The organism is Halorubellus litoreus, from assembly GCF_055378595.1.
This window is the reverse complement of record NZ_AP043836.1, coordinates 57,672-113,982: the sequence shown is the minus strand read 5'-3', so window position 1 is coordinate 113,982 and position 56,311 is coordinate 57,672. Positions and strand designations below refer to the sequence as shown.

Here is a 56,311-nt window from a genome sequence, read left to right as displayed (position 1 = left end):
TCACGCCCGTCGAACGTCGCCTCGTCGGCACGCTCACCGACCGCTACCGGCAAGCGCTCGCCGACCTCACCTGACCGACCATGCCCGGACCCACTCCAGCCCGCGACGCGACCGCGTTCGACCCGACGCACGCGCTCGTCGTCGCGACGGACGCGGACGCCACCGTCGAGGCTCGCGCGACCGCCGACGCCGTGGACGCGGTCCTCGACCACGCGGACACCGTCGCGGTCGCCGTCGACCGCCCCATGCTCGCCGACGAGCACCCCGCGGTCGCCGACGACCTCCGAACCGCGTTCGCGAGCACCGAGGCCACCAGTGACGCCACTGGCGGCGGTGCTCGACCGCTCCGCGCACCGGTCCACGAGGTCCGGGACGCGCTCGCGTCGCTCCTGGCGCTCTCGTGCGTGCATCGGTTCGTCGCCGTCGAACGACTCGACGCGTTCCGGGACGACCGGCGCGTCCTCGCGTACGTCCCCGACCACGGGCAGTTCCGCGTCGACGCGCACGCGACCACCGACCGCGACGCGCTCCGCGCGGCCGTCGATGACGCCCTCGCCGCGGCGCCGGCGGGACTGCTCCCCGCCCGACCGCTCGCCGACTGGACCGCCGCGGGCACGCGCCACGTCCTCGAACCGCCGTCGCTGTGCGTCGACGACGCGTGCTTCGACCTCGGCGCGCTCGAACGCGTCCACCTCGACGCCGACGACCGGGTCGTCGAACTCGCGTGGCGGGTCGACGACGGACTCGTCGCTCGCGCGCTCGACGCGCTCGGCCCGTCGCGCCCCGACCGGTTCCGGTTCGACTCCGCGAACCGGTACGCGGACGTCGCCGCCGCGTTCCGCACCGTCGCCGACGCCCTCGACGTCACCGCGACCGAGTGAGGCCGTCGGAGTGCTCGCGTCGGCGGTGGCGACGCCCGCAAGCGCAAGGTACGAACCGCTGGCTCCCATTCGGGGAGACGTGCATCGACGCCGCGTCCTCGCTATCTGTTTCGTCGCCGTCGCGCTCGCCGCCGTCGCCGCGCCCGCGCTCGGGCACGTCCCGGCGTTCTCGACGGACAACGACGACCCGGGGAACGCGACGTACGTCGACGACCCCGCGAAGTCGTGGTCGTTCTACGACCGCGTCGACGCGAACGAGAGCGCGTACTACCGGACGTACCTCGACGCCGGTGACCGCCTCCAGGTGAGCACGTTCACGCCGCGAGCCACCGGGTTCGAGCCGGGGTTCGTCGTCATGAGTCCCGCGCTGAACGGCACCGACGGCGTCCCCTCGCAGGTCGAGGTCCCCGAGGGCTACGGCGCCAGGGTCGTGGAACCCGAGCCGTCGGGTGACGCGGAGTACGAGCCGTTCACGCCCGCGGCGCTCTACCGGACCGCGGAACTGAACGCGACCGTCGACACCGCCGGGACGTACTACGTCGCCGCGTACGACCCCGACCGTGGCGCGGGCGCGGTCGGCGTCGTCGTCGGCTACCAGGAGTCCTTCGGCGTCGAGGAGTACGTCACCGTCCCGCTGGACCGGCCGCGCATCCACGAGTGGGAGGGCCAGCCCGCGTGGTTCGTGTACGGCCCCATCCTCCTCGGCGCGCTCGCGACCCTCGGCGCGTTCGCGTGGTGGACGACCGACGGGAGCGAGGACGACGCTCGCGGCGCCGGCGGGGACGGCGGCACGCGAACGACGCGCTCGGTCGTGCTCGCGGTCGCGTCGGCGCTCTACGGCGGCGGCGTCGCCGGCGTCGCCGTCCAGACCACCGTCGCGGCGAGCGTCGCCGGGCTCACGACCGGTGTCCTCGTCACGCTCGCGTTCGTCGCGATACCCGCACTCCTCGGCTGGTACCTGCTCGGGCGCGCCATCGACGACGAGTCGCCCTCGCGCGCTCGACGCGGTACGCTCCTCGCGGTCGCACTCCTCGGCGTCGGCACCTGGGCGGGGTTCGTCGTCGGCCCCGCGCTCGTCGTCCTCGCCGCCGGCCTTCCCGCGGAATAACGCTCGCTGCCAGGCTGCGCGCTACTGGCCGACGCGGTGGACGTCGCTCACGCTCGCGTCCGCGTCGACGGTCGCGACGAGTCGTTCGTCGCCCGCAGTGACCGTCACCTCGACGCGCGGCGGGTCGCGGGACACCACGGCGACCTCGGGGAGGTCGATCGCGGACCACACCGCCCACGACGGCAGTTCGCTCACGTCGAACCCGTGCTCGAAGAGGAACCCGCGCGTTCCCGGATGCATGAACGCCGGCGTGACGGGCGCCGTTCGCACCGACCCGCCGCAGCGACCGCACGTGAACTCGACGTGCGCGGGGTACGTCGCGAACGGCCGGTCGTCGTCGTCGAGGACGAGCAGTCCGGTCGTGCGTCCCGCACAGATGTGGCAGAACCCGTCGAGGACGCCGTCGACGACGTGACTCATCCACCGGTCGAACGCCAGCGGGAGCTCGTCCGCGTCGAACTGGTCGAGACTCCCGGGCGGGAACGAGAACTCGTTGAACCACTCCTCGCACTCGCGACAGGACAACGTCGCGGTCTCCTCGGCGTACGCCGCCTCGAGAGGCCCGTCGCACAGCGGGCACTCGCCGGGCACCGCGATGGCGTCGACGGACGCGTTCGCGGTGTACGTCCCGGCGTACATCGCACCGACGATCTGTCGACCCGCGTACGTCAGCTCGTAGCCGTCGTCGGTCTTCCGGACGAACGACCCGACGAGCTTCCGGAGGTGGTAGTTGAACCGCCCGGAATCCTCGGTGCCGACGCGCTCGCGGAGGTCGCTGAACGACCGCGCGTCGTCCGGCGTCTCCCCGAGCGCTCGCAGGATACCGATGCGCGTGTCGTCGCCGAGGAGCGCGAACGTCTCCTCCGGCGACCGGCGCTCCACCGCAAACTCGCCGCTGGAACCGTCGTTCATAGTATCAGTTCGCCGCCAGAGACCATCTCCGTATCGGGTGCACTGCTCGCGTCCCACACACCGGGTACACTGCTCGCGTTCCACACACCGAGTGCACGGCACGGGTCGCGCGACCGCGACCGATAGCGCCGTCGCTTCGCGCGAGTCCGGCCACGGTGGACCGGCAGCGCTCGCGCTCTCGGGTGGTGGGTTCGTGACGAGTCGCCCCGTCAGAAATCGTATCTTCGTCGCCCAGAGGGCGGGTCGAAGACCGTAGTTACAGACGCGTCAGGTTCGTCGCGCGCGGACCCTTGTCCGCCTGCTCGATGCTGAACTCGACCTTCTGCCCCTCCTCGAGGTCCGGACCGCCAACGTCTTCCATGTGGAAGAACACGTCGTCGTCCGCGTCGTCAGTCGAAATGAAACCGTAGCCGCCAGTGTCGTTGAAGAAATCAACTTCGCCTTCTGCCATTGCGACCAGACACAATCCCGGGACCACATTAAGACTTGCGAGGGACGTGGTACCACGACCATCGGCGGATGTGGTCATCGGCCGCCGCAGCGGTCGCGGACGAACGCGCGGTGGTCGGCTTCGATGCGTTCGCGTTCGGCGGGCGTGGCGTCCTCGTGCCAGAGGCCGAAGCACGCCATCGCGCCGACGCGGTTCCCGAACTCGTAGAACGCCATGCGCTCGCGGACGGCGTCCGTGAACGCCCAGTCGTCGTCGCGAGCAGACGCGTACGCGTCCCGGAACGCCCGTCGGCGCGCGTCGAGCGTGGCGTCGTCGGGGTCGTCGGCGTCGAGCAGGTGGAACTCGACGGACGCGAGGTTGCTCGCGGGTTCCGCGGCTGAGAGGTTCGCCCAGTCGAGAACGGCGTTCGTCGCACCCGTGCCGGGGTCGACGAGCAGGTTCCCGTAGCGGTAGTCCCAGTGGCAGTACCGCGGGTCGTCCGCGGGCGGGAGCGTCGGTATCGTGCGTTCGACGTGCTCGCGGAGGGTCGGTATCAGGTCCGCGAACCGCTCGCGGTCCTCGGTGACGCCCGGGAAGTACCCGCCGTCGTCGAGCGACTCGATGGCTTCCAGACAGCCGTCGCGAGCCTTCTCCAGGCCGTCGGCGTAGCGTGGGTCGTCGTCGGTGTCGAGGACGGCGAGGTCGTCGTCGCGGACGCCGACGGTGCCGGCGGCGGGGAGCGTCCCGAGGTCGTGGAGCGCCGCGAGGTTCTCGCCGGCCGCCCGGAGCACGCGAGCGACCGCGTCCTCGTCCAGGACGTCCGCGCGGCCTTCGAGCGCCTCTCCGGGGACGTGCTCCATGAGGTAGAACGGCGCTGGGAGCGCGTCGTGCGCGTCGCAGTACCCGTAGACGTCGGGGACCGGGATCGTCGTCTCGCCGCCGACGTGCTCGAGCAGTCGCGGTTCGGCGCGCGCGACCTCGGCGGCCACCCAGTCGTTCGTCGTCGCCTTCAGGACGACGCGACGGCCGTTCGCGGGCGTCGCGACGTCGAGGGTCGCCACGAAGTCCGTGCCCTCGTCTACGCGCGCGACGCGCTCGACCGTCCACGCCGGCCGCAGCTCGCCGACCATCTCACGGACGGCCTCGTCCGAGACGTCCGCGTCCGCTCGCGTCCACTCGTCGGTCACGTCCACACTCGCGGCCCTCGCACACACGAAGCTACCGGTGGTCTGCGAGTCGTTCACTCGCATCCCCGACGGCGGCCGGCGGGTGCGCAGCGGAGCGGCGTCAGTCGCCGGCCGTAGAGGCTGCCCGGTAGCGCGGGTGGTCGTCGACGCGGGCGTACTCCACGACGTCGGTCCCGAGTGCCTCGACGCGCTCGGCGACGTCGTCGTCGGCGATGCCGTCCGCTCGTACCGTCGAGTGCGAGGACGGGACCGCGACCTCGACGGGGAGCGTCCACGCGTTCAGGGTGCGTGCGACCGTCCGGAGGTGCGCGAGCGCGCTCCCCGGGAACCGCCCGCCAGCGACCTCGACGAGGCCGACGGTCTTCCCGCCGAACTCGTCGCGTCCGAGGTAATCGAGGGCGTTCTTGAGGACGCCCGAGTACGACCCGTGATAGTTCGGCGTGCCGAGGAGGACGGCGTCCGCGCCCGCGACGACCTCGCGGAGGGTCGTCGCGTCGCCGACGTCGGGCGCGTCGGCGTCGAACGGCGGGAGGTCGTACGCGTCCAGGTCCACGAGCCGGGTGTCGGCGCCACGGTCGCGGGCGGCCGCGAGCGCCGCGCGGAGGACGACCTTCGTCTTGCTCGCGTCGCGTCGACTCCCGCACACGGCGACCACGGTAGGCGCGTCAGTTCCGAGTATCGTCATGTCTCGTTGTTCCGTCGGGACCGAGTTAAGCGGGCGCTGAAACCACGTATTGTACGAAAACGAACACGCAAGACGGGAGCCGGTCGGAACGCGACGCGGATGGAGTCGGTCGAGCCGACTGCGGTCCGTCGAGTCGAACGCGGTCAGTCCTGGTCGACGTCCGCGTCGGTGCCGCCGTCGGTGTGGCCGGCGGCCATCGCCGGCTCGGAGCCCCCGATCCAGCCGTCGATGTTCTCCGCGACGTAGTCCTTCCCGCCCCAGCCGAACGCGATGCCGAGCGCGAGCGCGACGCCGACCGCGATGCCGAGCGAGATGGATTCGGCGAACGTGAACAGGATGTCGACCGCGACGCCCATCGTGTCCAGGCCGATGACGATGGCGATGAAGTACAGGAACAGCCGGGTGCCGTCCGCGAACCAGCCCGTGTACCGGCTCTCGGTGACGGTCTCGGTGCGGCCGATGGCGTCGGCGAGGAAGTCCGCGAGCACGAACCCGACGACGATGATGAGTGCGCCCGCGACGAACGACGGCAGGTACGACACCGCGGTGGCGACCCACTCGGAGAGCAACTCGACGGCGAGCACGTCCGACGCCGCGAGGATCGCCACTGCGTACACGAACCACGCCGTCACGCGCCCGAACGCGCTGGAGACGGCGTCTTCGGTGCCGCCGAGCATCCGGCCGAGCGGCGTCTTCAGGACCGCCCGGTCCATCTCGAGGCGGTCCGCGAGTTGCGCGACGACGCGGAACGCGATACGGCCGACGAACCACCCGACGAGGAGGATGAGGAGCGCGCCGACGAGCCGTGGCGCGAACTCGACGATGCTCGCGATGGTGTCGTCTATCGTCTGGTCGAGACCGGTCTGTAGGATTACTAGTTCCAGTGCCATGAAGAGGTGTTGCGTGGAGCGAGAATGGTTATTTGGCCGTTACGGCAGTCCAGGGGCTGCATGAGCCGCCCCGGTTCTGCGCTCTCGTCCCGCGACGGAGAACTCTCGGAGTATCGCCTGTCCGACAGGACTGCGACAATTGAATGACCACATTACCGCGAGCGGACGCGACCGCGTCCACGGCCGACGTCGTTCGACGAACCGCTGACGGGAGCGCGCAGTGGCCGGCTCCAGAGTGCCTCGTGAGGGCTGCTGGCAATGCTCTTCGTTCTCGCAGGCCGAGACCCACCGTGTGTAGGGATGTCGACGCGACGCGTCTCTCTAGTCGTGACCCACCATGACCGAAACCACATTCCGCGAAGTCATCCCCACTGAATCGACCACGGGTACGGTTCGAGCGCAGCGGCGCGCTGGGGTCATCCTCGCTGTCCTCTCCGCGCAGTTCATGACGGCCATCATGCTCGCCGCCGCGATGGTTCCCGGGTACGACTTCGGCGCGAGCGCCATCAGCGACCTCGGCGTGTTCCCAGAGACGGCGTGGCTGTTCAACGCCTCGCTCGTCCTCGTCGGCCTCCTGAACGTCGCCGGCGGGTACTACTACTACCGAGTGCACGGGAAGCGCTGGCTCTTCGGCGTCTTCGTGCTCGCGGGCCTCGGCGCCGTCGTCGCGGGAGCGGTGCCGCTCGACGCCGGTGACCTCCACAGTCTCGGCGCGCTCTTCGCGTTCCTGTTCTTCAACGTGCAGGCGATCGGCGCCGGCACGCAGGTACGGGGCGCGATGCGGTACGCGTCCGTCCTCGCCGGCGTCGTCGGCATCGCGTTCCTCGGCGTCATGATCGTCGGCGACGCCGGGAACCCCGCGGTCTTCGGCGCCATCAACCACGGCGGCGCCGAGCGAATGATCGTCTACCCCGCGATGCTGTGGCTCGTCGCCTTCGGCGGCTACCTGCTCGGCCGCGGCGAAAGCACCACCGTCGTCTGAGCGTCATCGCGGACGGACCACGACAACCCTGGTCCCTCTGTTTCGCCGATTCAGTGACTAGAAGGCAGGATTACACTTTCACTTCGCGCTATCGCCAACGGTGCCGATGGTGTGGGTTCGACCGCGATAGCGCGACCGCTGGCGCGGTCGTCAGCGCTCGGTCACTCGCTCGTACCGGTCCGCCATCCGGTCGAAGAACGCGAGCGAGAGTGCGACGCTGCACGCGACGTCGACGGCCGTCCGCAACGGCTGGCGTCGCAGTGCGGCCCGGAGCACGAACAGGTTCAGCGGGGCGCCGACCGCGAGCAGCGCCACGTCGCCAGGCGAGTCCCGCAGCCCGGCGGCAAGCCAGTCGCGTTCGCCGCGCACGACGCGAGTCGCCCACGCGGCGTCGTCGTCGGGTTCGTCGAACAGGAGCGGTTGCGCGCCGACGAACGCGAGCACGACCCCCAGCAGCCGGCGGTCGCGTCGGTACACCGCCAGCACGAACACGGGACAGGACGCGGCCCAGGAGACCTTCGTCGTGCGGTTCCTGCGTCGGCATTGTCGACTATCGACCGCTCGTCGGCTCGGTCGGGTGCGTCGAGGCCGAGTCGGGCGTGGACGCGCGGTCGAGGTGGGTGTCCCCGAACCCCGAGGGGTACTTCAACCCGTAGCCGACGGCGCGGTCCGCGCCGATGTGGGCCGCCCAGACGAGTGCGACGCTCGTCGCGAGCGGGGTCGCGACGAGGACGCCGACGGCCGCGAGCGCGAGCGGTCCGACGTACGTGTGGGCGGCGTTGTAGACGACGCTGCCGGCGCGCGCACCGGCGAGGTAGCCGAGCATCGAGAGGTCGGGAGCGAGCGCGAGCACGAGCAGGAGCCAGAGGCGGCCGTCGACCGCGACGTACGCCGCGAGTGCGGCGGCGAACACGGCCGCGCCCTCCAGGCGCAGGACTGTCTTCGGGTGCATACCGGGGAGACGCCGCCCGGAGAAATAGTCCTATCTCCGCGCGAGAGCTCGTCACGCAGCCACAGTTCGCTCTCGTTCGCCCGGGAGCGAGCACCACCCGAGGAGCCCGGGCCACGCCATCGGAGTCATTTATAAAGGAATGTTGGAAACGGATGGAACCGCCGTCACTTCCGACGGCGAGTCGAGCGAACCCGAGGGGTCCGGCGGCGGAGAGATACTGGATGAGCGGGCCTGGGAAGCGATAATATGTCCTTTATCGGTGTCCGAGGTCGCCCGGCGATGACCACGCGACACCAAGCGCAAGGAACCAGTAACCGCAATACGGTACCACAAAGCTCATAAGGTAATCTAGGTCTACGAATGGCAAGAGATGGATGGGAACGACTCCGTCGAGGACCGGCACGCGGCCGCGCTCCTCGGCGACTCGCAGTACGAGCGAATCAAGCTCCAGCGGTACAGTCTCTTCAAGCTCTCCCTCCCGCGGACGCTCGCCCTCCAGGGACTCATCCTGGCCGCGCTCGCGCTCGTCCTCCCGCTCGCGCTCTCCCAGCCCGAGCCGACGCGCACGCTCCTCGGCGGTGACGTCCTCGCCGCCGAACCGAAGTTCCTCTTCCTCGGCGCGTACGCAAGCGCCATCGAACTCGTCGGCGTCCTCGGGGTCTCTTACGTCGCGTACCGACGGCTCGCGGCCGACGACGTCCTCTCCGAGCGCGAGGTCCACGACCTCCTCGCCATCGAGGACGCCGCCACGCACGTCAGTCTCGTCACCGGCGGTGCCGCCGTCGCCGTCGTCCACGGCTTCTTCCTCGTCGGTCTCGCCGGCGACCCGCTCGTCGGCCGTTTCCAGACGCTCGTCGGCCGGAACCCCTTCGAACCCGGTATCATCCCCGTCTCGGTCGGCGGCGTCGCCGTCGCCGCAGCGGCCCTCGCCGTCCTCGCGCTCGGCCTCAGTCACCTCCTCCGCGGCCGCCTCGCGTACTGACCCGTCGAGACGGAGTCGGGGACCGGGACTCGATGGCCGCCAGCGTGTCCGCGCGCTCGCCGTCCAACGCCGTCCGTCACTCCTCGCCGGACTCGACGCCGCCGCTCGGGGTCGTATTCGCGTCGACGCGCTCCCAGCCGCCTTCGCGCGGCGTGGGCCAGACGAACGCCGTCGCGAGCGCGAGCGCCCCGGCGAGCCACGCGGTCAGTCCGAGCGCGCTCGCAACCACGACGCTCGGTGGAATCGCGGCGGCGTCCACGGTGCGAACGACGAGCGTCAGAACGAGCCCGCGGAACGCGCCGTTCGGCCCGAGCGCCTGCAGGTATCGAAGACTCTCGGGGCCGAGGACGCCCGAGGCGAGCGCGCCGACGAACGCGAGGTCGACGCCGACCGTGACCACGACGAACAGCGCGACGGCGGCCGCCACGGCCGTCCGTGCCGTGGACGTCACCGCGGAGACGGCGAGGACCGCGGCGAGCACGACGGCCGCGTACGCGGTGGCGAGCACGACGAACCGGAGGTACGCGCCGAACGAGCCCTCGCCGCCGTGGGTGGCGACGACCGACGATCCCTCCGGCCCCAGGAACGGGACGAGGACGCCGGCGACGAGGAGCGTCGCGAACACGAGCGAGCAGACGACGACCGCACGCCCGACGTACACGCCGCCGACGTACGCCCACCGCGGCATCGGGTACGTCCGGAGCACCGGGCGTTCGGTGGTCTCCGTGCCAGCGCCGAGCGACCGATACCCGAACGCCACCGCGAGCAACGGGACGAGTACCTCGACGGGCGCGAGCAGGTCGACCGCGAGCGGGACGTACCCCGTCAGGCCGCTCGCGACAGCGAGCCCGAGCACGACGACGACGAACCCGGCCGCGACGAGGACGTACTGGGGCGTCCGGAGCATCGTGACGAGTTCGCGGTCGGCGACGGCGAACAGGCGGTCGCGGTCGGTCGTCATTCTCCGACCTCCGTGCCGGCGCGCACCGCGAGTTCGTCGCCGACGATCGCGGTGAACGCCGCGTCGAGCGAGTCCACGCCGGCGTCCGCCATCACCGCCTCGGGCGTGTCGTCGGCGGCGACGCCGCCGTCGTCGAGGACGAGGACGCGGTCGGCGGTCGCGGCCCCGGAGAGGTGGTGGGTGGCGACGACGACCGCGGGCCCGGTCGCGGCGACGTCCCGGAGCGTCTCGAAGATGTGCGCGCGCAACGACGGGTCGAGTCCGGACGCGGGCTCGTCGAGCACGAGCAGTTCGGGGTCTCCCAGCACGGCCTGCGCGATGCCGAGCAGTCGGATCATGCCGCCGGAGAGCGCGTCGACGCGGCGGTCCGCGACCGCGCCGAGACCGACGAGTTCGAGGGTGTCGTCGACGTCGACGGCCGCGTCGAGGAGGCTCGCGTAGAACGACAGCGTCTCGTCGACCGTGAAGTGCGCGCGGAACCGGGGGTCCTGCGGGCAGAAGCCGACCGGCCGAGCGGCGTCGGCGACGACCTGGACCGTCCCCGCCGTGGGTTCGAGGAGCCCTGCGAGTGCGCGCAGGAGCGTCGACTTCCCGGAGCCGTTCGCACCGACGACCGCGGTCACCGCACCGCCCTGCACCGCCAGGTCGACGTCCGAGAGGACCTGGACGTCACCGAAGCGGACGCCCAGTCCGTCGGTGCGCGCGACCACCCGCGACTCCGGCGTCGGCTCCGCTGCGGGCGCGCCCCCGGTGTCTTCGAGCGACTGGGTGTCGACGTCGGCCGCGGCTTCGTCGGCGGCCGCTTCGTCGACGTCGGGCGAGGCTTCATCCACGTCCGCCTCCTCGGTCTCGTCCGCGACCTCCGGATTGCCGTCGCTCATGCTCGATGCACCTCCTTCGCGTGTTCGACGGCCGGACGCGTAACGCTATCGTCGCCGGTGACCCGGTGGTCGGTCGCGTTGGCCGTCGTCGAGTCGGGCGCGGTCGCGTTCAGCCACGACCGCGGGTCGGCGTCGGGCGTCGCCGCGACGCGCTCCAGGACGTCCGGGCGGACCGGTGCCGCGAGCGGTGCGACGTCGAGCACGCCCTCGGGGCGGAGTCCGGGCATCTCCGCGGCCGACGACCGCAGGAGCGAGACGGCGGGCGAGCGCGCCAGGACGTGCACGCTCGGTACGGCCTCCGCGTGCCGGTCGACCGCGCCCGTCGGGCGGAACGTCCGCTCGAGGACGCCGTCGCCGTCGCGGTCCGTCCCCGGCGCGCCCGCCCAGTAGTTCCCGCGGCCGTCGTGGGACCACACTCGGACCGGGCCGAGCGACGCCTCGGCGTACGCGTCGCTGCGCACGACGTCGTTCCGAGCGACCGCGTTCGTCGGGACGAGCGTCGACCCGCTGATCCCGACGCCGTTCCCGTAGAGGGTGTTCTCGGCGTACAGCGACCGGTACGAGCCGACGGTCAGCCCGATGTCGTTCCCGACGGCGACGTTCCGGAGGACGAACGACGACCGGCCGGCGACGTCCACCCCGACGCCGCTGTCGCGCACCGCGTTCCCGAGCACGACGTTCCGTTCGGGGCGCGTCATCACGACGATGCCCGTGTCCGCGTCCGCGACGACGTTGTCCGCGACGAGCGTCTCCGACGTGTACATCTCGTGCACGCCGAACCGGAGGTTCCGGAAGTCGTTCCCGCGGACGACCGTCCCGTCCGCGACGTGCATGTAGACGCCGTCGCGGCCGCCGTCGAACGTCGAGTCCTGGATGACGACCCGCGAGTGCGCGGCGAGCGTACTCATGAAGCCCTCCAGCCACGGGGACCGGCCGTCGACGTGCACGCGCTCGACGACCACGCCGTCGCTGTACCGGACGGTGACGCCGTTCGACGGCGTGGTGACGCGAACGTCCGCGACGTACGACCCGCTCGCGTTCTCGAACTCGACGCCGGAGGCGGCGTGCGCGTACGACCGCATGACGAGTGCGTCCCAGGCGCCCTCGTCCACGGAGACGTTCGGGACGCCCTTCCCCTCGCCGACGCCCTCGATAGCGAGGTCGGTGACCGCAACCTGCGCGTCGAGGACGCGGAGCACGCTCCCGTTCCCGGTCCCGACGAGCGTCGTCGCGTTCGCCCCGGCGCCCGCTATCGTGACGGGTTTCCGCACGGTGACGTTCACGTCGCTGTAGTTCCCGGCGGGCACGCGGACCGTCGTGTTCGGTGGCGCGGCAGCTATCGCGGCGGCGAGCGTCGGTGCGTCCTCGCCGACCACCACCGACACCGGTCGCTCCGCGAGACGCCGCGCGTCAGCGGTGGCGCGGTCCGCCCACGCGTGGCGGTCCGAAGCGAGCGCGAGCCCCGTCTCGACGGCGAGCCGGCGGTCGCCGCGGTCGCGCTCGCGAGCCTGCAGGCCCGCCCAGTCGACGACCTCGCCGCCGTGCTCGCTCGCGAACGCTCGCGCCGCGGCGCGCTCGGAGAACGGGACGACGACCGAGCCACCGGGTCGGCGCGCACTCGAGTTCACGACGAACACCGCGTGCTCGACCGCGACCCAGCTCGCGTACCCGTCGGTCGTCGCGAGATACCCCTCGTCGGTGACCGCGAGCGTCGCAGTCGTGTAGTCCGAGACGAGGATATCCAGTGGCTCCCCGAACTGGCGAGCGTGCGCGTCGTCGCCGAGCACGTCGACGAGCGACGACAACCCGACGTGCCCGACCACGTACCGGTACCGCGAGTAGAACACCTCCGCTCTCGGGACCGCGAGCCCTCGCTCCTCCGCGATCCGGCGCTCCGCGTCCGTGAGGTCCGTGAGGACGATAGTGTCCTCGAACGGTACGGGGTCGACGTCCCCGGTCGGCCCGACGTCGGTCACGAAGACGCTGCTCGACACGAGGAGGACGCCGACGAGGACCGCGAGCGCGCCGCGTGCAGCCATCTCACTTCCCGACGAGCGTCGGCGTTATCTCGTCGAACGCGACGACGCTCCCGCCGTGCTCGGCCGCGAACGCCTCGGCGTCGGCGTCGTCGCCGAACGGCACGAAGTCCGGACCCATCGCGCCCTCGACGTCGCTCTCGACGACGTAGCTGAGGCTGGTGGCGTCCGCCATCGAGTCCGCGCTGGTGTGCGAGGTGATGTAGGACGCTCCCTCCCGCGTGTTCACCGAGTACTCGACCGCGGAGTAGTCGGTGACGTACGCCGCGTCGAGCGACCGGCCGGCGTCCCGGCCCTCGAAGTAATGCGGGAAGAAGCACTGCTTGAGGGAGTCGAACCAGAACGGCGCGTCGCGTCCCTCCGGCTCGACGTCCGCCCAGTATATCTCGGCGTTCGGCCCGGGGTGCTTCGAGATGACCATCCCGCACTCGTCGCACGCCGCGACGTCCGATATCGCGACCGCCGCGGGCGCCGCGTCGCCGTTGCCACCGAGGCAACCGGCGACGCTCGCGACGGCGACCGCGCTCGCGCCAGCGAGGACGCGCCGCCGCGATACCACCGGAGTGGACGCTCCGCGACGGCACGTCGCAGTGTGCTCGTGGTCGTTCTTCCTGCTGCACGAGGTCGGCGAATTGGAGGACTCGTTTGGGGACATGGTCTTGTACGGCCTTGTACCGATTACTACGCACCGAACGAAGATATCTCGCCCGGGCGGTTCTCGGCTCGCAGGAACCGTCGCCCCGACACCCGAAGCAGGCCACGACCGACCGGTCCTCGTCGTCGGTCGACGCGAAGCGCCCGAATACCTTAGTGCGGTCCGGTCGACGCGGGGAACGTGCCAAGCCACTCATCCTCGGAGGCGGGCGCCCCCGGCCCGCCCGACGGCGACGTCCCGGACGCGGCCGAGGCGCCCGCTCCCGAACCACCCAGCGGGGAGAACGCCGAGGGGACCGCCCCGGACGCGGAGCCGACCGTCGAGACGCCCGAGGCCGACGTCACTGACGACTCCGAGCTCGAACGCACCATCGGCCTCTCGGGCGGACTCGCCATCGGTATCGGGACGATGATCGGTGCCGGCATCTTCGTGTTCCCCGGTATCGCCGCGGGCGAAGCCGGCCCGGCCGCCGCGCTCTCGTTCGGGCTCGGCGCCGTCATCGCGCTCCTCGTCGCGCTCCCGACGAGCGAGCTCGCGACCGCGATGCCCAAGAGCGGCGGCGGGTACTACTTCATCTCGCGCGCCCTCGGCACCCTCCCGGGTGCGGTCGTCGGCATCTCGCTGTGGTTCGGGCTCGTGTTCGCGACCGCGTTCTACCTCGTCGGGTTCGGGTACTACGCCGTCGACACGCTCGCGCAACTCGGCGTCACCGTCGGCGAGGGACTCGTCGTCCCCATCGCGCTCCTGTTCGGGGCCGCCGTCACCGTCCTGAACGTCACCGGTACCGAGAACGCTGCGAAACTCCAGAACGGTATCGTCGCGCTCCTCCTCTCGATACTCGTCGCGTTCCTCGCGTACGGCGGCCTCGACGCCGTCGGCGTCTTCGGCGCCGAGACCGCGCCCGAGCAGTTCGCGCCGTTCGGAACGGTACCTATCTTCACGACCGCCGCGCTCGTGTTCACGAGCTACCTCGGGTTCGCGCAGGTCGCGACCGTCGCCGGCGAGATGAAGGACCCGGGGCGGAACCTCCCGCTCGCGATGGTCGGGTCGGTCGTCGTCGTCGGCGTCCTCTACGTCGTCACCATCTTCGTCGCGACGAGCGCCCTCGGGAGCGAGGAACTCGGCCGCATCGGCGAGACCGCGATGGTGGACGTCGGCCGCGACCTCCTCGGCGCGCCCGGCGCGCTCGCCATCGTCCTCGGCGGCCTGCTCGCGACGATGTCGAGCGCGAACGCGAGCGTCCTCTCCACCTCGCGCGCCATCTACGCCGTCTCGAAGGACGCACTCCTCCCGAAGCGCGCGAGCCGCGTGAACCTCCGCTGGGGCACGCCCCACGTCGCGCTCGGCCTCGCCGGCGGCCCCATCCTCGTGCTCGTCGCCACCGGCCAGGTCCAGGTGCTCGCCGAGATCGCCTCCTTCCTCCATCTCGTCCAGTACGGCCTCATCTGCGTCGCGCTCGTCGTCCTCCGCCGCAAGGACCCCGACTGGTACGACCCCGACTTCCGCACCCCGGGCTATCCGGTCGTCCCAGTCCTCGGCGCGCTCGCGAGCTTCGCGCTCGTCGGGTTCATGCAACCGACCTCGCAGATCGTCGGCGCGGCACTCATGCTCGCCACCGTCGGGTGGTGGGCGTACTACGCTCGCGACGTGGAACTCGGAGGTGTCCGCGGATGACGCGCGTCCTCGTCCCCATCCGCGTCCTCGAGTCCGAGTCCGTCTCCCTCGGCCTCATGAACCTCCTGTCGACGATGGACGTCACCGTCCTCGGCTACCACGTCCTCCCCGAGCAGACCCCGCCCGACCAGGCGCGCGCCCAGTACGAGGACCGCGCCACGAGCGCGCTCGAGGACATCGCCGAGGAGTTCCGGCAGGCCGGCGGCGACGCCGACCACCGACTCGTGTTCACGCACGACCGCAAACAGAGCATCGACCGCGTCGCCGCGGCCGTCGACGCGAGCGCATACGCCATCACGGGCGCCACCGGCGCCGTCGACAGCATCCTCGTCCCCCTCACCGGCGACGTGGACGTCGACCGCATCGTCGCGTTCGTCACCGACCTCGTCGGCGACCGCGACATCGACATCACCGTGTTCGCCGCCGCCGCCGAGGCGAACGTGGACGCCGTCCGCAGCGCGCTCGAGGACGTCGCCGCCGACCTCGACGAACGCGGCCCCGCGGTCACCGTCGAGACGGCGACCAGCCAGCGTCCCTTCGAAGCGCTCGTCGACGCCATCCCCGGCCACGACGCCATCGTCATGGGCGAACGCGCACCGTCGCTCCAGTCGCTCGTCTTCGGCGAGGAAGCCCGCCGCGTCGCCGCCGAATCCGTCGGCCCCGTCCTCGTCGTCCGACGCGAACCCGAGAAGCCGGACGACGACGCCGACGCTGGCACGACCGATGGCGACACCGGCGACCGGGACGCGGATACGTCCGATGGCGACACCGGCGACGCCGACGGCACGGACGGCGACGACGAGGAATGAGGAAGGTACCGGACAGTACTTACGTCGGGGCGAGAGATGTTCACGTAACCGCAACACGTGTCGTCCCCGAGAAGGACGAGTCGAGGCGACGCCGCCGCCGCTTGAACCGGCGGTCGGCGACGCACCGGTCGTCCTGCTCTCCTCCACACAGGCGTACTCTGAGACGGGTTCTGGGATAGCGTTGTTCGGACCTCATACCTATGGAAATCGAAATCGCGACAATCGGCGGCTACGAGGAAGTCGGGCGGCAGATGACGGCGGTCCGCGCCGGAGACGACATCGTCGTCTTCGACATGGGCCTGAACCTGTCGAAGGTCCTCATCCACGACGACGTCCGCACGGAACAGATGCACAGCCTCGACCTCATCGACATGGGTGCCATCCCGGACGACCGCGTGATGAGCGACCTGCAGGGGGACGTGAAAGCCATCGTGCCGACGCACGGTCACCTCGACCACATCGGCGCGATCAGCAAGCTCGCGCACCGCTACGACGCACCCATCGTCGCCGCGCCGTTCACGATCGAACTCGTCAAGGACGAGATCCAGGACGAGAACAAGTTCAACACCGAGAACGACCTCGTGACGATGGAAGCGGGCGAGACGATGCCCATCGGTGACTCCGGGGAGCTCGACCTCGAGTTCGTGAACGTCACGCACTCCATCATCGACGCCATCAACCCCGTCCTCCACACGCCCGAGGGCGCGGTCGTCTACGGTCTCGACAAGCGCATGGACCACACGCCCGTCATCGGCGACCCCATCGACATGGATCGCTTCCGCGAGATCGGTCGCGAGGGCGAGGGCGTCCTCTGTTACATCGAGGACTGCACGAACGCGAACAAGAAGGGCCGGACGCCCAGCGAGAGCGTGGCGCGCGACCGGCTGAAGGACGTCATGTACAGTCTCGAGGACTACGACGGCGGTATCGTCGCGACGACGTTCTCCTCCCACATCGCTCGCGTCAAATCCCTCGTCGAGTTCGCGCGAGACATCGGTCGGAAACCGATCCTGCTCGGGCGCTCCATGGAGAAGTACTCCGGCGCCGCGAGCCGGATGGACGGCGTCGACTTCCCGGACGTCGAGATGTACGGGCGCCGCCAGGGCATCGAGCGGACGTTCCAGCGCATCATGAACGAGGGCAAGGGGAACTTCCTCCCGGTCGTCACCGGTCATCAGGGCGAGCCGCGCGCGATGCTGACGCGGATGGGTCGCGCGGAGACGCCGTACGAACTGGACGAGGGCGACAAGGTCATCTTCAGTGCGACGGTCATCCCGGAGCCGACGAACGAAGGCCAGCGCTACCAGTCCGAGAACCTGCTCGGGATGCAGGGGGCGCGCATCTACGACGACGTCCACGTCTCCGGCCACCTGTCGCGAGAAGGCCACTACCAGATGCTGCAGGCGCTCCAGCCCCAGAACGTCATCCCCGCGCACCAGAACATGAAGGGCTTCTCGGGGTACGTCGAACTCGCCGGAAACCAGGGGTACAAGCTCGGCCGCGACCTCCACGTGACGACGAACGGGAACGTCATCCAGCTCGTCGAGGAGTAAGCGAGTTCGGTTCGCCGGCTTGCCGGTTCGACGCCGTCGTCACAAGGGCCGGTATCACAACTACCTTGGAACCCGACGTTGCAGGTCCGGGTATCAGGTAGATTCTGCATGGAGAAACGCGAATACACCGACGACTATCCCGAGAAGACGCTGTACATCCCCGGGCCGACCGAGGTCCGCGAGGACGTCATCCAGGAGATGGCACAGCCGATGTTCGGGCACCGCATGGACCGGATGACCGACCTCTACACGACCATCGTCGAGGACACCAAGGACTTCCTCGGCACCGACAACGAGGTCGTCATCCTCACGGCCTCCGGGACCGAGTTCTGGGAGGCGTCGACGCTGAATCTCGTGGACGAGAACATCCTCGTCCCGACGTGCGGGAGTTTCAGTGAACGGCACGCGAACGTCGCGGAGCGCCTCGGGAAGGACGTCGACCGCCTCGAGTACGAGTGGGGCGAAGCGATCAAGCCCGAGGACATCCGCGCGGAACTGGAGGCGAGCGACGAGGGCTACGACGTCGTCGCGACCGTGATGAACGAGTCCTCGACGGGCGTCCGGAATCCCATCGAGGAGATCGGTGACGTCGTCGCGGAGTACCCGGACACGTACTTCGTCGTCGACGCCGTCTCCGCGCTCGGTGGCGACCACGTGGACATCGACGCGCACGGCATCGACGTCATCTTCGCGTCCACGCAGAAGGCGTTCGCGATGCCGCCCGGGCTCGCGGTGTGCGTGGTGAGCGACGAGGCGTACGAGCGCGAGGTCGGGAAGGACTCCGCGTCGTGGTACGGCGGCTTCCAGCGTACCATCGATTACTACGAGCGGAAGGGCCAGACGCACTCGACGCCCGCGATCCCCGTGATGCTCGCGTACCGCAAGCAGATGAAGCACATGCTCGAGGAGGGCCACCACGAGCGCAGCGACCGCCACCTGGAGATGGCGGAGTACACCCGGGAGTGGGCCCGCGAGCACTTCGACATGTTCCCCGAGGCCGGCTACGAGTCCCAGACGGTGTCCTGCATCGAGAACACGCAGGGTATCGACGTCGCGGCGACGATCGAGCAGGTCAGCGAGGAGTACGACTACGTGTTCTCGAACGGCTACGGGAGCCAGCTCGGCGAGCAGACGTTCCGCATCGGTCACATGGGCGAGCACGACCGCGACTCCATCGAGAAGCTCACGGACGCCATCGAGGACGTCGCCGGGCTCTGAGCGCGGCCGTCGCGACCCGACTCACTCGTCGTCCGGCGTCTCGGGGTCGTCGATCCAGTTGTAGCACCGGAAGTCCTCTTGGTCCGTGGTCAGTGCCTCGATGGGGACGAACCCGCGGCCGCCGCGCGCACCGACCGCTGGCTTCTCTGGGTCGTCCGCGACGAACATCGCCTTCGCGTTCAGCCGCACCGTGACCTCGAGCTCGCCGCGGTGATCGTCGTCGGGGTCGAACGACATCGAGACGTCGTTCGCGCCGACACCGAAGCGGACGTGGCCGTCCGGGGATTCGACGGCGACGTCGTGACTCGCCATCGCACCCGCGAGGTCGGACAGCCACGACGACAGCGTCTCCCGGTCGACGTCCCGCGAGAGGTCGAACCCGCCGTCGGCGTCGACCGCGCCGTCGTCGAACGCGAACGTCGGATAGACGAGGTCCTCGGGTGGCAGGGCGTGCTCGCCGGGTTCCAGGGGGTTGCCGTCGACGCCAGTGGGTACGTCTTCGTCGTCCGTTCCGGCCTGTTCGTCGTCCGTCATTCCGGGGCCCCACGTTCGAGTCCGCGTCCGGGTTCGTGTCCGCGTCTGTCCTGGGTTGCGACCCGACGAGCGCCACGGGAGCGGCGAGCGAACGACCTCGATTCCATCGACGCGACCGTCGCCCGCGACCGACAAGAAACGTTCGCTCGCCGTCGACGTTCGACGGCCCGGGAAGGAGAACGCACTCGTAGGTCCCGCTCGAAGCGGGTGGTATGAGAGGGTTCGTCGTCGGCGGGACGCGGTCCGGGGTCGGGAAGACGGTGACGGCGCTCGCGGTGATTCGAGCGCTCCAGGACGCTGGACGCGACGTCCAGCCGGCGAAAGCCGGTCCGGACTTCATCGACCCGAGCCATCACGCGCACGTCGCCGGGAAGCCGTCGCGGACGCTCGACGCGTGGCTCCAGGGCGAGGATGGCCTCCGCCGGAACTACCATCGGGGCGAGGGCGACGTCTGCGTCGTCGAGGGCGTGATGGGCCTCTACGACGGCGACGTCTCCAGTACGGCCGCCGTGGCCGCGACGCTCGACCTCCCGGTCGTGCTCGTCGTCGACGCGAAAGCCGGGATGGAGAGCGTCGCCGCCACCGCACTCGGGTTCCAGCGGTACGCGGCCGTCGCCGACGTGGACGTCGACGTCGCCAGCGTCGTCGCGGCGCGAGCCCACGGCGGCCGGCACGAGCAAGGTATCCGCGACGCGCTCCCCGACGACCTCGAGTACTTCGGGCGCGTCCCGCCGAACGAGGCGCTCGAGATACCGGACCGCCACCTCGGCCTCCACCTTGGCGACGAGGCACCGCTCTCGGCGGACGCGCTCGACGCCGCGAGCGAGTCCCTCGACGTCGAGGGTCTCCTGGACGTCGCGCGGACGGCACGGCGACCCGCGACCAGCGACCCGGACACGGGCGAGGAGCGTTCCGCGACCGGGACGCGCGTGGCGGTCGCCCGCGACGACGCCTTCCGGTTCGCGTACCCCGCGACCGTCGAACGCCTCCGCGAACGCGCCGACGTCGTCGCGTTCGCGCCCACCGCCGGGGACGACCTCCCCGACTGCGACGGCGTCTACCTTCCCGGCGGCTACCCGGAGCTCCACGCCGACGCGCTCGCCGCCGCCCCGGCGCTCGAACAGCTCGCTCGCGCCGCGAGTGACGGCCTCCCGGTGCTCGGCGAGTGCGGCGGCCTCATGGCGCTCTCGCGGTCGCTGACGACGACCGACGGCGACACCTACGAGATGGCGGGCGTCCTCCCCGCGGACGTCCGGATGTGCGAGCGCTATCAGGCGCTCGACCACGTGGAGCTGCGCGCGAGGACCGACACCGTCAGCGCCGGCGCTGGCGAGTCTCTCCGCGGGCACGAGTTCCACTACTCGCGCGCCGACGTCGACGCGGACGCGCGGTTCGCGTTCGACGTCGAACGCGGCGACGGCATCCACGACGAGAAGGACGGCCTCACCGAGTACCGGACGCTCGGCACGTACGCGCACGTTCACGCCGAAAGCGGTGCGTTCGACGCGTTCGTCGACGCGCTCTGACGTCGAACGCGGTGCCCTTCCCGAACGTGACGGCCGTCGTCGAGCTGACGAGGTCTCCAGTCGACGTTCCTGCCCGTCGAGTGCCCCACAGAAACCTTCGCGACTTCCGAGGTGTCGAGATCTGGTCCGTGCTGCTGTCGGGCCAATGGTCGTGTCGTGGCGGTGCTGGCGGCCTGGAGCCGACGAACCCGGCGAACGGTTCCGGCACGTCATCTAGCGGATACGAACTGGTAGCTACCAGTAGGACGTGATTTTATGGGGCCACCTTCGAAGCAGCGACTGCCATGTCACTTGATGACAGTGCACAATCCTCGGCGGAGCGGAAGTCCGCAATCAAGCAGCGTCACGACCAGACAGCGAGCGAGGTCCTTCCCGAGCACCGCGAACTCTACATCGGCGGCGAGTGGGTACAGAGCGCGTCCGGGGAGACGTTCGACACGACCGACCCGACGACCGGCCAGACGCTCGCCAGCGTCCAGGCCGGTAACGCCGAGGACGTCGACCGGGCCGTCGCCGCGGCGTGGGACGCCTACGACGACGTCTACAGCGGGTACTCGGACGCCGACCGGCAGGCGATGCTCGAAGCGATGGCCGACGCCGTCGAGGAGAACCAGGAGGCGTTCGCGCGCCTCGAATCGCTCGACAACGGGAAGCCGATAACCGAAGCGCGCATCGACATGACGCTCGTCGCCGACCACTTCCGGTACTTCGCGGGCATCGCCCGCAGCCACGAAGGCCGAACGAAGGGGACCGACGACAGCCGGCACGTCCAGACGCTCCGCGAACCGTACGGGGTCGTCGGCCAGATCATCCCGTGGAACTTCCCGCTCCTCATGGCCGCCTGGAAGCTCGGCCCCGCGCTCGCCGCCGGGAACGCGGTCGTCCTGAAGCCCGCCGAGGAGACGCCGCTCTCCATCCTCAAACTGATGGCGGAGACCGAGGACGTGATTCCAGACGGCGTCGTGAACGTCGTCACCGGCTTCGGGCCGGACGCCGGCGAACCGCTCTCGAACCACAGCGACATCCGGAAGCTCGCGTTCACCGGGTCCACGGAGATCGGGAAGGAGGTGATGAAGAGCGCCGCGGACAACGTCACCGACATCACGCTCGAACTCGGCGGGAAGAGCCCACTCGTCGTCTTCCCGGACGCGGACCTCGAACAGGCCGTCCAGACGACGACGACCGCCATCTTCTTCAATACCGGCGAGTGCTGCTGTGCGGGCTCGCGGCTGTTCGTCCACGAGGACATCAAAGCGGAGTTCCTCGACGAACTCGCGGCCGCCGCCGAGGACATGGTCGTCGACGACCCGCTGCTGGAGTCGACCGACCTCGGCCCGAAGGTCACCGCGGAGCAGGTCGAGCGCACGATGGGATACATCGAGGAGGCCGAACGCTCGGGCGCGGCGTTCGTCACCGGCGGGAGTCAACCCGACGACGAGGCGCTCTCGGACGGCTGCTTCGTCGCGCCGACGCTCATCGACGGCATCGACCACGACAACAAGGCCGTCCAGGAGGAGATATTCGGGCCAGTCCAGGAGGTGTTCACGTGGAGCGACTACGACGAGATGATCGAGCTCGCGAACGACGTCGACTACGGGCTCGCAGCCGGCGTCATCACCGAGGACCTCACGAAAGCCCACCGGACGGCGAAGGACATCGAGGCGGGGAACATCTGGGTGAACACGTACAACGACTTCCCCGCCGGTCAGCCCTTCGGTGGGTACAAGCAGTCCGGTATCGGTCGGGAGACCGCCGCGGAGGCCGTCGAGCACTACACGCAGACCAAGACCGTGAACATCAGTCTGGACTGAGGTGGTGTCCGTCCCGTTCCCGGAGACCGCGGACGTCGCGGCTGGGTTCGGCGCGGACCAGGTCACGATAGCGCCCGATGGCACGGCGTACGTCGTCCCGTCGGGGATGCACGAGCGACTGCGGCGTGCGGTCGTCGCCGACCACGAGGCCGACGACCGCGTCGAGCACGCCGACCACGAGGCCGTCGACCGCGCCGAGCACGCCGACCGGGACCCGAAGGTCGCGCTCGTGCTCGCCGGCTGGGTGTGCCTGCAGGCGGACGGGATGACCGACCGCGTGAACGTCGACGCGCCCGACGCGTTCGTGGACGGCGCGCCGATCCGGCGGTTCGCGCGAGCGCACGACGCCGGGTCGGTCGCGGTCGCACGCCACCCCAGCGGCGACGTCGTCACGTCATCGGCCCCGTCGACGTTCGCGTTCGACGGCCGAGTCGAGTAGTCCGGGCTCGCGTTCGACGGTCGAGTCGTCGAGCGGTCAGTGCGCGTCGAGCACCGCCGCGAGGTCGTCGCCGAGGGCGGCGATGGCGTCGCGAGCGCGGTCGACGCCGGGCATGGTCAGGAACCCGTGAGGCATGTCGGGATGGTTCACGTAGCGCGTGTCGACGCCGTCGCGGACGAGTTGCTCGGCGTACGCGCGGCCGCCGTCGCGGAGCGGGTCGAACCCGGCGGTGAGGACGGTCGCGGGCGCGACGCCGGAGACGTCCGCGGCGTTCGTCGGGTCCGCGTACGGGTTCCGCCGGTGGACGTCGCTCCCGTAGTAGGCGTCCGCGAAGAACGCGAGGTCCGCCTCGGAGAGCACGACGCCGGCGTGCTCGCGGACCGACGGCGCGTCCTCGTCGACCCCGACGCCGGGATAGACGAGCGTCTGGTACGCGAGGGCGGGACCGTCGCGCTCGGCGGCCATGAGCGCGGCCACAGCCGCGAGGTTCCCGCCCGCGGAGTCGCCCGCGACCGCGACGTCGCCCGTGCCACCGACCGCGTCGGGGTTCGCCGCGACCCACTCGACGGCCGCGTACGCGTCCTCGACGGCCGCGGGGAACGGGTGCTCGGGCGCGAGCCGGTAGTCGACGGATAGCACCGCACAGTCGCTCTCGCGGACGAGCCGCCGGCAGAGGCGGTCGTGGGTCTCGATGCTCCCGAACACGAACCCGCCGCCGTGGAAGAACACGACCGTCGGCGAGCGCTCGCTCGCGTCCGGCCGGTACAGGCGCGCGTCGACGTCGCCGCCGGGGCCAGGTATCGCGAGGTCGGCCGTCGCACCGACCGGCGGCGGGTTGCGGTTCTGGACCCACATCACCGGGCGCGTCAGGAGTCGCGCGAACTTCACGCCGAGGCGACCGTGCGGTAACGGCATGTACGCCTGACGCTTGACCGCGGCCTTGGCCTGCGGGTGCATCTCGTCGGCCTGCATCACCGAGCGGTACTCCCGCGGGCGGCAAACCGATTGTGCTCGACCCGGTCCGCGACCGGTCCCGGACCCGTCGCGGTCCGATTTCGGCGTTCGCGTCACTCGGCCACCGCGGGTAGTCCGTGTGCGTCCTCGACGAGTTCGACGAACCGGTCGGCGAACCGGGCGGCGTCGGCGCCGTCGACGACGTCGTGGTCGACCGTCACGGTGAGCGAGAGAACGTCTCGCGGTTCCAGTTCCCCGTCGACGTACCGGGGTTTCTCCGCGACGCCGCCGACGGCGACCTGGACGGTGTAGTTCGAGGGAGTGACCGCCCACCCGCCTCGCTCGCCCATCATCCCCACCGACGTGACGGCGACGGTGCCGGCGAGCGACTTCCACCGACGGGGGGAACAGTTGCGGGAGCCGCCACGGGAGTCGTCGCACGAACCCGGGGAGCGACAGCGCGAGACGTTCGGTCGGCGAGAGCGACGCGTCGTCGGTCGACGCCTTCGCCGCCCGGACCTCGTCGTGGACCGCGCGCAGCGACCGGCGGTTCGCGGCGCGGACGACGTGCGGAACGCCGACGCGGCCGGCGTCGGTCCCCTTCTCGACGAGGACGTTCACGTCCACGTCGTCGAACGTGTGGACTCGACCGCGCCAGTCCCGGTACGCGTTCACGTGCGGGTGGTCGTCGACCGCGGCGGCCAAGCAGTGCGCGACGAACGCCGTGAACGACAGTCGCGTCCCCGTCTCCGCCTCGTAGCGCTGGATGCGCCGACGTGCCGGCGTCACGTCCGCTTCGACGAGCCCGTGGACGCTGCTCCGCCCGCTCGCGACGCGCATGTAGTCGACGGTCGCCCGACGACGCGCCGGCAACCGGTCGACGCGCTCACCACCGTTGCTCATGCTCGCATCGACGACGCCCCGGACCAAACGTCTTCGTCCGGCGGACCGACTGCCGAGCGAGTCACGGTCGCGGCCGTACGCGGGATTACCGCCAGTCGAGGCCCCGTGGGTCGCTGGGGGGTGCGAGCGGGCTCGTCGGGAGGTCGTCGCTGGGTTCGGGGTCGTTGTACGCCTTCGGTGCGACGTCGTTCGGTGCGTCCGGGTAGAACAGCGACGCGATGGCGTGGAGGTGCTCGCGGCCGACGTCCAGTTCGAACTGGCCGCCGCCGTACAGCTCGATGTCGTGCTCGCGGCAGTAGTCGAGGGTGTCCAGCAGCGCCTCGACGCTCCCGAACCGCGACGGTTTGACGTTCAGCCACTCCGGCTCCCAGGGGAGCTCCTCGACGGTGTCGACGCTCCGGATCGGGTAGTCCCACGTCACGCGCTCGACGTGCGATTCGAGCAAGGGTCGCGTCTCGTCGGTCACCTCGGGGTCCTCGACGAACGCGTCCGGGAACCCCTCGACGACTCGTTCGTAGAGCTCGGGGTCCGCGGGCTGGTCGACCGTCGTTCCGTGGTACTGGCCTTTCAGGTCGAGCGCCCGCACGGCGCCCGTCTCAGCGAGCCGGTCGACGACCTCCTGGGTCCAGTCCGACGTCGGGTCGAGCTTGAACTCGAGGTCGGGGTTGCGGTCGAGCCAGTCGAGGACGCGGTCGCCCGTCGGCGGGTCCTCGAGGCGCGTACTCACCACGAACCGAACGGGGTCGTACTCGCGGTCGAGTTGGGTGGCGAGGTCCGTGTCCGCCTGTTTCAGCGCGAGGTCGAGCGCCGCGCTCTCGAACGCCCACTGGCGGTAGTTCCGGAAGATCGGCTGCCCGGGCTCCTCGCCGAAGAACAGGTCGCCGTCGGCGACGTACGACGAGAACGAATCGAGCGTGTACTCGCCGGCGAACGCGAGGTCGGTCCCGAGGTCGTGGAACGTCTCGTGCGCGTCGGTCTCGTACGTGACGTCCTCCCCGCGTCCCGTCTCCCCGTCGCCGTGGAGGGCGACGACGGTCGACGCGCGAGTGAACCCGCTCGACGTGTCGCTCTCGAACCACTCCAGGTCGTAGTCGTCGATGCGGACGTCGAGGTCCGCGACGCGATCGTAGAGCATCCTGTCATGCAAAACGACGCCGAGACACAAGTAGGTGAACCCCCCGCGAACCATCTCCTAGCTGAACTGTCATGTCTTGCGTGGTGACGTCCGTTCGAGAGTACGGGACGAGTCGAACGCGGGTTCCCGAAAGCGGACGTAAGCGCCGGAAAGCCGACCTAGGAGCCAAAAAGAAGACGTACGTGCCGGAAAGCGAACGCGAGTGCTCAGAACGCGCCGGGGACGACGACGTACGCGAGCAGCAGGGTGAGGAGCCCGGTCGCGACGCCGTAGTAGAGCACTGGAATCAGTTCGAGGCGGATGACGCGGCCCTCCTCGCCGATGAGGCCGACGACGGTCAGTGCGGCGACGACGTTGTGGATCGCGATCAGGTTCCCGATGGCGCCGCCGACGGCCTGCCCGGCGACGACGACCTGGGTCGGGGCACCGATCTGCTGTGCGGCCTGGTACTGGAACAGCCCGAACAGGATGTCACTGACCGTGTTCGAGCCCGCGATGAACGCGCCGAACGCGCCGATGAATCCCGAGAAGAACGGGAAGGCGCTCCCGGTGAGGTCGGCGGTCAACTCCGAGAGCACGCCGAGCATCCCGGCGGTCGCGGTCGTGTTCTCGAGCACGACCGTACTGCCGGTGCGCTGCATGATCATCACCGTCGCGACGGCGAACCAGAGCGCGACGACAGCCGGCGCGATGTTCCGCACGGCCTCGGCCCAGGACGCTTTGACGTCCTCCGTACGCATTCCGTGGAGTCCGTAGGTGACGACGGCGACGAGCACGAACAACGTCCCGGGCAGGTAGAGTATCTCGATGGACTCCGAGAACGGCGTTCCGAGGATGTTGTTCCACGAGAGCTGGAACTGGAGGAGGAACGACTGGACCTCGCCGACGACGCGCGTCACGACGAGTAACGCCGCGACGAGCACGTAGGGGAGCCACGCCATCCCGAGGGACATGTCCTGGTCGTGGGCGTCCTCGAACGAACCCGTGGTGGTCCCGCCGTCGGTCGAGACCGACTGCTTGGAGGCACTGCCGACGCTCTCACCGGGTTCTATCGTCCCGACCCAGTGCTCGGGCCAGTTCGCTCGCGGCCCGAAGTCCCACGTGGACTCGGGGATGAAGTAGCCGGCGCGAAGCGTCGCGGTCGTGACCAGCAGCCCCACCATCGACCCGAGGAGTGCCGGGAACGTCGGTCCCAGGAACACCGCGGTCGCGACGTAGGGGACCGCGAAGGTGGCCCACGCGAACAGACACAGCGGGACCACCTCGATCGCTGGTTTGATCGACCGTTCCTCGCCGAAGAACCGAGTCATCATCGCGACACCGACGAACGGGATGGCGATACCGACGACGGCGTGGATGAGTGCCGCCCAGATGCCGAGCTGGGTGACGTATGCGCCGACGGTCTCGAACCCGCCTTCCTGCACGATCTGGGTGGCGGCGTCCGTGCCTTCCGCGAACACGACGTCGCGGAGCCCGATGATGAGCGGGGTGCCGACCGCTCCGAACGTGATCGCGAGGATGTTCCCGGTGAGCGCCACGACGACGGCGGCCATCGGCGGGAAGCCGAGGCCGACGAGTAACGGCCCGATGATGGCTGCGGGCGTCCCGAACCCGGCCGCGCCCTCGATGAACGACCCCATCAGGAACACGAGCAACACCACCTGCACGCGTCGGTCGTCACTGATAGAGGAGAACCCCGCGTTGATGACGTCGAACGCGCCGGACTGTTTCAGCGTGTAGAGGAGGAGGATGGCTCCGAAGACGATGACGAGGATCCGCGTTGCCGTCATCGCACCCCGTATCGACGCTGCTGCGATCAACTGCGGGGACATCTCCCACCCGACGAACGCGGCGCCGCCAGCGAGCACCCACGCGATCGGCATCGTGCGGGTCGCCGGCTGGTACAATCCGACCATGAGGATAGCGATCGCTGCGAGCGGAATCACCGCCAACAGCACCATCAGGAGGTCAGCCATTGGACCGACCTCCGCGTCCCGCTGCTCCGTGGTCGACGCTGTTCCTCGTCGAGACGCTGCTCTCCGGACGGGTGAGCGTTGCCATGCGTCTACCAATGCTATCCGCGCAAAAATACACGAACGGGTGTTCTCAACGATTGGGAACTGGTTCGCAGTTTCAGACCGCGTCGCTCGCTGCCGCGAGCTCTCGTGTCACGCTTCGAGGCGTCAGGACGACTGCGGATTCGACGAGAGCACGGTGTCGACGAACGCGTCGACGACCCGCTCGGTCTCCGCAGCGTCTGGGCCGACCATCAGGATGTGGTCGGCGGCCGCCTCGTGGTGTTCGACGTCCGGGATGCGTTCGAGGACGTACTCGGCGTGCGACCGCGGAACGAGGGCGTCGTACGCGCCGGTCAGGACGAGCGTCGGGCACGCGACGTCCGCGTAGTCGAGTAGCGGGAGTCGTCGCTGCCAGCGTTCGTCGTTCAGCACGCCGTCGACGCGCGCGCTCGCCGGGGAGAGCGACGCGGCGAGTGCGAGCACGCGTTCGCGATGCGTCGGTCGGCTGGCGACGGACTCGACGTACGCCCGCAGTTCGTCGCCGTCGAGCGTCGACGACATCCCCGGACCGAGCGCGACGACGCGACCCGGTGCGAGCCGCGCGAGGGCCGCGAGCGCGCCGGAGAACACGTCGAGGAACGGCGTCGATGTAAGGACAGAATCGAGCACCGGGACGCCCACGCCGTACGCGCGCTCCTCGAACTGGGTCGTGACGGCTGCACCCAGGACGAGGCCGCTGACGCGCTCCGGGTGCTCGACCGCGAGGTGGAGCGCCGCAGGGCCGCCGCTCGAGTACCCGGCGACCACGGCTCGCTCCACCCCGAGTTCGTCCATGAGCGCGACGCACTGGGCGGCCTGTGCGCTCGGCGACCCGTTCGCTTCGAGCGGCGTCCGGAGGTATCCCGGTCGAGAGGGTGCGATGACCTCGACGTCGTCGCCGAACAGCGCCTCGCCGAAGCACAGCCCCTGGTCGTACCCGCCTGGCGCGCCGTGGAGGACGAGAACGGGCGGCCCCGACCCGCGTCGCGCCACCTCGACGACCCCGCGGTCGGTCTCGACCAGTTCGCTGTTCGCCGCGAGCGACGCGAGCCGGCGTCGTTTCCACCGCCACAGTCCAAGTCCCGTCGCAGCGAGCGCAACGCTCGCGGCGACCGTCCCCGACTGGCGTCGACTGCGACTCATACGCTAGACCCACGACCTGGTCCGATATAAGGACGACTCCCGACCGGCGTCCGCCATCGGCGCCTGCCGGGTCGTCCAGGCGCACCTCCTGCTCGCGTTCACCACCATGGTATGCGATGCATTAACAAACGCTACCGGTGAAGGACACGAACACGATGCCCCCGATAGGCGACCTGACCATCCTCGTGCCGATCGACGTCTCGGCCGACGACCCACCGGCCCTCGAGGTGCTCGACGTCCTTCGGCCGTTCGAGGTCGTCCTCCTCGGGTACTTCCCGGTGCCCGACCAGGCCGCACCCGCGCTCATCAAGGACGAGTACGAGGACGCCGCAAGAGAGACGCTCGACGGGATTGCCGCAGGGCGAACCGCCGTGTCGGACGTCCTCGTCTTCACGCACGACAGAGAAGCGACGGTCGACAGGGTCGCCGACGAGTACGACTGCGACGCGATACTCACCGCCGGAGACACCGACCACCTCGACCGACTCCTCGTCCCCATCAGGGGCGACGCGAACGTCGAACGGATCGTGTCGGTCGTCGCCGGACTGCTCGACGGCAGCGACGCCACCGCGACGCTCTTCCACGCGGCGAGCGACGACGCGGAACACGGTCCCGGAGAGTTCCTCCTCCGCGGAACACTCGAGCGCCTCACGGACTACGGTATCGACGCGGACCGCGTAGACTGGGAGGTCGCCGTGAGTGACGACCCTGCCGACGCGATCCTCGCCAGTGCGCCGGCGTACGACCTCGTCGTGCTCGGTGAGACCGAACCGTCCCTTCGCGAGCGCATCATCGGCCACGTTCTCTCCGCCATCATCGACGAGATCGAGACGCCCACGCTCATCGTGAGAGACGTCCAATGAAGCCGACCGCGCCCGAACCCGCCGTCGCGCACTCGACGAGGACAGCATGAGCGGGGACGGAGGTGAACTCGAGCGGACGCTCGGGTTCCTCGAAGCGATGACGCTCGGCGGCGGCACGATGATCGGCGCCGGCATCTTCATCCTGCCGGGTATCGCGGCGAAGAACGCGGGGCCGGCGAGTTCGATATCGTACGCGATCGCCGGCCTCGTCGCCCTCCTCGCGGCGCTCTCCCTCGCCGAACTCGCAACCGGGATGCCGATCGCCGGCGGGAGCTATCACTACGTCAACCGCGCGCTCGGCGGCCTCTTCGGCGCGATCGTCGGCTGGGGGATGTGGACCGGGTTGATGTTCGCGAGCGCGTTCTACATGGTCGGCTTCGGGCAGTACATCGTCGAACCCATCCCGGGCCTCGACGGCCGACACTTCGTCATCGCGCTCGGACTGGTCGGACTGGCGTTGCTCGTCGGCGTGAACTACTACGGGACCGACGAATCGAGCGCACTCCAGAACTGGATGATCGGCACCGAGACCGCGATCGTGGTCGTGTTCGTCGCCGTCGGCGTCTTCTTCATCGACACCGCGAACCTCACCCCGTTCGCGCCGACCGGCACCAGCGGTATCGTCGCCACCACGGGCATCGTGTTCGTGTCCTTCCTCGGGTTCGAGATCATCGCGACGGTCGCCGGCGAGATCAAGGACCCGAGTCGAACGATACCGCTCTCGATGATCCTCTCCGTCGTCCTGGTGACGATCCTCTACGTGCTCGTCATGCTCGTCAGCACCGGCACCGTCTCCATCGACGTCCTCGGCGAATCACCGATTCCCGTCTCGGACGTCGCCGCGGTCTCCATGGGGCCGGTCGGCGTCGTCGCCATCGCGTTCGCCGCGATCGTCGCCGCGATATCGAGCTCGAACTCGTCGATACTCGCCGCCTCGCGCGTCATCTACGCCATGGGCCGCGACGGCGTCGTGAGCGACTGGTTCAACGAGAGCCACGACCGGTTCTACACGCCGCACCGAGCGATCGTCGCGACTGGCGGCGTGACGGCGCTCCTCATCGCTCTCGGCCTCCAGGTCGACACCATCGTCGCGTTGCTCGCCGAAGCGGCGAGCTTCAGCTTCCTCGTCGCGTACCTGCTCGTGCACGTCTCGCTCGTCGTGTTCCGGCGTGCGGACCCCGACGAGTACGACCCGTCGTTCCAACTGCCACGCGTCGCATATCCGGCTGTCCCGATACTCGGCGTGCTCCTGGCGGTCCTCGTGATATCGCAGATGGCGACCGTCATCATCCTCCTCGGGTCGGGCATCATCGCGCTCGGGGTCGTCTGGTACTTCGCGTACTCGAGAAGCCGAGTCGTCGAGCCGGGACTCGTCAGCGAAGCGTTCGGCGCCGAGCCAACGGAGACCTATCGCGTCGTCGTCCCGGTCGCGAACCCCGAGACGCAGCACGGACTGCTCCGGCTCGCGGCAGCGACCGCGCACGCGAACGTCGAGCAGGGAACGCCCGAACTCGTCGCCGTGAACGTCGTCGAGGGTCCGGACGACGAGACGTTCCAGAACGTCGAATCCGAGCGCCTCGACCACCAACGAGAGTTGTTCGAGAACGCACGCACCATCGCGACCGAGATGGACGTCGACCTCCGCACGCGCTCCATCGTCGCGCCCGAACTCGACCGCGCGATACTCGACGTCGTCGCCGAGGAGGACGCCGACCAGCTCCTCCTCGGATGGGACGGCACGGTCGGTGGAGACGGACACACGTTCGGGCACACGACCGACCCGATCCTCGAGCACGCCGACTGCGACGTCTCCCTGGTCGACCTCGAGACGCCGTCGGTCGGAACGCCGGTCGCGCTCGTCGCCCCCGGGCCGAACGCACCAATCGTCGCGCGACGCGCGTTCGAGTTCGCGACCGCGGACGGCACGACGCCCACGCTCCTCCACGTGCATCCCCCAGGGGCTGACGCCGACGCTGACCCGGCCGGAGCCGGCGCGCGCGCCGTCAGGGACGTCGCGGACGCCGCGGGGCTCGCAGCCGACGAGTACGACAGCGAGGTGGTCGTGAGCGACGACGTCGAGCGAGCGCTTCGCGACGCGGTCGACGGATACGACACGGTGTGTTTCGGTCTCTCCGAACGCGCGGATGGCTCCGGCATCGTCCACGGCGCCGTCACGAGGCACGTCTCACAGGACGTCACCGGGAACCTCGCGTTGATACGCGGGGCGAGGGACACGGGCTGACGCTCGCGGCCGCATCCCTCATTCCCTGCTCGCTTCGATCTCCTCCCAGAGCTGCATGTCGCTGGGCACGGCTCGAAGCCCGCTGAGCTCCGCGAACGTACTGACGTGGTCCGAAGAGGCTTCGGGCATGTAGAACCACCGCGGAGCGAACGCGGTTAACGATTCGACCGCGATGGAGAGCGACACCATCTCGTGCTCGCTCGGCCAGTCCGCTGGGAGTTCGCCGAGGGGCTCGCCGTCGTCGTCGACGAGCCGCCGGACGAACTCGTCGTTCTCGACGCCGTACAGCGCGTCTCCCTCCCGGCGGACCGCGAGCACGAAGCAGTTGTCCTCGACGTCCAGATCGTCCGGGAACTCGTCGTAGTCGATGCGGTCGACGTCGAACGGCGCATCGTACTGACACATCACCGGGTCGCTACCGACCTCGCCGTCCGCAAGCGACCGGAAGGGGTCCCGATGCAGTCGTTCGCCGAGTTCCTCGCGCCGCTTCGCGGCCGCCATCTCGGTGTCGAGTGACTCCGGCGTCAGCCCGTCGAACACGTACTCGCGTGCCGAGAACGGCGGGCCCTCGTCGACCTCGTCGCCCATCGCCGGGCGGTCGCTCTTCCGGAGCAACACCCCGCCGCCGTCGAGCGTTCGCGTCTCGTACGCCGGCGCGTGAACGAGTCGATCGACCCCGTCGAGCTCGCGCGCCCACGACGGCCCGAACACGGTCACCCAGGCGAGCGTGCTCACCCCGGACTCGGGCGGGCGACCCCGCGGGAACGCGGAATCGAGCCCGTAGTCCGAATCGGTCGCGAACGCGTACCACGCGTCGAACGTCGCCGCGACGTCGGCGACGAAGTCGACAAACCGGTCCGCTCGACGGCGGACCCCCGCCGCACTGACCCCGTCGCCCTCCGCGAACGCCGCTTCCGGAATGCCGGAGAGATACACCTCCGGGCCGTTCGACCCGTCCTCCGGCGCCACCAGCGCCAGTTCGCACTCGACGCCGTCGAACCGGCAGTCGAACTCGATCGACGAGATGCCCTCGCGTGCCGCGTCCGCCGCCAACTCGCTTCGCGATGCCGCCGAACGCTCCTCGTCGCCCGCATCGAGATCGAGCGCGTAGTCGACGGTCTCGTCGTCGTCGAACGGCGCCACCGCGAACCCGTGGTCGCGACACCGCTCGAGTACGTCCACGGCGTCGTCCATCGGCGACCGACCGAGGTGGAACGACGCCCTGAGCCCGTAACTGATTCCCATACCCTCACTCGAACCCGCCCGCGCTTATCGATTCTCCTCCCTCCTCGAGCGGTCGACGTCTCGGCTCGAGTACCCGACGGGTCGATGCGACGACCGGCGCCGTCGCTACCGAACTGGAATGTTCGCCCGGAACACTAACGACCGACGTCATCCCTGGCGGCGTGCCGAGTCTGCCGGGAAACCCTCGTGCCGGGCGGGCCGTACGCGGCCAACGAGCACTCTCGTGCTGGAATGTTGCATGCCCGGGTTCTCCGCACCGTCATCGCACCCGATTGCCGGGTCTACTGGGGCGGGGACTGAGGCACGCGTCTCCGTGTTCGCCGGGTACGCGGGTATGTCTTGCGGGTCGCGTCAACGCCCGCGTTCGGCCCGTCATCATCCGGTCACTACCCGTTGGCGTCCTGCCCCCGGGTTATGCCCGTCGGTGACCTACTCACTGCAGACACTCAATGTCGAAGACAGAGTCGGAGACGGCCGTCTGCCCGTACTGTGGTGCACCCGCTGGCGACGACGACCTCGTGTACCGAAACTCCCAGGACGACCCGCTGATGGTCGCCGAATGCGGCTCGTGCGATCACGTCATCAGCGTCGAATCACATCCCTGGTAGCGAGCCACGGTGCGACCACAATCGCTCTCGGAACTCATTCTGGACCGTCACTCGGCGATCGGCACTTCCCACGCGAGCACGAGCGCCGACCCGACGACGAGGACGCCGCCGGCGACGGCGAGCGCTATCAGGGGCGAGACGACGTCGGAGATGACGCCGCTCCCGAGCTGGAAGGGAACGACGGTGAGGCCGCTCACCATCGCCATCGCGGAGAGGACGGTGGCGCGCCCGACGGTGTCGATGCGGTCGTTCACGTACTGCGCGGCGAACGACCGCGTCACGTCCGCGAGGCCGCGCGCGACGAGGAACGTCGGAAGGGCGAGCAGTGGGACGAACGCCATCCCGACGAGCGCCCCGCCGACGACGAACGGGAGGGCGACGAACCACGTCCGCATCCCGACGACGTCGCGAATCCAGCCCGTGTAGTAACTCAAGCCCGCGCCGACGAGGCTGTACGCGGCGTAGAACCACCCGAGGAGCGACTCGACGAGCGACTGGTCGACGCCGAGGTCGACGACGACCGTCTCGAACACCGGCTGGAGGAACACGAACACGAGGTACGTCACCGCGGCGTACAGCACGTAGTAGTAGACGACGAGCGCACGGACGTTCCGCTGCGCGAGCGCGTCCCGGACGATACCGACGATGCGACGCAGTCCGAGGACGTCCGTGTCGGCGTCCTCGTACGTGTCGGGTTCGTCCATCGTCAGGAGCACGAGCGCGCCGACGGCGGTGACGGCCGCGGCGACGAACCACGGATAGGAGAGGTCGACGCTCCCGAGATACCCACCGAGGACCGCTGCGACCGCGCCGACCGCGAGCGACGCGGACTCGCCGCGACCGCGGACGGCCGCGAACGCGTCCTCCGTGATGTCGTCGGTGAGCGTGTCGTACAGCCACGCGTCCTCGCTGCCCGACCGGAAGTTGTACCCCATCGACCACACCACGTACAGCGCGAGGAACGCGGGGAACGTGTTCGAGAGGCCGATGCCGACGAGCGTCCCGGCGATGACGACCGTCCCGATGAGGAGGCTGTTCCGGCGGCCGACGCGGTCGCCGACGTACCCCGTCGGTATCTCGCCGACGACCGTCGTCACGTTGTACGTCGCCTCCAGGATGGCGATCTGCGTGAACGAGAGGTCCTGCGCGAGCAGGAACAGGTACATGATGGGGCGGTAGAACTCGACCGCCTTCGTCGCCTTGTAGACGTAGTACTTGAGGACGCTACGCGGCGTCCCAGCGAGCACGTCGACGCGCGACGACTCCGGCATCGCCCGATGCTTCCGGAACCGCCCTCAATTACGTTCCGGTAATACGACCTGCAGAAATCGTAATACTGCGGCGTTCCATGCCGGGGTCCGGGAGTTCACGCGCCCGTCGGTGACGTCCCGGAATGGTCCGAAGGCGTCGGATCTGGTCGGCCTTCGGTAAGCAAACTGCTGGCTCGTGGAAGATACTGCTAAGCGATCTCGTGTGGGATGCTAGCATGGGCCTGTGCCGGGCGCGTCCTGTTCGCGGACGCGGCGGCACGGTTCCCGGGACGAGAGACACATGGTATCAGCGCAAACACGAGCCGAAGTCGAGGAGCACCTCGGGCAAGTGCCGAGCTTCATCGAGGCACTCCCCGAGGCCGCGGCAGACCACGGCTGGGGCATGATGCGGGACTTCCAGCTGGGCGAGACCGAGCTTTCGGGCCGCGAGAAGGCGCTCGTCGGACTGGGCGCAGCAGCGGCCATCCAGTGCCCGTACTGTATCCACTTCCACAAGGCCGAATCGACGATGGAGGGCGCGTCCGACGCGGAATTGACCGAGGCCGTCGGCATCGCCAGCGGCGTCAGGTACTTCTCGACGGTCCTCCACGGCAGCGAAATCGACCTCGACGCGTTCGAACGCGAGACCGAACAGATCGTCGAGCACGTCGAAGGACAGCAGGCAGCACCGGGCGACGACTGATCCACTCCGATTCCTTTCTTTGTTCGCACTCGCGTCGTGTCACGGCGCGCGAACCGACGTCCCGCGGTGAGTTCGTGCCGACGCGCGAGGACGATGCGTTCGACCACGAGCGCCCGGGCGTCGCAGTCCCGGCTTCGACGCCTCGGTCACGCGAACCGCGAGCCGAGCGCGGACGCCAGTCGACGCAGGGCCGACCCGGTCGTGGACCGCCGAGCGCGGGCGTTCCTGACCTCGGCCGCGGCCACGCGACGGAGCACCCTCGGCCGGACCAGCGCGGTCGGCGAGTCCTGCATCGCGATGACGCGCATGAGCGCCTCGCGGAGGTGGCCGTCGTCCTGGGCGGCCCGCATCACGTGGTCGAAGTAGCGACCGAACGCGGCGACGCGACCCGGAACCGGGGCGTTGCCTGGGGCGAACGGGGCGTCCGCACCGACTGCCATCTCCCAGGCGTGATCGACGACCGGGGCGGCGTTCTCGAAGAACCGCTCGGGGAGACCCGTCGTCCCATCCGCTGCGAGCGCCCGGTGGAGCGCGAGCGCCTCGAGCGCCGCGACCGACATCCCCTGACCGTATATCGGGTTGAAGCTCGCGAGCGCGTCGCCGACGACGAGCAAGCCCTCTGGAACCGTGTCGAGGCGCTCGTAGTACCGGCGGCGACTGGACGGGAATCGGTAGGCGTGGACGTCGCCCCGAATCTCGTGCTCGGACAGCGTGGTCGCGGCGGCGTCCGTCGGGAGCGACGCGGCGAACTCGCGGACGCCGTCGAGGTCCGCGGGCGGGTGGTCGCCGGCGACGCCGTGGACGTTCACGAGCCAGCGATCGCCCTCGACTGGGAACACCGCCTCGCCGCGCGTCCGCGGGGCCGACGCCATCGCCAGCATCGTCTTCCGGCCCCCGGGCGGACGTTCCACGGCGACGGTCGCGTACCCGACGTCGATCGGGACGTCCTCGACGGGCGGTGCGGGGAACCCGTTCGCTTCGAGCCAGCGCGGCGTGCGACTCGCGCGCCCGGTCGCGTCGACGACGACGTCCGCAGGCACGCGTTCGGCGTCACCGGTCCCCTCGCGTCGCTCGACGCCGACGACCGCGTCTCCGTCGTCGTCGAGGAGGAAGTCCGTCACGCGCGTGCGGTCCTGGACCGTCACCGACCGTCCGGCGGTGACGTGCTCGCGGAGGACGTCCTCGAACAGCGGTCGCGTCGCGGCGTAGAACGGCATCCGCCGCGGGCCGTCGGCGAGGTAGCCGCCCTGGTCGTAGAACCGGAGGTCGCGCGCGCCGTCCAAGAGTACCCCGCCAGCGGCGAGCAGCGACTCGCAGTAGCCCGGACAGCAATCCTCGATGGTCGCCCGGCCCGCTTCGAGGAGCGCGTGGATCTGGGTCGCCTGCGGGACGCCGTCGCGCTGGACGGGCTCGTCGGGGACCTCGTCGCGTTCGAGCACGAGGACCTCGTCGAAGCCGTCGGCGAGCACGCGCGCCGCGAGGAGGCCGGCGACGCTTCCGCCGACAACGACCGCTCGGTCGCCACAGTACTCGACCGCGTCCGCGTCGTACCGTTCGAGTTCGTCGAGCGTCATACTCGAACGATGGTGCGCTCCCCTCGTCCCATTACCCGGCGAGTGGTCGCCCGGACCGCGAGGACGTACTCACGGGGTGAGTCGACCCCTGCGGTTGCCCGGTCGTCAGCCCGCGAGCGCGTCGGGGTCGACCGCGGTCGCGTCCTCGCGGTAGGACTCGAACAGTTCGAGCGCCCACTCGTGAACTCGGGGATTCGTGGTCTCGATGGGGACGCCGTAGGACTCGCTGACCGCGTCCGGCCCGCTGCGCTTCAGGAGCACCCTGTCGTCGAACACGTAGAGGTTGCACGGGATGGAGCCGTCGACGACCCACGAGGTCGCGTTCGTCGACAGCATCTCCCGCCAGCGCGCCGCTCGCTCGGGTGCCGCGAATACCTGCTCGGCGATGTCGCCGGTGACGACGAACGTCGCGTCGAGGTCGCCCGCGACGACCTCGTCGCGCATCGGCCGGGCGAGTGACTCGGGGGGTGCCCACTCGCTCATCACCCGGAGTTCGTCGGCCTCGCGCGCGAGGTCTGCGAAGTACCGTCCGGTCTCGACGGGGTCGCCGCCTTCGGGCTCTCTGACGTGTGCGTCCCGGAAGTGCGCGAGGTCGATGGGGTGCTCGTCGCGCGGGAGCCAGTCGACGGCGTCGCCGAGCCGTCGGAGGGCGACGGCGGCGTCCAGCGCGGGCTCGAACGCGTCGACGAGTCCGGCGCCCGTGGCCGTCGCCGCGTACGTGCCGTCGTCGCGCCGGTGGACCCACCCGCGGTCCTCGAACTCGTTCACGATGCGGTCGAGCGTGGTCCGGGAGACGCCGGTGTCGTCGGCGAGCGTTCGCCGCGACGCCGCGGCGTCGGTCACCGCCGCGAGGATGCGGACGCGGTTCGCGGAGCGCGCGAGGAAGGAGACGTCCTCGAGCGCGTCGCCGCGTTCGCCGTCGAAGGCGTTCTCTGGCGTGGACTCGGTCGCCATACGCACACGTTCGTGCTAGTTAGTAACAAAGCTTCGTCCGGTCGCGACACCGGGCGTCCGGACGCACTCCCGGTCGTCCTGGCGTGTTCCCGGACGTCAACGCGCGGTCGCGTCCAGGTGCTTGAACTCCCAGTCGTTCGTCCACGCTCGCCACGCGCGCTTCAGCATCGGCTTGCTGCCGAGCATGTTCGCGACCAGGACCGGGTGGCGCGCGAGGCGCGCGAACGCCTTCCGCGGGTTCCGGTCCACGTCCTCGACGTCGATGCCCGAAACGGCCTCCATGACGCCCGAGAGGATGTCCGGGCGGCCGTCCTCGAGCGCGCCGCGGACGACGTACGCGAGCCGGTACTCGTCGCGGAGGCGCGCGTAGAGCGCATCGGGGTAGTCGTCGAGCGCACCGGCGTCGGCGAGTGCGGCGGCGAGATACGACGACTCGATGGCCTGCGAGATGCCCTTGCCGGTGAAGCGGTTCGCGATCCCGGCGGCGTCGCCGACGCGCACGACGCCGCGGTCGGGGAGCCACGTCCGGTCGGGGTCGAGCGACGGTCCCCTGGGTATCGTGTACACGTTCGCCTGCTCGCGCGTCGGCACCGGCCAGTCGTTGCGCTCGCACGCCGCCTCGAACGCCGCCATGTAGCTCTCGGGCTGCCGGTCCTGCGCCCACCCGATGCCGACGTTCGCGCGCGACTCGGACTTCGGGAACACCCACGAGTACCCGAGGTAGTTCTCGAACACGATGCGCGAATCCGGGTAGAGGTCCGAGAAGTCGCCCTCGACGTCCGCGTTCAGCGCCGTCATCGCGCCCGCGTACTCCGCGGTCGTCCCCTCTATCTTGCTCGCGAGCGACGGCTGTCCGGTCGCGTCCACCACGAGGTCGTGCGTCTCGCACAACTCCTCGAAGTCGGCCTTCGACACGCCCGTGTTCTCGCGAACGTCCACGCCGTTCGCTCGCAATCGGGAGGCCCACGCGCGTTCGACGAGCGCGCGGTCCGTGACGTACGCTCGCGACGCCGGGAACCGCCCCGTGCCCGCGAGCTCGCGGTCGTCGACGTCGCCCGTGAACACCTGCACCTCGAACGTCGGCGTGTCGTTCGCGAACCCGTTCTCCGCCGTCTTCGCCAGGGGAATCCGGGTGACGTCCGTCATCGCCTCCCCGCAGTTCACGCGCTTCTCGTCGAACGTCTGGCGCTCGAAGAGCACGACGCCCCAGTCCAATCGCGAGAACGCGTGCGCCGCCGCGAGCCCCGCCATCGCACCGCCGACCACGGCGACCGACCGGTGGCCGGCCTCGCCACCGGTCGCCGCCCGCGTCGTCGCACCGCTCCCTGTCGCTCGCACGTCCACGTCGGCGCGGAACGCGTCGAACGGATCCCGCGTTCCGTCTCCAGCAGTCATATTCGACCGTTCGGACGCCCGCAGTAAAAGCCGTCGCACCGCGGCACGCAGCCGCAGCAATCGACACCACCGGATTCGTCGCGCACGAGGGGGCGCGGCGGCACCGACGAACGGTCGGGACCCGACGCGGTCGTCGACCGCGCGCTCAGACCCGGTACTCGTCCTCGGTGATCTGGACGTAGCCGTCCTTCTTCAGCGAGCGCTTGCGCCACTTGTACTTCGCGAGGAGCTTCAGCGCGCCCGGGCCGGCACTGAGGCGTCGCGAGAGGAGTTTCCCGTCCGCGCCGTCGCCGAGCATCCGGCTCGCGAGACTGAACGTGCGGTCCCAGTCGTCGGGGTCGTACTCCGCGACGAGGTCCGCGAACGCGACGTTCCGGATGAGTTCCGTGCCGATGGCGCGCCGCCACTCGTCGTTGTACCGCTCGAGGGAATCCGTCGCGGCGAGTTCGCCCGCGATCTTCCCCGAGCGGACGGCGACGTGATACCCGCCCTCGTGGAACGCGCTCGTCGTCCCCATCGCGCCGCCCGCGACCGCGATACCGGCGCCGACCGGGGAGTCGATGGGCCGCGTCGACGAGATCGGGTACGTCTCCGTCCCCTTGGACTTCCCGCGGTCCTCGACGCGCGGGAAGTCCTCCTCGATATCGTACTCGTCGCCGTACACGCGCTCGAGGAGGCGCTCGATGTACTCGCTCGCCTTCGGGAGCGACTCGTCCTCGGGGTCGAGCAGGCGGTACGCCTCGGGGTGCTCGACGTCGTCGAGCGTCATCCCGATGGGCATCGTGAGGCCGACGCGCGCGACGTTGCCGTCGTTCGGGAACACCCACGGGTACGCGGTCTCGCCCGGCATCCACCCCCACCAGAACTTCAGTCGGTCGTCCTCGAACGCGCCCTCGGGGAACTCGCGGTGCTCCTGGTACGCGATGTGGTTCGCCTTCGGCGGCGACATCACGTCCGACGCGGCGCGATGCTCGGGGAGGAACCCGTCGAGCACGCCCATCGACACCTGGCGCTGCGGGCCGTCCGCGAGCACCACGTACTTCGCTTCCACGTCCTCACCGTCCGCGAGTTCGAGGGTGTGGCGGTACTCGGCGTCGAGGTCCGTGTCGACCCCGCGGACGGAGACGCCGACGTCGTACGTCGCGCCCGCTTCCTCGGCTTGCTCGCGGAGGAAGTCGTCCATGCGAGCGCGCTGGAACGTGTACCCGAACCGGTCGTAGCTCGACTCGATACCGGTCGCGTACATCGTCGCGGTCTCCGTCGGCCCGATGAACTCCACGCAGTCGAGCTCCTGGAGGACGACGCCGTCGGGGAGGTCGCCGGGGTCGATGTCCATGATGTCTATCCAGTAATCGAGCATCCCCGCGGCGTCCGTCGAGTCCGGACCGAGCCCGTCGCGGTCGGCGCGCGGCACGCCCTTCTCGAGGAGGAGGGCGTCGGCGCCGTTGCGCGCGGCTTCCCAGACCGCGCTCGTCCCCGCGGGCCCACCTCCGACGACGGCAACGTCGACACGCTTCATACGCCAACACCGGTCGGGCCGGGATAATAAACGGTCCGAACCACGGTCGGCGGCGTGCATCGCGACGCCGCCGCTGGTCGTCGTGGGGTCGGAGACCGGAGCGATAGGGGTGGGGCGCTACCGGAGCGGGTCCTGTGGCGGATGGATGACGTCGTAGCCGCCGTCGGTGCCCGCTGCGGGAGCGTCGGTGACGGAGAGTATCGCCCAGTCGTAGTCGGGTTTGTCCGCGAGGAGTTTCTCCCGTAGCGAGTCGGCGGTGTCCTCGGGCGTCACGAAGCAGCGGAGGTCGCCGCCGGTCGGGGTCTCGGGCACGTCGCGCGTCGGGTTCACGAAGACCGTCTTCCAGTCTCGTTCCGCGCGGAACTCGCCGGCTGCGTCGGTCACGTCGTAGCCCAGGCCGCGGAAGATCGTCTTCGCGCGCTCGTGCAGGTTCTCGGTCGTGGTACCAGAGACCATTCGATATGTGTTATCACACAGCGAGGGCATAAAGTTGTTGTATAAACACCTCTTCGGGTTCGAAGCCGAAGACGGCGCTACGGGACCGGTACCGACCGTCACGTCCGTGATAGCTTCGAGGGTGGCCGAGCCCCCGTGGTCACTCGTGGGCGGCGTCCCACTCGGTCGGTTTCCGGAAGTTCCCGCACTCGTTGCACTGGATGCGCCCCATCGAATCCATCGCGTTGTCGAACGTCGAACAGTTCGCGCAGAACCAGCCGTACTTGCGTTCGCCGTCGCTCGTCCGATACACCACCATGAACGGCGCCTTCGAACCGCGGTCGCCCTCCGTCGTCGAGACGTACACCGTCTCGCCGTCGTCGGTCTCGTGAGGGTCCAACTCCATGCATCGACGAAGTCGACGCCGCGACTTAGTGCTGTTCGTCCCGGTCACCGCGGGCATCGAACCGACGGTCGGTCACTCCCGGAGTCGTCTTCGGGCGCGCGACTCGTCGTCGACGCGTTCGATCGCGGACGCCTCGCCGTCGTACGTAAACCGGAACGGACCGTCGCCCCACCGGAACGGCCCGCGGTCGGCCGGGACCGCGGTCCGATACCGGACGACGTCGGCGCTGTCGGCGTACGCGAGCGTGTTCCGGAGCGCGCGGTCGCGGTACACCTCCTCCGTGAGGAGCGTCCGCGACGGCGTCGCGTCGACGGCGCGTCGCTCGAAGACGACGACGGTCGACTCGTCGTCGAGGTCGCGGTCGCTCACCACGAGCGCGTCGCCGTCGCGTTCGACGACCACGCCGTCGGTCGGACGAAGCGACAGCTCGGGGGCGTCGAGCTCGAACGCTGCCGCGAACCCGTCGGCGTACGCGCTCGCGAACGCGTACGTTCCGCCACCGAGGAACGGTATCGGGACGCCATCGCCCGACGGCGGCGTGCCGTCGTGTGCGAGTCGGAGCGTCCACGAGACGCGCTCGCCGGGAAGGATGGGTTCGCTGATGTCGTTCCGGCCGCGCCACGTGAGCGGCCTCCACGCGTCGTCGGCGAGTCGATACACCCTCCACTGGTCGGTGCGGCCGACGAGGTTCCGTTCGGTGTGGTTGACGAGTTCGAACGAGAGCGTACCCGGCGCCGCGACCCGACGCACCGCGGGCGCCAGCCACGCGCGAGACTGCGGGGTTACGTCGTGATACCACTGGTCGACCGACGATAGCGGTGGGAGTCCCGACCCGACGCCGTCCGCTGGAGTCGTCGGCCCGGGAGCGGTCAGGTCCCAGACGTACGCCGTCGTCGCGAGTGCACTCTCGCCGAGCCGGTACCGGCCCGTCGCGACGGACGTCCCGGCGTCCGCGTCGTCGTCCGCTGGCGCGTCCGACGCGCTGTCGCTCGTCGCCGCCCCACCAGCGTCGCGGTCCGAGTCGACGCCGACGAGCGCGTACCGACCGGTCGCGTTCCCCCACGGGTCGATGGTCACCGATTCGGGGAGCCACGCGTCGACGCCCGGGACCGTCCACGACCCGTCGTCGGACCTGGCGACCGCGGGCGTCGACACCGAGAACGGGTGGTTCGGCGTCGGCGCGAGCGCGAACGCGCCAGGACGCTCGGACGACCCACCGTCGACATCGCCCGACGTCGTCTCGACGGGGCGGTAGACCGGTTCGGGGTCGAACGCGGGGATGCCTCGCGTGTCGACGGTCACCGTCTCGTCGGAGCGGTTCCGGAGCGTCGCGCGCAGCGTCGCCGGCCGCGAATCGGTCGCGTCCCGCTCGAACGCCACCCGGAACACGAGCGAGTTCGAGGACCCGGTCTCGGCGGGCGAGAACGCGACCGCGCGGTCGGCTGCCGGGAGTTTCGCGGTCGTCCCCTCGAACTGCGAGTACGGCACGGGACGGAGCGCGCGCTGGGTTCTCGTTCCAGTCGGCGGGTCGTCGACGCCGAACGTCCCGCGGCCACGGCGGTCGTCGCGCTCGAACGCGCTACAGCCAGCACCGAGCGACGCGGCGAACGCGGAGAGGACGGCGCGTCGACGCATCACCGACCACTACGGCGTCCGTCGACATACCTCTTGGCGACGGGGCGACGTCGACCGTCGTCGGATTCGACACCCTCAAACGCGGCGAGTGCCTGCGTTCGGTGACTAGATGACTGCGCGTCTCCTCCACTACTCCGACGTCGAGAACGCCTTCGACGACCCCGAACGCATCGGCCGACTCGCCGGACTCCTCACCGGCCTCGACGGCGACGACGCCGTCGTCGTCGGGAGCGGCGACAACACCGCGCCGGGCGTGCTCTCGCTCGTCACCGAAGGCCGTCACGCGCTCCCGTTCTTCGAAGCGGTCGACGCGGACTTCGACACGTTCGGGAACCACGACTTCGACTACGGCCCGGACGTGACGCGGGAACTCGTCGCGGACTCCCCGCAGACGTGGCTCACCGCGAACGTCGAGGAGGTGACGCCGGCGGCCGCGAGCGACGGCGGCGTGGACGACCGGCAGGCGTCGGACGGCGGCGCCGGGGAGCGGTTCGCGAGCGAAGACACCGAGCCGTGGGTCGTGCGCGACGTCGACGGTATCTCCGTGGGCTTGTTCGGCGTGACGACGCCGGCGACGAACTCCATCAATCCGAACGCGACGGACGTGGCGTTCGCGGACCCCATCTCGGCGGGGGAGCGCGCGGCGGCGGCGTGCCGCGACGCGGGCGCCGACTGCGTGGTCGCGGTGTCGCACCTCGGGACCGAGGACGACGAGCTGGCGGTCGCGGCGGACGTCGACGTCGTCCTCGGCGGGCACGTCCACAGCGAGATCGTCGAGCGCGTCGACGACGCGGTCCTCCTTCGCCCGGGCGTGAACGGCCGTATCGCGTACGAGGTCGCGCTGGACGTGGACGACGACGGCGAGGTGCGCGTGGACGTGACGCGCCACGAGGCCGCGACCGCGGACGTCCACGAGGGCGTCGCGGACGCGATGCGCGATGCGATGGCGCGCGCGGACCTGAACGAGGTCGTCGCGCACGTCGAGGACCCCATCGAGCGCACGCATGCGGCGGCGTTCCGCGGGGAGTCCCGTATCGGGAACTTCGTCGCGGACGCGTACCGGTGGGCGACGGGCGCTGACGTCGGCCTCCAGAACTCCGGGGGCGTCCGCGAGGGCGACCCGCTCGAGGGCGACGTCACCATCGCGGACGTCATGAGCGTCGTCCCGTTCCAGGAGCCGGTCGCGGTCGCCGAACTCACGGGCGCGGAACTCAAGCAGACCATCACGCAAGCCCACGGCGCGAACCTCTCGTTCGGCGAACCCGACTGGTGGCACGCGCACCTCTCCGGCGCGACCGTCGTCTGGGACCGCGAACGCGACGAGATCATCGCCCTCCGCGTCGACGGCGACCTCGTCGACGACGACGCGACGTACACGCTCGCCACCACCGACTACCTCTTCCACACCGAACACGAGTTCCCCGCGCTCGACCAATCCCACCGCGTCGACCTCGGGGACGTCCAGTACAAAGTGCTCGCCGCCTACGCCCGCGAGAACGGTCTCGACCCGCAATTGGAGGGTCGAGTCGCCTGGTCCGACTGACTCAGTAGCATACGGCGACCGCCAGGTCGCCGTTTCGGGGCTGGGGTGACTGCACGAGCGGAGGCCGCCGCCAGGCGGGCGTTACTGTGGGTCGTTGTCACCGCGGTGCGCTTGGTCGCTCTCGTCGGGTCAGGGCCAGTTGACGAACTGCTGGTAGACGTCGGGGTGGTGGTGGAGTTTGGCGCGGCCGAGGAGGGCGTAGAGGTAGGCGTCGAGGCGTTCCTTCCAGGGCGTCCAGTCGCCGTCGGTGTGGTCGAGGTCGACGGTGGCTACCTGGAGGTCTTCGATGGCGCGGGCGGCCTGGCGGGTGAGGAGGGGGTCGGGGTCGTCGCCGATGACGTTCTGGTACGTGTTTCGGGCGCGGCGTTTCTCGGCGAGGACGTGGCCGGAGTCGAAGCCTTCGGTGGATTCGTCGACGACGAGCTTGTCGATGGCGAACTGGTGGGCGCGGTGGTCGACGACGCCCTGGGCGAGGGCGACGGCGATGAGGGCTTTCGCGTCGGTGTCGATCTCGTTCGTCCACGGGTTGACGTAGGGGGCGTCGTAGCACCAGCGGGCGAGTCGCGAGTGCGCGAACTCGTCGGGGCCGTAGTCGTCGGTGCTGCGGACGTCGTGGCGTTCGAGCACGGTCTCGCGGTCGGGAGCGTCCGCGAGGACGCTCCGGAAGTCCTCGACGACGAAGTCGAGGTGGCTCTCGTAGGCGGTCGCGTCCTCGCTGAGGCGCTCGATCAGGTGGTCGTGGAAGCGTTCGGCGTTCGAGACGGCGACGTCGCCGAGGACGACGCCTTCGGTGAGGTCGCCGACGCCTCCCGGGTCGAACTGGGTGCGGCGCGGGCCGTCGTCGTCGTCGACGCCGTTCGCGGTCTCCTCGACCGTCGACCACGTCGCTCGCCAGGCGCCGCCGACGGCCTCCTGTTCGATGCGGCGGTACCACGCGAGGTCGGTTCCGGGGTCGTCGACGCGGTACGGCGCGAGCGCGTCGACGACGGCGGTCGCGCGCTCGCGGACGTCGATGGCGCGCTCCGCCAACGCGGGGATGTCGGCGTCGCCCTGCTTGGCGCGCGCCTTGCCGAGGTCGATCGCGGCGAACTGGAGGCCGTACGTCGCGGCGAACAGCGCCTCGTGGTAGTTCCCGGCGTCGAGTTCGGAGCGCGCGTCCTCCAGCCAGCCGCTGCCGCCGGACCCGAAGCGGTCTTCGTCGATCCGCGCCCAGCGCTCGTCGGCGCGCTCGTGGGTGGTCTCGAAGGTCTCGACGACGTCTCTGGCGTGCGCTTCCGTGACGGTCGGCCGCCAGTGGTCGGTGACCTCCGGCGGCGTCGGGTAGTGCTTGGTCGCTTCGTCCGTGAGGACGTCCGGGAGCGCGGTCGGCGCGGTCGCGCCGACCGCTATCGAGCCGAGCGTGCCGAGGCCGACGGCGCCGCCGACGCCGACGAGCACGCGGCGGCGCGACAGCTCTGGTATGGAGGAGACCGCGGAGTCGGAGGGCATGTCGTCCGAGGCTACCTGACAGTTCGTAATAAGTCTCGTGTCTGTGCGCGTGCCGCTGTCACGTCGGGGGCCGAATCGACGGTCGCGAGTCGCGCCACGACGTGTCGGCGCGTGCAGGCCGTCGGCGCCGAGTCCTAACGTTTAGGTCCGTCGACGCGCTCCGTCAGGCTAGATGACGCGCGTTCTGGTCCCAGTCCGGTACCCGCTCTCCTCGCACTCGAAGCGGACGCTCGCCGCAGCCGTCGACATCGCGCACGAGCGAGACGCCGCGCTCACCGTCCTCCACGTCAACCTCTACCAGGACGGCGGGCGGGTGACGCGCTCGGACCTGAAAGCCGCCGCCGAGCGCGCCGTCGACGTCGACGTCCACACGCGCTACGTCGTCCGGAAGGGATTCCTCGTCGAGGAGACCATCCTCGACGAAGCCGCCGCCGAAGCCGCCGACGTCGTCGTCATCGGCACCAAGCAAGCCGGGCGCTGGCGGCGGATGCTCCGACGGCTGTTCGACGACCCGGACGTCGACGCGTACCTCCGCGAGCACCTCGACTGCGAGGTCGTGACGGTCTCCGCGACCGGCTAGCTGGGGCGTCCAGTTCGTCGGACGGACGGCATCGACCGGTGCCGTCCGGCGATTCACCCCGATGCCTTCGTTCGCACTGACATGCGGGGGAAGCGTTAACGTACCGGCGGTCGAACCGCCGCGCGTGACCACACGACGGGACCTCGTGCAAGCGAGTCGAGCCCTCTCGCATACCGGCATCCTGGACGCGTTCGGGCACGTCTCGGCGCGTGACGGCGACATGGTCGTGTTGCCGCCCGCGGTCCCGCCCGGGCGCGCCGAGCGCGACGACCTCCTGGAGATGGACGTCGAGGGCCGCATCGTCCGCGGCGACGGGCGCCCGCACGACGAGCACGCCCTCCATCGCCGCATCTACGCGGCGCGCGAGGACGTCGGTGCCGTCGTCCACCATCACGCACCGGCGGTGCTCCCGTTCGTCACCGCCGGCGAGGACATCCGACCCGTGAGTCGTCTCGGCGCGCCGTTCGAGGACCCGATACCGGTCTTCGACGACTTCGACGACGCCGACGGGCATCTCGTCACGAGCGACGCGGAAGCGGACCGGCTCGCGGCGACGCTCGGGGACGGTCTCGCCGTCGTTCTCGCCGGGAACGGCGCCGTCGTCGTCGGCGAGACCGTCCGCGAAGCGACCGTCTTCACGTGGTACATGGCGGCGAACGCGGAGACGCAGTACCGCGCGAGCCACCTCGGCGACCCCGACCCCGTCGGCGACGAGGACTCGCTCGCGGCGACCGCGGCGACGCTCACGAACGCCATCGCCGTCGACCGCGTCTGGTCGTACCTCACCGGCGGCTGACCGACGACCCCGCGAACCACGGCCGGGGCCGGCGGTCGAGCGGTCGACCACGAGCTGCGAGTCCGACCGATTGAAGACCGACCACCTCGGAGCGTCGCGCATGGACGGGTTCGAGGGGTACGCCGCCGTCGTCGACCCGCGCGATCGATACGACGACCTCGTCGAGGACAGCGGCGAGGACGTCCGCGACCCCGAGCGCTACCGCGACGACCGCGAGATGGAGGCGTTCCGCTCGGGGTGGGTGGCAGTCGGCGTCGTGCTCGACGACCGCGACCGCGTGCTCTGCATCCGGCAGGGCGACGACGAACGATGGGTGCTCCCCGGCGGGACGCTCCAGCGCGGCGAGTCACTCGACGGTGGACTCGTTCGCGAGGTCCGCGAGGAGACCGGCGTCGACGTGGACCCCGTCCGACCACGGGCGGTCGGCGCGAGTCGCATCGTGAACGCCGACGATACCGACGAGTGGACGGGCTTCCACGTCGTCCTCTACGAGGCTCGCGCGACCGACACCACCGTCGGCGACGACCTCGGCGTCGACGACGAGGACATCGTCGACGTGAACTGGTTCGAAGAGCTCCCCGAGAAGGTGTTCAACCCGGACCTCACGCGACCCGCGGTGCGAGCGGCGAGAACTGACTGACCGAAGAGACGGTTACTTGCTGCCGTCGTCCGGGAGTCCGTCGGCGGGGAAGTGCCGGTCGTCGCGCGGCCGGTCGCGGTTCGCGACGTTGAGTTCGCCGCTCGTGTCGTCGAACACCACGTGACTGTGCGGGTACGCGATCTCGACGTCCGCGTCTTCGAGTGCACTCCAGACGTTCGTCTGGACCTTCGAGCGGACGGTCAGGAGCTTGTACGGTTGCTTCGCCCAGTACCGGAGCGTGAGGTGGACGCCGTGGTCGCCGAACTCGTCGATGTAGCACGTCGGCGCCGCCGGGTACCGCGCGCTCCCGATGCGGATGTCCGGGCCGCCCGTGATGACCTCGTCGACGTCGCGCGCACACGACTCCATGATGTCGCGGGCCTCGTCGAGGTCGCCCTCGTACGTGACGCCGACGGTGAGCGAGAGTCGCGTGCGTTCGTCCTCCGCGGAGTAGTTGATGACGTCGCGGTCGCGGATGGAGTCGTTCGAGATGACGATGAACGTGTTGTCGAGCGTGAACATCTTCGTGTAGCGGATCGTGATGTCCTCGACGAACCCCGTCTGTCCGCGGTCGGCGAGCTCGATCATGTCACCGATCTCGTAGGGCTGGTCGGCGAGCACGAAGAACCCGTTGATGATGCTGCCGACGATTGGCGCGAGCACGATACCGAGCACCGCGGAGAACACCGTCACCGAGAGGAGGATGTCGCCGGCCTGGAACCCGACGAGGCTCGCGGCGACCGCGATGCCGAGGAGCACCACGCCGAGTTGCACGAGCCGCAGGACGGTCCGCGTGACGCTCGGTCGCTTGATGCGGCGCGCGACCGTCCGGCCGGCGAGCCGGACCGCGAGCTTCGACACGGTCCACGTCACGGCGAGCACGACGAGCGCGAGCACCCACCCGATGACCTCCGGCGGCAACCACGCCGGGAGCTCAACCCCGAACCAGTCCGCCAGCGTCTCCCCGGCGGCCGCCCCGCTCCCGCCGCCCGCCGTCTCGTTCCCCGTCTGCTGCCCGATAGTCACGTCACACCCGTCTCGCCCACCCCCGATAAAACGCACGGCGTCGCCGTCGGGCAAAGAACGAAGCCCACCGCCCCCCAAGTACCACCATGGTAATTGAAAGCACACCGCGGTTCGAGGTCTGCGACCAGGGCGCGGACGTCGACCACGTCATCTCGGGGTTCGCCGCGTACGGGCTCGCCGGTCTCACCGCCGTCGACTACCTCCGCGAACGCCTCGACCTGGAGCCCTGCGGGTACGTCACCACGGACGCCCTCCCGACCATCACGCCGTTCGAGGACGGGCGCCCGCACCACCACACGCGCATCCTGACCCGCGAGGACCTCGACGTCGCCGTCCTCCACGGCGGCCTGTTCGTCCCGAACTCGGCGGCGAAACCGTTCACGGACGCGATACTCGACTGGACCGAGTCCGCGAGCGTCGACGAGGTCGCCGTCCTGAGCGGCGTGCCGATACCGCACGCCCCGGAGGACCACCGGACGTTCCACGTGTCGACGCGCGACTACTTCGACGTTCGCGTCGCGGACGCTGACCCCGAGATTCCCGGGATGGGGAACGGCTTCCTCGACGGCGTCGACGCCGCGCTCGTCGAACGCGGGATGGTCAGCGACCTCGCAGTCGGCGTCTTCCTCACGCCGGTCCACGAACGCGTCCCGGACGTCGACGCCGCGATTCAGCTCCTCGACACCGTCACGCGCCTCTACGATCTCGACGTCGACACCGGACCGCTGGAGGCGTTCGCCGCGGACGTCGCCGCGTACTACGAGCGCCTCCACGAGCGGCTCGAATCCATCCCGGACAACGAACGACCCGAGGACCGTATGTTCAACTGAACAGCAGGTTCCATCGACGACGGCAACCGCGAAGAAAGGAAGGACTGCGCTCGGCCTACAACTCCACGCCGCTCGGGATGAGCGAGTGGTTCCGCAGCAGGTTCCCGTCGTTGTCGTACACGAGGAACGTCGACTTCTCGTAGGACACGAAGTCCTCGCCGCCGAGCGCGATGTCGACGCGGTACTCGCCGTCGTCCCCGGCCTGCTCGCCGTACCGGCGCGCGGCCGTGATGAACGTCCCGACGTCCTCGGCGTCCTCGTTCAGTTCCAGCACGAAGTCCCCCGTCAAGCGGTTCGTGACGCTCACCACGCCGGTCGCGTCGTCCGCGCCGACGTCGTCCTTGTACCGGAACGCGACGTCCGTCTCCTCGGCCGGAAGCGGATTCCCGTTCTGGTCTGTGAGGCGCTCCTCGAGCGTCGCTACGGGGCCCTCGAAATCGATCGATACAGTCGGCTTGGAGGGCTCACCGTCGTCGTCCACCCAGTCGACGTTGCTCACGTCCAGCGTGAAGTAGTCGCGCCTCATTCCACGCTCGAGCCTTAGGTATCCCCCCGTATGAACGTAACGCCCGCCGCCGGCCCGGCCGGTACCGGAACTCCACCGGCCTCGGCGTGACCCCGACCGCGGCGTGACCCATCTGGAACACGTGGCGCGCATCCGATACCGGGACGCGTGACGCGCATCCGATACGCTTTACTCGCCGCCCCGTCCCGTGTGCGTATGGTCTGGGTGAAGTCGGAGTACGCCGAGGAACTCGCGGTCCTCGTGACGTGGCTGTCCGCGCTCGTCCCGTGGTCGATCTCCTACGGGTCGTTCGCGGTCACGTCCGGACAGGACCTCACGCTCGTCATCCTCCGATTCCCGTTCGTCGGTATCCGCTACCAGCTGGGCGTACAGATTCTCGGTGGCACGTCCGTGAAGACGCCACTCCAGTTCCGCCAGGAGGTCGTGAACGCCGGCGGCGGCGCGCTCTCGCAGGTCCCGGGGTACGACCTCTGGCTCGTCGGGGTCGCGTTACTCGCCGTCGCCGTCGTCGTGTCCCTCCTCATGTACTTCGAGGTCGACGCCGCACTCGACGCCATCCCCACGGACCCCGTCAGACTCCTCGGCGCGCTCCTCCTCGGGGTCGCCGTCGTCCTCCTCGGGGCGACGTACGTCCTGTTCACGACGCAGGCAGCGCTGTTCGTGCCCTTCGGCGTGTTCCTCCAGCTCGCGTTCGGCGTCATCCTCCTCCGGGTCGACCGGACCGACGTCGACAGCGCGGACGCGAACGCCGACTCCGCCTGACACCACCGCGAGCCCGTACGCCGCCCGATGCGACCGCGGGCCTTTCTCTCACGAACCCGTCGCCGGCATCGGCTTCGATAGCACTCTCCTCGTACCCAGATGGCCGCCTGATTTAAGTCGACGCTCCACTTATACCCCGGAAACCTGCGGTTCCTGCTCTTCGACGATGTCCGGACACCCACACGAACGACGCGACGACGCCCCCTCCCACGAACGGATACAGTCAGCGGACGCCACGTCGCCGGAGTCACGACTTGCACGACTCAAGCGTCGCGTCGTCCGGACCGTCCAGATGCTCCGCGGCACCACCATCGACCACTCGCGGTACGACCCCGACGAGCACGGCCGGCTCGTGAACTTCGACGGACTCGACGGCTACGAGGAGGTGAACCGGTACTGGGTGAATCCGCCGTTCGCGTTCGTCTCCATCAATCACGACACGGACGCGAACGAGCACCTCTACTACGTCGTCGAACCGGAACTCGACGAGTACGAGCACGCGCTCCTCGAGACGCTGTTCGAGGACGTCCGCGACCCGCTCGTGTACCGGCGCGACATCGAGATGGACGACACCGAGGTCGTGCTCGACGAAGCGCTCCACGAGCACCTCGAGCGGTACGGCGCGGACGTCGACATGACGACGTACTACAAGCTCTACTACTACCTGTGGCGCGCGTTCCGCGGGTACGGGAAGCTCGACCCCGTCATGCACGACCCGCACGTCGAGGACATCTCGTGTGACGGCTACGACCTCCCGCTGTTCGTCTACCACGACGAGTACACGGACATCGAGACGAACGTCCAGTTCGACCAGGAGGCGCTCGACAACTTCGTCGTTCGACTCGCCCAGCACTCCGGCCGCCACATCAGTATCGGCGATCCGATGGTCGAGACGACGCTCCCCGACGGCTCCCGCGCCGAGCTCGCACTCGGCGAGGAGGTCACGCCGCGCGGCTCCGCGTTCACCATCCGGAAGTACGCCGACGAGCCGTTCACGCCCATCGACCTCCTGGACTACGGGACGTTCAACATCGACCAGATGGCGTACCTCTGGCTCGCCATCGAGCACAACAAGAGCCTCATCTTCGCGGGCGGGACCGCGTCCGGGAAGACCACGTCGATGAACGCCATCTCGATGTTCATCCCGCCGCGGTCGAAGGTCCTCAGCATCGAGGACACCCGCGAGCTCTCGCTGTACCACGACAACTGGCTGTCGAGCATCACCCGCGAACGACTCCACGAAGGCACCGACGTGACGATGTACGACCTCCTCCGCTCCGCGCTACGGCATCGCCCCGAGTACATCATCGTCGGCGAGGTGCGTGGCGAGGAAGCGATCACGCTCTTCCAGGCGATGAACACCGGGCACACGACGTACTCGACGATGCACGCCGACTCGGTGCGGACGGTCATCAATCGCCTGGAGAACGAACCGATCAACGTCCCGCGGTCGATGGTCCAGTCCCTCGACATCCTCTGCGTGCAGACGCTCACGCGGATGGACGAGGAGCGCGTCCGCCGGAACAAGACCATCGCGGAGATCGAGGGCATCGACCAGCGAACCGGGGAACTCGACTACTCGACGGCGTTCACGTGGTCGGCCGACGACGACCAGTTCTCGTCCTCGGGGAGTTCGCTGCTGGACGAGATCCGCGAGGACCGCGGCTGGAACCAGGAGGAACTCCTCACGGAACTCCGGAACCGCCGGCGGTTCCTCGAGTACCTCTGGGAGCGCGACATCACGGACTACCGGCGGTTCACCGCGCTCATCAACGAGTACTACGCCGACCCGGAGCGCGCCCTCGACCGCATCGAGGACGTCGTCGGGTCGACGACCACCGCGGACGACGAGGACAGCGACGACGGACTGGACGTGACCCTCGCCGAGGGCGACTGACGGATGTCGTGGGCGAACTGGGTGCCGCTCGGTATCGCGGTCCTCCTCGCGTTGCCCGTGGCGCTCGCGCCGTACTGGGCGTACGCGAACCGCATCGTCAGTCGGTTCGCGCTCGTCGGGTTCGGGTCGTACGTCGAACGCATCGACCGGAAGAAGACCCAGCGCAAGAACACGCTCCGCGCCGCGCACCTGTCGACGACGTACCGCATCTACGCCGCGAAGACCATCTTCTACGCGGCCGTGATGGCGGTCGTCGGGTCGCTCTCCGGGATGTACTTCATCTGGGGGACGTTCGCCGTTCTCGCCATCGACGAGCAGACGATCACGAACACGCTCCCCCAGCAACTACACGTCCTCGCGAACTTCACGGGTCTCCCGTCGTTGACGATCTACGAACTGTTCGTGCTGATGCTCGTAACGAGCGCGACCGTCGGCATCGTCTTCGGCGGGTTGACGTACTGGCTGCGGTGGTGGTATCCGTCGTACAAGGCCGACGAGCGCGCGCGCCGCATCGAGGCGTCGCTCCCGCGAACAATCGCGTTCGTGTACGCGCTCAGTCGCTCCGGGATGGAGTTCCCGAAGGTGATGCGCATCCTCGCGGACAACAAGGCGGTGTACGGGGACGCGGCCGACGAGGTGAACGTCGCCGTCCGGAACATGGACATGTTCGGGCAGGACATGATCTCCGCCATCCATACGATGGCGCATCGAACGCCGAGCGGCCAGTTCAAGGAGTTCTCGGAGAACCTCGCGAGCGTCCTGCAGTCCGGCCGGTCGCTGTCGTCGTTCCTCCAGCAACAGTACCAGGACTACCAGGAGGAAGCCGAGAGCCAGCAGGAGAAGTTACTCGACCTCCTCGCGACGCTCGCGGAGGTGTACGTCACGGGCCTCGTCGCCGGGCCGCTCTTCCTCATCACGATCCTCGTCGTCATCGGCATCGCGGTCGGTGACACCATCCAGCCCCTGCAGGTGCTCGTGTACGTCATCGTCCCGAGCGCGAACCTCCTGTTCATCATCTACCTGTTGTCTGCGACGGACACCATCAGTCAGATACAGCGAATCGACGACATCGACGACCCCATCGAGACGATGACGGACGTTCGTCGCGCGAAGGACGTCCGGTCGGACGGTGGCGTCGAGGCAGGGAGCGAGCGGGATTCGAACGCGGGGATGGAACGCCTGCTCCTGTATCGTCGGTTCCGCTGGCTCGGGCGGAAGCTCGGGAATCCCGGGCGAACGGTCATCGAACGACCGACGGCGTTGTTCTGGGTGACGGTCCCTATCGTGCTCGTGGTGACCGCGGTCCGGTTCCCGCAGACGCTCGTGGAGGGACAGGTCTCTATCCGTGCGTTCGACGACCTGCTCGTGCAGGGGACGTTGTTCGTCGTCGGGACGTTCGCCATCGCGTTCGAGGTGCATCGACGCCGCCTGGAGGCTATCGAGTCCGCGGTCCCGGACCTCATGGACCGCCTGGCGAGCGTGAACGAGGCGGGGATGACGGTCGTGCAGTCCATCGAGCGCGTGCAGCGGAGTGAACTCGGGGCGCTCGACCCGGAGATAGAGCGCGTGTGGCGCGACATCGAGTGGGGCGCGGACGTCGAGACCGCACTCAAGCGCTTCGAGGCGCGCCTCCGCACGCAGATCATCTCGCGCGTCGTGACGTTGACGACGAAGGCGATGAACGCGAGCGGCGACCTGTCGACCGTGCTGCGCATCGCGGGGTCGCAGGCGAAGGCGGACCGGCGCCTGAAGCAGCGCCGGAAGCAGGAGATGTTGACGTACATGGTCGTCGTGTACGTGTCGTTCTTCGTGTTCCTGTTCATCATCGGCGTGCTGTCGACGGTCCTCATCCCGAACCTCCCCGACGGCGGGACGGGCGCGGCATTGAACGGCACGGGGAGTGGCGGTTCGACCGGTGGTGCCGGCGTGGGCGCCGTCGGCGGTATCGGTGGCGGCGGCGTGAACACGGAAGCGTACACGCTGCTTTTCTTCCACTCGACGCTCCTCCAGGGCTTGCTCTCGGGACTCATCGCCGGCCAGTTGTCGACGGGCGACATCCGCGGTGGCGCGAAGCACGCCGCGGTCCTGCTCGCCAT

At 69.5% G+C, this 56,311-nt stretch carries 53 protein-coding genes and 1 pseudogene (2 of these 54 only partly in view); 24 read left to right on the top strand and 30 right to left on the bottom strand.

What is annotated here, in order from left to right; genetic code table 11:
* The 3 genes from ACZ48X_RS04910 to ACZ48X_RS04900 all read left to right on the top strand — a co-directional run.
* Positions 1–74, top strand: partial view of a lipopolysaccharide biosynthesis protein gene (locus ACZ48X_RS04910; protein WP_336350214.1) — the final stretch only. The gene continues 1,582 nt to the left of window position 1, outside the view; only the last 74 of its 1,656 coding nucleotides appear in the window; its start codon lies beyond the left edge, outside the window; its stop codon occupies positions 72–74.
* A gap of 6 nt (positions 75–80) precedes the next feature.
* Positions 81–881 carry a hypothetical protein gene (locus ACZ48X_RS04905; RefSeq protein WP_336350215.1) on the top strand — a complete coding sequence of 267 codons (801 nt, stop codon included), beginning with the start codon at positions 81–83 and terminating at the stop codon, positions 879–881.
* Between the two features lie 79 nt (positions 882–960).
* Complete coding sequence (locus ACZ48X_RS04900; protein ID WP_336350216.1) at positions 961–1,989, top strand: hypothetical protein; 1,029 nt, start codon at positions 961–963, stop codon at positions 1,987–1,989.
* A gap of 21 nt (positions 1,990–2,010) precedes the next feature.
* Here the strand turns inward: ACZ48X_RS04900 and ACZ48X_RS04895 are convergent, their stop codons facing one another.
* The 5 genes from ACZ48X_RS04895 to ACZ48X_RS04875 form a co-directional block, all read right to left on the bottom strand.
* Positions 2,011–2,901, bottom strand: coding sequence for a helix-turn-helix domain-containing protein (locus tag ACZ48X_RS04895; protein WP_336350217.1), 891 nt, complete (start codon positions 2,899–2,901; stop codon positions 2,011–2,013).
* Positions 2,902–3,157: 256 nt separating this feature from the next.
* The gene (locus tag ACZ48X_RS04890; protein ID WP_336350218.1) at positions 3,158–3,352 is read right to left on the bottom strand and encodes a cold-shock protein; all 195 of its coding nucleotides are present in this window, start codon (positions 3,350–3,352) and stop codon (positions 3,158–3,160) included.
* A gap of 74 nt (positions 3,353–3,426) precedes the next feature.
* The gene (locus ACZ48X_RS04885) at positions 3,427–4,518 is read right to left on the bottom strand and encodes a phosphotransferase family protein (protein WP_464379831.1); all 1,092 of its coding nucleotides are present in this window, start codon (positions 4,516–4,518) and stop codon (positions 3,427–3,429) included.
* Positions 4,519–4,618: 100 nt separating this feature from the next.
* Positions 4,619–5,203, bottom strand: coding sequence for an NADPH-dependent FMN reductase (locus ACZ48X_RS04880; protein WP_336350220.1), 585 nt, complete (start codon positions 5,201–5,203; stop codon positions 4,619–4,621).
* Positions 5,204–5,346: 143 nt separating this feature from the next.
* Positions 5,347–6,093, bottom strand: a complete 747-nt coding sequence (locus tag ACZ48X_RS04875; protein WP_336350221.1) for a mechanosensitive ion channel family protein — start codon at positions 6,091–6,093, stop codon at positions 5,347–5,349.
* Positions 6,094–6,430: 337 nt separating this feature from the next.
* On the opposite strand from ACZ48X_RS04875, the gene ACZ48X_RS04870 reads away from it, so the two are divergent.
* Positions 6,431–7,075, top strand: coding sequence for a DUF998 domain-containing protein (locus ACZ48X_RS04870; RefSeq protein WP_336350222.1), 645 nt, complete (start codon positions 6,431–6,433; stop codon positions 7,073–7,075).
* Between the two features lie 150 nt (positions 7,076–7,225).
* Here ACZ48X_RS04870 and ACZ48X_RS04865 read toward each other — a convergent pair whose 3' ends face one another.
* Positions 7,226–7,567 (bottom strand): hypothetical protein, encoded by a 342-nt coding sequence (locus tag ACZ48X_RS04865; RefSeq protein WP_336350223.1) that lies wholly within the window; start codon positions 7,565–7,567, stop codon positions 7,226–7,228.
* A 58-nt stretch (positions 7,568–7,625) separates the two neighbouring features.
* Positions 7,626–8,027, bottom strand: coding sequence for a DUF4260 domain-containing protein (locus ACZ48X_RS04860; protein ID WP_336350224.1), 402 nt, complete (start codon positions 8,025–8,027; stop codon positions 7,626–7,628).
* A gap of 370 nt (positions 8,028–8,397) precedes the next feature.
* On the opposite strand from ACZ48X_RS04860, the gene ACZ48X_RS04855 reads away from it, so the two are divergent.
* Positions 8,398–9,009 carry a hypothetical protein gene (locus tag ACZ48X_RS04855; RefSeq protein ID WP_336350225.1) on the top strand — a complete coding sequence of 204 codons (612 nt, stop codon included), beginning with the start codon at positions 8,398–8,400 and terminating at the stop codon, positions 9,007–9,009.
* Between the two features lie 76 nt (positions 9,010–9,085).
* Here the strand turns inward: ACZ48X_RS04855 and ACZ48X_RS04850 are convergent, their stop codons facing one another.
* From ACZ48X_RS04850 to ACZ48X_RS04835, 4 genes are read right to left on the bottom strand one after another with little or no spacing between them, the layout of a single operon-like run.
* Positions 9,086–9,970 carry an ABC transporter permease subunit gene (locus tag ACZ48X_RS04850; protein ID WP_336350226.1) on the bottom strand — a complete coding sequence of 295 codons (885 nt, stop codon included), beginning with the start codon at positions 9,968–9,970 and terminating at the stop codon, positions 9,086–9,088.
* A complete protein-coding gene (locus ACZ48X_RS04845) occupies positions 9,967–10,851 on the bottom strand; it encodes an ABC transporter ATP-binding protein (protein ID WP_336350227.1) in 885 nt (294 codons plus the stop codon). Before ACZ48X_RS04845 ends, ACZ48X_RS04850 begins: the two co-directional genes overlap by 4 nt.
* Entirely contained in the window at positions 10,848–12,890 is a 2,043-nt protein-coding gene (locus ACZ48X_RS04840; protein WP_336350228.1) for a NosD domain-containing protein, read from the bottom strand. Before ACZ48X_RS04840 ends, ACZ48X_RS04845 begins: the two co-directional genes overlap by 4 nt.
* 1 nt (position 12,891) lies before the next feature.
* A complete protein-coding gene (locus ACZ48X_RS04835) occupies positions 12,892–13,446 on the bottom strand; it encodes a nitrous oxide reductase accessory protein NosL (RefSeq protein WP_336350229.1) in 555 nt (184 codons plus the stop codon).
* 276 nt (positions 13,447–13,722) lie between these two features.
* Here ACZ48X_RS04835 and ACZ48X_RS04830 point away from each other — a divergent pair, with 276 nt between their 5' ends.
* From ACZ48X_RS04830 to ACZ48X_RS04815, 4 genes are all read left to right on the top strand, one after another.
* On the top strand, positions 13,723–15,216 hold the full coding sequence (locus ACZ48X_RS04830) for an APC family permease (RefSeq protein WP_336350230.1): 1,494 nt from the start codon (positions 13,723–13,725) through the stop codon (positions 15,214–15,216).
* Entirely contained in the window at positions 15,213–16,025 is an 813-nt protein-coding gene (locus ACZ48X_RS04825; RefSeq protein WP_336350231.1) for a universal stress protein, read from the top strand. The genes ACZ48X_RS04830 and ACZ48X_RS04825 overlap by 4 nt, the downstream gene beginning before the upstream one ends.
* Positions 16,026–16,225: 200 nt before the next feature.
* Entirely contained in the window at positions 16,226–17,578 is a 1,353-nt protein-coding gene (locus ACZ48X_RS04820; protein ID WP_336350232.1) for a ribonuclease J, read from the top strand.
* Between the two features lie 108 nt (positions 17,579–17,686).
* A complete protein-coding gene (locus tag ACZ48X_RS04815; RefSeq protein WP_336350233.1) occupies positions 17,687–18,796 on the top strand; it encodes a pyridoxal-phosphate-dependent aminotransferase family protein in 1,110 nt (369 codons plus the stop codon).
* Between the two features lie 21 nt (positions 18,797–18,817).
* On the opposite strand, the gene ACZ48X_RS04810 is transcribed toward ACZ48X_RS04815, so the two are convergent.
* The gene (locus tag ACZ48X_RS04810; RefSeq protein WP_336350234.1) at positions 18,818–19,330 is read right to left on the bottom strand and encodes a hypothetical protein; all 513 of its coding nucleotides are present in this window, start codon (positions 19,328–19,330) and stop codon (positions 18,818–18,820) included.
* A 212-nt stretch (positions 19,331–19,542) separates the two neighbouring features.
* Here ACZ48X_RS04810 and ACZ48X_RS04805 point away from each other — a divergent pair, with 212 nt between their 5' ends.
* The 3 genes from ACZ48X_RS04805 (at position 19,543) to ACZ48X_RS04795 (ending at position 23,106) form a co-directional block, all read left to right on the top strand.
* Positions 19,543–20,856, top strand: coding sequence for a cobyrinic acid a,c-diamide synthase (locus ACZ48X_RS04805; protein WP_336350235.1), 1,314 nt, complete (start codon positions 19,543–19,545; stop codon positions 20,854–20,856).
* Positions 20,857–21,140: 284 nt separating this feature from the next.
* Positions 21,141–22,667 (top strand): aldehyde dehydrogenase family protein, encoded by a 1,527-nt coding sequence (locus ACZ48X_RS04800; RefSeq protein WP_336350236.1) that lies wholly within the window; start codon positions 21,141–21,143, stop codon positions 22,665–22,667.
* Positions 22,668–22,671: 4 nt separating this feature from the next.
* On the top strand, positions 22,672–23,106 hold the full coding sequence (locus tag ACZ48X_RS04795) for a hypothetical protein (RefSeq protein ID WP_336350237.1): 435 nt from the start codon (positions 22,672–22,674) through the stop codon (positions 23,104–23,106).
* Between the two features lie 36 nt (positions 23,107–23,142).
* On the opposite strand, the gene ACZ48X_RS04790 is transcribed toward ACZ48X_RS04795, so the two are convergent.
* The 6 genes and pseudogenes from ACZ48X_RS04790 to ACZ48X_RS04765 all read right to left on the bottom strand — a co-directional run bounded on the left by ACZ48X_RS04790 (position 23,143) and on the right by ACZ48X_RS04765 (position 29,298).
* Positions 23,143–24,078, bottom strand: coding sequence for an alpha/beta hydrolase (locus tag ACZ48X_RS04790; RefSeq protein WP_336350238.1), 936 nt, complete (start codon positions 24,076–24,078; stop codon positions 23,143–23,145).
* Positions 24,079–24,173: 95 nt separating this feature from the next.
* The gene (locus tag ACZ48X_RS04785; RefSeq protein ID WP_379762532.1) at positions 24,174–24,410 is read right to left on the bottom strand and encodes a 2-oxo acid dehydrogenase subunit E2; all 237 of its coding nucleotides are present in this window, start codon (positions 24,408–24,410) and stop codon (positions 24,174–24,176) included.
* Positions 24,411–24,588: 178 nt separating this feature from the next.
* Positions 24,589–24,900 (bottom strand): annotated as a pseudogene (locus ACZ48X_RS04780) (2-oxo acid dehydrogenase subunit E2); the annotation flags it as partial.
* A gap of 148 nt (positions 24,901–25,048) precedes the next feature.
* On the bottom strand, positions 25,049–26,098 hold the full coding sequence (locus tag ACZ48X_RS04775; protein WP_336350239.1) for a hypothetical protein: 1,050 nt from the start codon (positions 26,096–26,098) through the stop codon (positions 25,049–25,051).
* Positions 26,099–26,304: 206 nt separating this feature from the next.
* Positions 26,305–28,074, bottom strand: coding sequence for an L-lactate permease (locus ACZ48X_RS04770; RefSeq protein WP_336350240.1), 1,770 nt, complete (start codon positions 28,072–28,074; stop codon positions 26,305–26,307).
* A 207-nt stretch (positions 28,075–28,281) separates the two neighbouring features.
* Entirely contained in the window at positions 28,282–29,298 is a 1,017-nt protein-coding gene (locus ACZ48X_RS04765; RefSeq protein WP_336350241.1) for an alpha/beta fold hydrolase, read from the bottom strand.
* Positions 29,299–29,453: 155 nt separating this feature from the next.
* On the opposite strand from ACZ48X_RS04765, the gene ACZ48X_RS04760 reads away from it, so the two are divergent.
* Together ACZ48X_RS04760 and ACZ48X_RS04755 are read left to right on the top strand one after the other, a co-directional pair.
* The gene (locus tag ACZ48X_RS04760) at positions 29,454–30,161 is read left to right on the top strand and encodes a universal stress protein (protein WP_336350242.1); all 708 of its coding nucleotides are present in this window, start codon (positions 29,454–29,456) and stop codon (positions 30,159–30,161) included.
* Positions 30,162–30,207: 46 nt separating this feature from the next.
* A complete protein-coding gene (locus tag ACZ48X_RS04755; RefSeq protein ID WP_336350243.1) occupies positions 30,208–32,403 on the top strand; it encodes an amino acid permease in 2,196 nt (731 codons plus the stop codon).
* 18 nt (positions 32,404–32,421) lie between these two features.
* Here ACZ48X_RS04755 and ACZ48X_RS04750 read toward each other — a convergent pair whose 3' ends face one another.
* On the bottom strand, positions 32,422–33,648 hold the full coding sequence (locus ACZ48X_RS04750) for a hypothetical protein (protein WP_336350244.1): 1,227 nt from the start codon (positions 33,646–33,648) through the stop codon (positions 32,422–32,424).
* A gap of 449 nt (positions 33,649–34,097) precedes the next feature.
* Here ACZ48X_RS04750 and ACZ48X_RS04745 point away from each other — a divergent pair, with 449 nt between their 5' ends.
* Complete coding sequence (locus tag ACZ48X_RS04745) at positions 34,098–34,256, top strand: hypothetical protein (RefSeq protein ID WP_336350245.1); 159 nt, start codon at positions 34,098–34,100, stop codon at positions 34,254–34,256.
* A 47-nt stretch (positions 34,257–34,303) separates the two neighbouring features.
* Here ACZ48X_RS04745 and ACZ48X_RS04740 read toward each other — a convergent pair whose 3' ends face one another.
* On the bottom strand, positions 34,304–35,527 hold the full coding sequence (locus ACZ48X_RS04740; RefSeq protein WP_336350246.1) for an MFS transporter: 1,224 nt from the start codon (positions 35,525–35,527) through the stop codon (positions 34,304–34,306).
* Positions 35,528–35,807: 280 nt separating this feature from the next.
* On the opposite strand from ACZ48X_RS04740, the gene ACZ48X_RS04735 reads away from it, so the two are divergent.
* On the top strand, positions 35,808–36,209 hold the full coding sequence (locus tag ACZ48X_RS04735; protein ID WP_336350247.1) for a carboxymuconolactone decarboxylase family protein: 402 nt from the start codon (positions 35,808–35,810) through the stop codon (positions 36,207–36,209).
* A gap of 146 nt (positions 36,210–36,355) precedes the next feature.
* Here ACZ48X_RS04735 and ACZ48X_RS04730 read toward each other — a convergent pair whose 3' ends face one another.
* The 7 genes from ACZ48X_RS04730 to ACZ48X_RS04700 all read right to left on the bottom strand — a co-directional run bounded on the left by ACZ48X_RS04730 (position 36,356) and on the right by ACZ48X_RS04700 (position 44,127).
* Entirely contained in the window at positions 36,356–37,783 is a 1,428-nt protein-coding gene (locus ACZ48X_RS04730; protein WP_336350248.1) for an NAD(P)/FAD-dependent oxidoreductase, read from the bottom strand.
* 105 nt (positions 37,784–37,888) lie between these two features.
* Entirely contained in the window at positions 37,889–38,737 is an 849-nt protein-coding gene (locus ACZ48X_RS04725) for a helix-turn-helix transcriptional regulator (protein ID WP_336350249.1), read from the bottom strand.
* Positions 38,738–38,833: 96 nt separating this feature from the next.
* Positions 38,834–40,132 carry an NAD(P)/FAD-dependent oxidoreductase gene (locus tag ACZ48X_RS04720; RefSeq protein ID WP_336350250.1) on the bottom strand — a complete coding sequence of 433 codons (1,299 nt, stop codon included), beginning with the start codon at positions 40,130–40,132 and terminating at the stop codon, positions 38,834–38,836.
* 145 nt (positions 40,133–40,277) lie between these two features.
* Positions 40,278–41,651, bottom strand: coding sequence for an NAD(P)/FAD-dependent oxidoreductase (locus tag ACZ48X_RS04715; protein WP_336350251.1), 1,374 nt, complete (start codon positions 41,649–41,651; stop codon positions 40,278–40,280).
* Positions 41,652–41,768: 117 nt separating this feature from the next.
* Positions 41,769–42,107: a DUF7116 family protein gene (locus tag ACZ48X_RS04710; RefSeq protein ID WP_336350252.1), complete on the bottom strand. Its 339-nt coding sequence runs from the start codon at positions 42,105–42,107 to the stop codon at positions 41,769–41,771.
* 139 nt (positions 42,108–42,246) lie between these two features.
* The gene (locus ACZ48X_RS04705; RefSeq protein WP_336350253.1) at positions 42,247–42,492 is read right to left on the bottom strand and encodes a DUF5816 domain-containing protein; all 246 of its coding nucleotides are present in this window, start codon (positions 42,490–42,492) and stop codon (positions 42,247–42,249) included.
* A gap of 72 nt (positions 42,493–42,564) precedes the next feature.
* Positions 42,565–44,127 (bottom strand): hypothetical protein, encoded by a 1,563-nt coding sequence (locus tag ACZ48X_RS04700; RefSeq protein ID WP_336350254.1) that lies wholly within the window; start codon positions 44,125–44,127, stop codon positions 42,565–42,567.
* Positions 44,128–44,236: 109 nt separating this feature from the next.
* Here ACZ48X_RS04700 and ACZ48X_RS04695 point away from each other — a divergent pair, with 109 nt between their 5' ends.
* Positions 44,237–45,670, top strand: a complete 1,434-nt coding sequence (locus ACZ48X_RS04695) for a bifunctional metallophosphatase/5'-nucleotidase (protein WP_336350255.1) — start codon at positions 44,237–44,239, stop codon at positions 45,668–45,670.
* A 129-nt stretch (positions 45,671–45,799) separates the two neighbouring features.
* Here ACZ48X_RS04695 and ACZ48X_RS04690 read toward each other — a convergent pair whose 3' ends face one another.
* Positions 45,800–47,158, bottom strand: a complete 1,359-nt coding sequence (locus ACZ48X_RS04690; RefSeq protein WP_336350256.1) for a hypothetical protein — start codon at positions 47,156–47,158, stop codon at positions 45,800–45,802.
* A 172-nt stretch (positions 47,159–47,330) separates the two neighbouring features.
* On the opposite strand from ACZ48X_RS04690, the gene ACZ48X_RS04685 reads away from it, so the two are divergent.
* The 3 genes from ACZ48X_RS04685 to ACZ48X_RS04675 all read left to right on the top strand — a co-directional run bounded on the left by ACZ48X_RS04685 (position 47,331) and on the right by ACZ48X_RS04675 (position 49,174).
* Complete coding sequence (locus tag ACZ48X_RS04685) at positions 47,331–47,738, top strand: universal stress protein (RefSeq protein WP_336350257.1); 408 nt, start codon at positions 47,331–47,333, stop codon at positions 47,736–47,738.
* 124 nt (positions 47,739–47,862) lie between these two features.
* Positions 47,863–48,534, top strand: a complete 672-nt coding sequence (locus ACZ48X_RS04680; RefSeq protein WP_336350258.1) for a class II aldolase/adducin family protein — start codon at positions 47,863–47,865, stop codon at positions 48,532–48,534.
* A gap of 100 nt (positions 48,535–48,634) precedes the next feature.
* Complete coding sequence (locus ACZ48X_RS04675; RefSeq protein ID WP_336350259.1) at positions 48,635–49,174, top strand: NUDIX hydrolase; 540 nt, start codon at positions 48,635–48,637, stop codon at positions 49,172–49,174.
* 12 nt (positions 49,175–49,186) lie between these two features.
* Here the strand turns inward: ACZ48X_RS04675 and ACZ48X_RS04670 are convergent, their stop codons facing one another.
* Positions 49,187–50,194 (bottom strand): mechanosensitive ion channel family protein, encoded by a 1,008-nt coding sequence (locus tag ACZ48X_RS04670; RefSeq protein WP_379762534.1) that lies wholly within the window; start codon positions 50,192–50,194, stop codon positions 49,187–49,189.
* Positions 50,195–50,286: 92 nt separating this feature from the next.
* Between ACZ48X_RS04670 and ACZ48X_RS04665 the strand changes: the two genes are divergently transcribed.
* Positions 50,287–51,030, top strand: a complete 744-nt coding sequence (locus ACZ48X_RS04665; RefSeq protein WP_336350261.1) for a proteasome assembly chaperone family protein — start codon at positions 50,287–50,289, stop codon at positions 51,028–51,030.
* A gap of 55 nt (positions 51,031–51,085) precedes the next feature.
* On the opposite strand, the gene ACZ48X_RS04660 is transcribed toward ACZ48X_RS04665, so the two are convergent.
* Positions 51,086–51,556, bottom strand: coding sequence for a DUF5793 family protein (locus tag ACZ48X_RS04660; protein ID WP_336350262.1), 471 nt, complete (start codon positions 51,554–51,556; stop codon positions 51,086–51,088).
* A gap of 195 nt (positions 51,557–51,751) precedes the next feature.
* Here ACZ48X_RS04660 and ACZ48X_RS04655 point away from each other — a divergent pair, with 195 nt between their 5' ends.
* From ACZ48X_RS04655 to ACZ48X_RS04645, 3 genes are all read left to right on the top strand, one after another.
* Positions 51,752–52,318, top strand: a complete 567-nt coding sequence (locus ACZ48X_RS04655; RefSeq protein WP_336350263.1) for a DUF7549 family protein — start codon at positions 51,752–51,754, stop codon at positions 52,316–52,318.
* A 166-nt stretch (positions 52,319–52,484) separates the two neighbouring features.
* Entirely contained in the window at positions 52,485–54,215 is a 1,731-nt protein-coding gene (locus ACZ48X_RS04650) for a type II/IV secretion system ATPase subunit (RefSeq protein ID WP_336350264.1), read from the top strand.
* Positions 54,216–54,218: 3 nt separating this feature from the next.
* Positions 54,219–56,311, top strand: the 5' portion of a protein-coding gene (locus ACZ48X_RS04645) for a type II secretion system F family protein (RefSeq protein WP_336350265.1). Its footprint extends 31 nt past the window's final position; the window shows 2,093 of its 2,124 coding nt (coding positions 1–2,093); its start codon is at positions 54,219–54,221; its stop codon lies off the right edge, out of view.

Excerpts from the sequence above, each read along its gene's own strand:
- ACZ48X_RS04905 (WP_336350215.1), top strand. The coding sequence starts at position 81 with ATGCCCGGACCCACTCCAGCCCGCGACGCGACCGCGTTCGACCCGACG.
- ACZ48X_RS04895 (WP_336350217.1), bottom strand. The coding sequence starts at position 2,901 with ATGAACGACGGTTCCAGCGGCGAGTTTGCGGTGGAGCGCCGGTCGCCG.
- ACZ48X_RS04890 (WP_336350218.1), bottom strand. The coding sequence starts at position 3,352 with ATGGCAGAAGGCGAAGTTGATTTCTTCAACGACACTGGCGGCTACGGT.
- ACZ48X_RS04880 (WP_336350220.1), bottom strand. The coding sequence starts at position 5,203 with ATGACGATACTCGGAACTGACGCGCCTACCGTGGTCGCCGTGTGCGGG.
- ACZ48X_RS04875 (WP_336350221.1), bottom strand. The coding sequence starts at position 6,093 with ATGGCACTGGAACTAGTAATCCTACAGACCGGTCTCGACCAGACGATA.
- ACZ48X_RS04870 (WP_336350222.1), top strand. The coding sequence starts at position 6,431 with ATGACCGAAACCACATTCCGCGAAGTCATCCCCACTGAATCGACCACG.
- ACZ48X_RS04860 (WP_336350224.1), bottom strand. The coding sequence starts at position 8,027 with ATGCACCCGAAGACAGTCCTGCGCCTGGAGGGCGCGGCCGTGTTCGCC.
- ACZ48X_RS04855 (WP_336350225.1), top strand. The coding sequence starts at position 8,398 with ATGGATGGGAACGACTCCGTCGAGGACCGGCACGCGGCCGCGCTCCTC.
- ACZ48X_RS04850 (WP_336350226.1), bottom strand. The coding sequence starts at position 9,970 with ATGACGACCGACCGCGACCGCCTGTTCGCCGTCGCCGACCGCGAACTC.
- ACZ48X_RS04845 (WP_336350227.1), bottom strand. The coding sequence starts at position 10,851 with ATGAGCGACGGCAATCCGGAGGTCGCGGACGAGACCGAGGAGGCGGAC.
- ACZ48X_RS04840 (WP_336350228.1), bottom strand. The coding sequence starts at position 12,890 with ATGGCTGCACGCGGCGCGCTCGCGGTCCTCGTCGGCGTCCTCCTCGTG.
- ACZ48X_RS04825 (WP_336350231.1), top strand. The coding sequence starts at position 15,213 with ATGACGCGCGTCCTCGTCCCCATCCGCGTCCTCGAGTCCGAGTCCGTC.
- ACZ48X_RS04820 (WP_336350232.1), top strand. The coding sequence starts at position 16,226 with ATGGAAATCGAAATCGCGACAATCGGCGGCTACGAGGAAGTCGGGCGG.
- ACZ48X_RS04815 (WP_336350233.1), top strand. The coding sequence starts at position 17,687 with ATGGAGAAACGCGAATACACCGACGACTATCCCGAGAAGACGCTGTAC.
- ACZ48X_RS04810 (WP_336350234.1), bottom strand. The coding sequence starts at position 19,330 with ATGACGGACGACGAACAGGCCGGAACGGACGACGAAGACGTACCCACT.
- ACZ48X_RS04805 (WP_336350235.1), top strand. The coding sequence starts at position 19,543 with ATGAGAGGGTTCGTCGTCGGCGGGACGCGGTCCGGGGTCGGGAAGACG.
- ACZ48X_RS04800 (WP_336350236.1), top strand. The coding sequence starts at position 21,141 with ATGTCACTTGATGACAGTGCACAATCCTCGGCGGAGCGGAAGTCCGCA.
- ACZ48X_RS04790 (WP_336350238.1), bottom strand. The coding sequence starts at position 24,078 with ATGCAGGCCGACGAGATGCACCCGCAGGCCAAGGCCGCGGTCAAGCGT.
- ACZ48X_RS04785 (WP_379762532.1), bottom strand. The coding sequence starts at position 24,410 with ATGGGCGAGCGAGGCGGGTGGGCGGTCACTCCCTCGAACTACACCGTC.
- ACZ48X_RS04775 (WP_336350239.1), bottom strand. The coding sequence starts at position 26,098 with ATGCTCTACGATCGCGTCGCGGACCTCGACGTCCGCATCGACGACTAC.
- ACZ48X_RS04770 (WP_336350240.1), bottom strand. The coding sequence starts at position 28,074 with ATGGCTGACCTCCTGATGGTGCTGTTGGCGGTGATTCCGCTCGCAGCG.
- ACZ48X_RS04765 (WP_336350241.1), bottom strand. The coding sequence starts at position 29,298 with ATGAGTCGCAGTCGACGCCAGTCGGGGACGGTCGCCGCGAGCGTTGCG.
- ACZ48X_RS04760 (WP_336350242.1), top strand. The coding sequence starts at position 29,454 with ATGCCCCCGATAGGCGACCTGACCATCCTCGTGCCGATCGACGTCTCG.
- ACZ48X_RS04755 (WP_336350243.1), top strand. The coding sequence starts at position 30,208 with ATGAGCGGGGACGGAGGTGAACTCGAGCGGACGCTCGGGTTCCTCGAA.
- ACZ48X_RS04750 (WP_336350244.1), bottom strand. The coding sequence starts at position 33,648 with ATGGGAATCAGTTACGGGCTCAGGGCGTCGTTCCACCTCGGTCGGTCG.
- ACZ48X_RS04745 (WP_336350245.1), top strand. The coding sequence starts at position 34,098 with ATGTCGAAGACAGAGTCGGAGACGGCCGTCTGCCCGTACTGTGGTGCA.
- ACZ48X_RS04740 (WP_336350246.1), bottom strand. The coding sequence starts at position 35,527 with ATGCCGGAGTCGTCGCGCGTCGACGTGCTCGCTGGGACGCCGCGTAGC.
- ACZ48X_RS04735 (WP_336350247.1), top strand. The coding sequence starts at position 35,808 with ATGGTATCAGCGCAAACACGAGCCGAAGTCGAGGAGCACCTCGGGCAA.
- ACZ48X_RS04730 (WP_336350248.1), bottom strand. The coding sequence starts at position 37,783 with ATGACGCTCGACGAACTCGAACGGTACGACGCGGACGCGGTCGAGTAC.
- ACZ48X_RS04725 (WP_336350249.1), bottom strand. The coding sequence starts at position 38,737 with ATGGCGACCGAGTCCACGCCAGAGAACGCCTTCGACGGCGAACGCGGC.
- ACZ48X_RS04720 (WP_336350250.1), bottom strand. The coding sequence starts at position 40,132 with ATGACTGCTGGAGACGGAACGCGGGATCCGTTCGACGCGTTCCGCGCC.
- ACZ48X_RS04715 (WP_336350251.1), bottom strand. The coding sequence starts at position 41,651 with ATGAAGCGTGTCGACGTTGCCGTCGTCGGAGGTGGGCCCGCGGGGACG.
- ACZ48X_RS04710 (WP_336350252.1), bottom strand. The coding sequence starts at position 42,107 with ATGGTCTCTGGTACCACGACCGAGAACCTGCACGAGCGCGCGAAGACG.
- ACZ48X_RS04705 (WP_336350253.1), bottom strand. The coding sequence starts at position 42,492 with ATGGAGTTGGACCCTCACGAGACCGACGACGGCGAGACGGTGTACGTC.
- ACZ48X_RS04700 (WP_336350254.1), bottom strand. The coding sequence starts at position 44,127 with ATGCGTCGACGCGCCGTCCTCTCCGCGTTCGCCGCGTCGCTCGGTGCT.
- ACZ48X_RS04695 (WP_336350255.1), top strand. The coding sequence starts at position 44,237 with ATGACTGCGCGTCTCCTCCACTACTCCGACGTCGAGAACGCCTTCGAC.
- ACZ48X_RS04690 (WP_336350256.1), bottom strand. The coding sequence starts at position 47,158 with ATGCCCTCCGACTCCGCGGTCTCCTCCATACCAGAGCTGTCGCGCCGC.
- ACZ48X_RS04685 (WP_336350257.1), top strand. The coding sequence starts at position 47,331 with ATGACGCGCGTTCTGGTCCCAGTCCGGTACCCGCTCTCCTCGCACTCG.
- ACZ48X_RS04675 (WP_336350259.1), top strand. The coding sequence starts at position 48,635 with ATGGACGGGTTCGAGGGGTACGCCGCCGTCGTCGACCCGCGCGATCGA.
- ACZ48X_RS04665 (WP_336350261.1), top strand. The coding sequence starts at position 50,287 with ATGGTAATTGAAAGCACACCGCGGTTCGAGGTCTGCGACCAGGGCGCG.
- ACZ48X_RS04660 (WP_336350262.1), bottom strand. The coding sequence starts at position 51,556 with ATGAGGCGCGACTACTTCACGCTGGACGTGAGCAACGTCGACTGGGTG.
- ACZ48X_RS04655 (WP_336350263.1), top strand. The coding sequence starts at position 51,752 with ATGGTCTGGGTGAAGTCGGAGTACGCCGAGGAACTCGCGGTCCTCGTG.
- ACZ48X_RS04650 (WP_336350264.1), top strand. The coding sequence starts at position 52,485 with ATGTCCGGACACCCACACGAACGACGCGACGACGCCCCCTCCCACGAA.